The organism is Xanthobacter agilis (genome assembly GCF_021730435.1).
Classification (GTDB): Bacteria; Pseudomonadota; Alphaproteobacteria; order Rhizobiales; family Xanthobacteraceae; genus Xanthobacter; species Xanthobacter agilis.
On sequence record NZ_JABWGX010000034.1, the window covers coordinates 1 to 45,636 of the forward strand.

At 68.6% G+C, this 45,636-nt stretch carries 38 protein-coding genes, 1 tRNA gene, 3 pseudogenes and 1 CRISPR repeat array; of the genes and pseudogenes, 28 read left to right on the forward strand and 14 right to left on the reverse strand.

Features of this window, described 5'->3' with window-relative positions:
• The 8 genes and pseudogenes from HUW53_RS19265 to HUW53_RS19300 form a co-directional block, all read left to right on the forward strand.
• Nucleotides 1–361, forward strand: a pseudogene (locus HUW53_RS19265) (4-hydroxy-2-oxovalerate aldolase); the annotation flags it as partial.
• A gap of 73 nt (nt 362–434) precedes the next feature.
• The gene (locus HUW53_RS19270) at nt 435–1,637 is read left to right on the forward strand and encodes an MFS transporter (protein ID WP_237347385.1); all 1,203 of its coding nucleotides are present in this window, start codon (nt 435–437) and stop codon (nt 1,635–1,637) included.
• 302 nt (nt 1,638–1,939) lie between these two features.
• Entirely contained in the window at nt 1,940–3,214 is a 1,275-nt protein-coding gene (locus HUW53_RS19275; protein WP_370877862.1) for an efflux RND transporter periplasmic adaptor subunit, read from the forward strand.
• A gap of 79 nt (nt 3,215–3,293) precedes the next feature.
• Nucleotides 3,294–4,520 carry an ABC transporter permease gene (locus HUW53_RS19280; protein WP_237347387.1) on the forward strand — a complete coding sequence of 409 codons (1,227 nt, stop codon included), beginning with the start codon at nt 3,294–3,296 and terminating at the stop codon, nt 4,518–4,520.
• Nucleotides 4,513–5,196: an ABC transporter ATP-binding protein gene (locus HUW53_RS19285; RefSeq protein WP_237347388.1), complete on the forward strand. Its 684-nt coding sequence runs from the start codon at nt 4,513–4,515 to the stop codon at nt 5,194–5,196. The genes HUW53_RS19280 and HUW53_RS19285 overlap by 8 nt, the downstream gene beginning before the upstream one ends.
• 182 nt (nt 5,197–5,378) lie before the next feature.
• Entirely contained in the window at nt 5,379–6,731 is a 1,353-nt protein-coding gene (locus HUW53_RS19290; protein WP_237347389.1) for a ferredoxin reductase family protein, read from the forward strand.
• 427 nt (nt 6,732–7,158) lie between these two features.
• Nucleotides 7,159–7,650, forward strand: a complete 492-nt coding sequence (locus tag HUW53_RS19295) for a PadR family transcriptional regulator (RefSeq protein ID WP_237347390.1) — start codon at nt 7,159–7,161, stop codon at nt 7,648–7,650.
• 213 nt (nt 7,651–7,863) lie between these two features.
• Nucleotides 7,864–8,631: a siderophore-interacting protein gene (locus tag HUW53_RS19300; protein ID WP_237347391.1), complete on the forward strand. Its 768-nt coding sequence runs from the start codon at nt 7,864–7,866 to the stop codon at nt 8,629–8,631.
• 60 nt (nt 8,632–8,691) lie between these two features.
• On the opposite strand, the gene HUW53_RS19305 is transcribed toward HUW53_RS19300, so the two are convergent.
• On the reverse strand, nt 8,692–9,171 hold the full coding sequence (locus tag HUW53_RS19305; RefSeq protein WP_237347392.1) for a MarR family winged helix-turn-helix transcriptional regulator: 480 nt from the start codon (nt 9,169–9,171) through the stop codon (nt 8,692–8,694).
• Between the two features lie 327 nt (nt 9,172–9,498).
• On the opposite strand from HUW53_RS19305, the gene HUW53_RS19310 reads away from it, so the two are divergent.
• On the forward strand, nt 9,499–9,714 hold the full coding sequence (locus HUW53_RS19310; RefSeq protein WP_237347393.1) for an AbrB/MazE/SpoVT family DNA-binding domain-containing protein: 216 nt from the start codon (nt 9,499–9,501) through the stop codon (nt 9,712–9,714).
• Nucleotides 9,701–10,054 (forward strand): type II toxin-antitoxin system PemK/MazF family toxin, encoded by a 354-nt coding sequence (locus HUW53_RS19315; protein WP_237347394.1) that lies wholly within the window; start codon nt 9,701–9,703, stop codon nt 10,052–10,054. Before HUW53_RS19310 ends, HUW53_RS19315 begins: the two co-directional genes overlap by 14 nt.
• A gap of 67 nt (nt 10,055–10,121) precedes the next feature.
• On the opposite strand, the gene HUW53_RS19320 is transcribed toward HUW53_RS19315, so the two are convergent.
• A complete protein-coding gene (locus tag HUW53_RS19320) occupies nt 10,122–10,679 on the reverse strand; it encodes a recombinase family protein (RefSeq protein ID WP_237347395.1) in 558 nt (185 codons plus the stop codon).
• Between the two features lie 459 nt (nt 10,680–11,138).
• Between HUW53_RS19320 and cas3 the strand changes: the two genes are divergently transcribed.
• The 9 genes from cas3 (at nt 11,139) to HUW53_RS19365 (ending at nt 22,206) form a co-directional block, all read left to right on the forward strand.
• Nucleotides 11,139–13,655, forward strand: coding sequence for a CRISPR-associated helicase Cas3' (gene cas3 / locus HUW53_RS19325; RefSeq protein ID WP_237347396.1), 2,517 nt, complete (start codon nt 11,139–11,141; stop codon nt 13,653–13,655).
• 351 nt (nt 13,656–14,006) lie between these two features.
• On the forward strand, nt 14,007–15,500 hold the full coding sequence (gene casA / locus HUW53_RS19330; RefSeq protein ID WP_237347397.1) for a type I-E CRISPR-associated protein Cse1/CasA: 1,494 nt from the start codon (nt 14,007–14,009) through the stop codon (nt 15,498–15,500).
• Entirely contained in the window at nt 15,497–16,024 is a 528-nt protein-coding gene (gene casB / locus HUW53_RS19335) for a type I-E CRISPR-associated protein Cse2/CasB (protein ID WP_237347398.1), read from the forward strand. Before casA ends, casB begins: the two co-directional genes overlap by 4 nt.
• Complete coding sequence (cas7e, locus tag HUW53_RS19340) at nt 16,021–17,097, forward strand: type I-E CRISPR-associated protein Cas7/Cse4/CasC (protein ID WP_237347399.1); 1,077 nt, start codon at nt 16,021–16,023, stop codon at nt 17,095–17,097. The genes casB and cas7e overlap by 4 nt, the downstream gene beginning before the upstream one ends.
• Nucleotides 17,090–17,782, forward strand: a complete 693-nt coding sequence (gene cas5e / locus HUW53_RS19345; RefSeq protein WP_237347400.1) for a type I-E CRISPR-associated protein Cas5/CasD — start codon at nt 17,090–17,092, stop codon at nt 17,780–17,782. Before cas7e ends, cas5e begins: the two co-directional genes overlap by 8 nt.
• On the forward strand, nt 17,779–18,519 hold the full coding sequence (gene cas6e / locus HUW53_RS19350; protein WP_237347401.1) for a type I-E CRISPR-associated protein Cas6/Cse3/CasE: 741 nt from the start codon (nt 17,779–17,781) through the stop codon (nt 18,517–18,519). Before cas5e ends, cas6e begins: the two co-directional genes overlap by 4 nt.
• Nucleotide 18,520: 1 nt before the next feature.
• Complete coding sequence (gene cas1e / locus HUW53_RS19355) at nt 18,521–19,465, forward strand: type I-E CRISPR-associated endonuclease Cas1e (protein ID WP_237347402.1); 945 nt, start codon at nt 18,521–18,523, stop codon at nt 19,463–19,465.
• On the forward strand, nt 19,462–19,743 hold the full coding sequence (gene cas2e, locus HUW53_RS19360) for a type I-E CRISPR-associated endoribonuclease Cas2e (RefSeq protein ID WP_237347403.1): 282 nt from the start codon (nt 19,462–19,464) through the stop codon (nt 19,741–19,743). The genes cas1e and cas2e overlap by 4 nt, the downstream gene beginning before the upstream one ends.
• Before the next feature lie 77 nt (nt 19,744–19,820).
• Nucleotides 19,821–21,251: direct repeats of the CRISPR family, unit length 29 nt; unit sequence CTGTTCCCCGCATGCGCGGGGATGAACCG.
• A gap of 220 nt (nt 21,252–21,471) precedes the next feature.
• Nucleotides 21,472–22,206, forward strand: a complete 735-nt coding sequence (locus HUW53_RS19365) for a metallophosphoesterase (protein ID WP_237347404.1) — start codon at nt 21,472–21,474, stop codon at nt 22,204–22,206.
• Here the strand turns inward: HUW53_RS19365 and HUW53_RS19370 are convergent.
• On the reverse strand, nt 22,115–22,591 hold the full coding sequence (locus HUW53_RS19370; RefSeq protein ID WP_237347405.1) for a hypothetical protein: 477 nt from the start codon (nt 22,589–22,591) through the stop codon (nt 22,115–22,117). The genes HUW53_RS19365 and HUW53_RS19370 overlap by 92 nt on opposite strands.
• 14 nt (nt 22,592–22,605) lie before the next feature.
• Nucleotides 22,606–22,923 carry a helix-turn-helix transcriptional regulator gene (locus HUW53_RS19375; RefSeq protein WP_237347406.1) on the reverse strand — a complete coding sequence of 106 codons (318 nt, stop codon included), beginning with the start codon at nt 22,921–22,923 and terminating at the stop codon, nt 22,606–22,608.
• 95 nt (nt 22,924–23,018) lie between these two features.
• Between HUW53_RS19375 and HUW53_RS19380 the strand changes: the two are divergent.
• Nucleotides 23,019–23,330: pseudogene (locus HUW53_RS19380) on the forward strand (IS481 family transposase); the annotation flags it as partial.
• 408 nt (nt 23,331–23,738) lie between these two features.
• Here HUW53_RS19380 and HUW53_RS19385 read toward each other — a convergent pair.
• Nucleotides 23,739–23,813 (reverse strand) — tRNA-Gly (locus tag HUW53_RS19385).
• A 251-nt stretch (nt 23,814–24,064) separates the two neighbouring features.
• Here HUW53_RS19385 and HUW53_RS19390 point away from each other — a divergent pair.
• Together HUW53_RS19390 and HUW53_RS19395 are read left to right on the forward strand one after the other, a co-directional pair.
• Nucleotides 24,065–24,961 carry a TIGR01459 family HAD-type hydrolase gene (locus HUW53_RS19390; protein WP_237347407.1) on the forward strand — a complete coding sequence of 299 codons (897 nt, stop codon included), beginning with the start codon at nt 24,065–24,067 and terminating at the stop codon, nt 24,959–24,961.
• A gap of 237 nt (nt 24,962–25,198) precedes the next feature.
• On the forward strand, nt 25,199–26,152 hold the full coding sequence (locus tag HUW53_RS19395) for a bifunctional riboflavin kinase/FAD synthetase (protein ID WP_237347408.1): 954 nt from the start codon (nt 25,199–25,201) through the stop codon (nt 26,150–26,152).
• Nucleotides 26,153–26,202: 50 nt separating this feature from the next.
• On the opposite strand, the pseudogene HUW53_RS19400 reads toward HUW53_RS19395, so the two are convergent.
• Nucleotides 26,203–27,395, reverse strand: a pseudogene (locus HUW53_RS19400) (NRAMP family divalent metal transporter).
• Nucleotides 27,396–27,814: 419 nt separating this feature from the next.
• On the opposite strand from HUW53_RS19400, the gene HUW53_RS19405 reads away from it, so the two are divergent.
• The 5 genes from HUW53_RS19405 (at nt 27,815) to HUW53_RS19425 (ending at nt 35,983) form a co-directional block, all read left to right on the forward strand.
• Nucleotides 27,815–29,056 (forward strand): aminotransferase class I/II-fold pyridoxal phosphate-dependent enzyme, encoded by a 1,242-nt coding sequence (locus tag HUW53_RS19405; RefSeq protein WP_237347409.1) that lies wholly within the window; start codon nt 27,815–27,817, stop codon nt 29,054–29,056.
• Between the two features lie 61 nt (nt 29,057–29,117).
• A complete protein-coding gene (locus HUW53_RS19410; RefSeq protein ID WP_370877863.1) occupies nt 29,118–31,577 on the forward strand; it encodes a DNA translocase FtsK in 2,460 nt (819 codons plus the stop codon).
• A gap of 404 nt (nt 31,578–31,981) precedes the next feature.
• Entirely contained in the window at nt 31,982–32,824 is an 843-nt protein-coding gene (locus HUW53_RS19415) for an outer-membrane lipoprotein carrier protein LolA (RefSeq protein WP_237347410.1), read from the forward strand.
• A 207-nt stretch (nt 32,825–33,031) separates the two neighbouring features.
• A complete protein-coding gene (locus HUW53_RS19420) occupies nt 33,032–34,858 on the forward strand; it encodes a DEAD/DEAH box helicase (protein ID WP_237347411.1) in 1,827 nt (608 codons plus the stop codon).
• A 303-nt stretch (nt 34,859–35,161) separates the two neighbouring features.
• On the forward strand, nt 35,162–35,983 hold the full coding sequence (locus HUW53_RS19425; protein ID WP_237347412.1) for an exodeoxyribonuclease III: 822 nt from the start codon (nt 35,162–35,164) through the stop codon (nt 35,981–35,983).
• A gap of 13 nt (nt 35,984–35,996) precedes the next feature.
• On the opposite strand, the gene HUW53_RS19430 is transcribed toward HUW53_RS19425, so the two are convergent.
• Nucleotides 35,997–36,455, reverse strand: coding sequence for a cyclic nucleotide-binding domain-containing protein (locus HUW53_RS19430; protein ID WP_237347413.1), 459 nt, complete (start codon nt 36,453–36,455; stop codon nt 35,997–35,999).
• 77 nt (nt 36,456–36,532) lie between these two features.
• Entirely contained in the window at nt 36,533–37,219 is a 687-nt protein-coding gene (locus HUW53_RS19435) for a response regulator transcription factor (RefSeq protein ID WP_237347414.1), read from the reverse strand.
• A 118-nt stretch (nt 37,220–37,337) separates the two neighbouring features.
• Between HUW53_RS19435 and HUW53_RS19440 the strand changes: the two genes are divergently transcribed.
• The gene (locus HUW53_RS19440) at nt 37,338–37,874 is read left to right on the forward strand and encodes a L,D-transpeptidase family protein (RefSeq protein ID WP_237347415.1); all 537 of its coding nucleotides are present in this window, start codon (nt 37,338–37,340) and stop codon (nt 37,872–37,874) included.
• A gap of 59 nt (nt 37,875–37,933) precedes the next feature.
• On the opposite strand, the gene HUW53_RS19445 is transcribed toward HUW53_RS19440, so the two are convergent.
• The 6 genes from HUW53_RS19445 to HUW53_RS19470 form a co-directional block, all read right to left on the reverse strand.
• Nucleotides 37,934–39,091, reverse strand: coding sequence for an ABC transporter permease (locus tag HUW53_RS19445; RefSeq protein ID WP_370877861.1), 1,158 nt, complete (start codon nt 39,089–39,091; stop codon nt 37,934–37,936).
• The gene (locus HUW53_RS19450) at nt 39,088–40,074 is read right to left on the reverse strand and encodes an ABC transporter ATP-binding protein (RefSeq protein WP_237347416.1); all 987 of its coding nucleotides are present in this window, start codon (nt 40,072–40,074) and stop codon (nt 39,088–39,090) included. The genes HUW53_RS19445 and HUW53_RS19450 overlap by 4 nt, the downstream gene beginning before the upstream one ends.
• On the reverse strand, nt 40,071–41,033 hold the full coding sequence (locus tag HUW53_RS19455; RefSeq protein ID WP_237347417.1) for an HlyD family secretion protein: 963 nt from the start codon (nt 41,031–41,033) through the stop codon (nt 40,071–40,073). The genes HUW53_RS19450 and HUW53_RS19455 overlap by 4 nt, the downstream gene beginning before the upstream one ends.
• Nucleotides 41,033–41,707 (reverse strand): TetR/AcrR family transcriptional regulator, encoded by a 675-nt coding sequence (locus tag HUW53_RS19460; protein WP_237347418.1) that lies wholly within the window; start codon nt 41,705–41,707, stop codon nt 41,033–41,035. The genes HUW53_RS19455 and HUW53_RS19460 overlap by 1 nt, the downstream gene beginning before the upstream one ends.
• A gap of 528 nt (nt 41,708–42,235) precedes the next feature.
• On the reverse strand, nt 42,236–45,412 hold the full coding sequence (locus HUW53_RS19465; RefSeq protein WP_237347419.1) for an efflux RND transporter permease subunit: 3,177 nt from the start codon (nt 45,410–45,412) through the stop codon (nt 42,236–42,238).
• A gap of 13 nt (nt 45,413–45,425) precedes the next feature.
• On the reverse strand, nt 45,426–45,636 hold a 211-nt coding region (locus tag HUW53_RS19470; protein ID WP_237347420.1), incomplete at its 5' end, for a hypothetical protein.

Below are 45,636 nucleotides of genomic sequence, written 5' to 3' on the forward strand. Positions count from 1 at the left end.
CTCGCTCGCCGGCATGGGCGCCGGCGCCGGCAACGCGCCGCTCGAAGCCCTGATCGCGGTCCTGGAGCGCAAGGGGATCGCCACCGGCTGCGACCTCTACACCCTCATGGATGCCGCCGACGACCTGGTGCGCCCGCTGCAGGATCGCCCGGTGCGGGTGGACCGCGAGAGCCTCGCCCTGGGCTATGCCGGCGTCTATTCCAGCTTCCTGCGCCACGCCGAAAACGCCTCCAGGCTCCACGGCGTCGACACCCGCCAGATCCTGGTCGAACTCGGACGCCGACGCATGGTCGGAGGACAGGAAGACATGATCCTCGACGTCGCTCTCGACATCCTCAAAAACCAAACCACCGCAGAATAAAACCCGCCGCGAAACCGGCGGCGGAAGAACAAGAAGTGGGCGCCAGACGCCCATGCTCCAGGGAGAGAAGACCATGACCATTGCTTTGCAGCCAAGTGCTGCGGGGAACAGGGCGCTCTTGTTCGTGTTCCTCGCGGCGACGATCGAAGGTTTCGACCTTCAGGCGGCGGGGGTCGCCGCGCCGAAGATCGCGCCCGTCTTCCATTTGACGCCTCAACAGATGGGCCTGTTCTTTTCCTCGGCGACCCTGGGACTGATGTTCGGGGCGCTGGCCGGCGGCTACACGGCAGATCGCTGGGGCCGCCGGACCGGGCTTGTCATCGCCCTTCTGGCCTTCGGCGTGGCCTCCCTGGCCACGGTCTTCGCGACTTCGGTGGACATGCTGATCGGCCTGCGCTTCCTGACCGGCGTCGGCCTCGGCGGCGCCTTGCCCAACCTCGTCTCCATCGCCTCCGAGGCGGTCGCGCCGGAGCGCAAGGGCCGGGCCGTGGCCCTCATGTATGCGGGCATGCCGCTCGGCGCGGCGGTGGCGAGCCTGGTGGCCCTGCTCGACTTTCACGGCAACGACTGGCGCTCCATCTTCCTGGTCGGCGGCCTGCTGCCGCTGCTGCTGGTGCCGCCGATCATCGCCGGGCTGCCGGCGCTCAAAATCGCGCCGCATGGCCATGAGCGGGCCGTGTCCTGGACCGAGATCTTCCGCCGGGAGGCGATCGGCACCACCGCGCTGCTGTGGACCGCCTTCTTCCTGGGCCTGATGGTCGTCTATCTTTTGATGAACTGGCTGCCGCAGCTTCTGGTCGTGCACGGTTTCTCCCGCGGCGAAGCCTCGCTGGCGCAAATCCTCTACAGCCTGGGCGGCGTGGCCGGCAGCCTCATCGGCGGCCACCTCCTCGACAGCCGCTGGCGCCTGCCGGCCATCGGCGCGTCGTTCGTGTTCGTGGCGGCGGCGCTGGCGATGCTGGGCCTGCTGCCACCGGTGCTGGCGCTGACGCTGTTCGTCGTGGCGCTGGTGGGCGGCGGCGTGCTGTGCGTTCAGTCGATCCTCTACGGCGTCGCCCCGCAATGCTATCCGACCAGGATCCGGGGCACCGGCGTGGGCCTTGTGGTCGCCGTCGGCCGGCTGGGCTCCATGGCGGGGCCGCTGCTGGCGGGCATGCTGGTGGCCTATGGCAGCACGCCTTCCGACGTGATGCTGATCATGGTGCCCGTCATCCTGGTCTGCGGCATCGGCACGCTGGCGCTGATCGCGCGCGGCTTCCGCCCGGCCCTGGTCTGAGCGGGTCCCATCCCGCACGGGAAGGCCAAGGGCGACAGGCGGGGCTGCGGGCCGCTCGCCTGTCGCGATTTCCGCTTGCCGCCTGCCTCACACTTCGCCTCTCGCACGGGCGAAATGAACCCTGTAAGTTCAATACCTTGAAGCGACAGTCGCGCGCGCCGCGCGGCGTCGGAACCGCATGTGCGGCCCTTGCCGGCCGCGGACCGGGCCGCCTGCACACGGGACAATGCGCGCTCCCGCTCCCGACGGTTCGGCTCTGGCCTTGCGAAGTCAAGCCGTCTACACCTGTTCCCGTTCGCTTGATGCACCCCCTGCCCGAAGGGCCGAACGTGACAGCGCCAGCGCCGAAATCGGGGTTCCAGTCTTACCTTGCCCAGCTGTGGGCCCATCGCTGGCTTGTTCTCGTCGCGCTCGCCCTGGCCACGCTCGGGGCCTGGCAGGCGGGGCGCGTCATCCTCGGACCGGCGGTGGTGGTCGAACCGGTGCAGCGGGGCGACTTGGTGCAAACCGTAGTCGCGAGCGGCCATGTGGAGACGCCTTACCGGGTGGAGATCGGCGCGCAGATCACCGGCATGGTGGCGGACGTGCTGGTGGAGGAAGGCCAGAGCGTCACCCACGGCCAGCCCCTCGTGTCCATCGCACGGGAGGAACTGAACGCGGTGTTCGTGCAGGCCCACGGCGCGGTCGCGCAGGCGGAGGCGCGCCTGCGCCAGCTTACCGAGCTGACGCTGCCGGTGGCGCGGGAAAACCTCGCCCAGGCGCAGGCGCTGCTCAAGAATGCGCAGGCCACCTTCGACCGGACATCGGAACTGGCGAACCACGGCAACGCCACCCGCGCCGCCCTCGACGATGCCCAGCGGGCGCTCGACCAGGCCCGCGCGCAGGTCAACGCAGCTCAATTCCAGGTCTATACCGCGAGCCCCGGCGGCAGCGACGATGTGATGGCCCGCACCCAGCTCGACCAGGCCAACGCCACCCTGGAGGCGGCCCGCTCACGCCTCGCCTACGCCACCATCACCGCCCCGCGGGATGGCGTCCTCATTTCCCGCAGCGTGGAGCGGGGCACCATCGTGCAGCCGGGCCGCACGCTGCTGGTGCTCGCCCCGGCCGGGGATACCCAGCTTGTGGTGGACGTGGACGAGCGCAATCTCGGCATGATCGCCCTCGGGCAGCCGGCCCTCGCCTCGGCCGATGCCTATCCCAACCAGCGCTTCGCGGCCAAGGTCACCTACATCAATCCGGGCATCGACATCACCCGCGCCACGGTCGAGGTGAAACTCACGGTGCCCGACCCGCCCGCCTATCTGCGGCAGGACATGACGGTTTCGGTGGACATCGAAACCGCGCGGAGCGCCGGCGTGCTGGTGCTGCCGCGGCGGGCCATCCGGGATCTCCAGTCGGGCCGGCCCTGGGTGCTCGCCATCCGCGACGGCCGGGCCTATCGCCAGCCGGTGACGCTGGGGCTGGTCGGCAACACCCGGATCGAGATCCTCGACGGGCTGAAGGCGGGCGATGCCGCCATTCCGGAGGGCGCGGGGGTCGTCATCGGCCAGCGGGTGCGGCCGGTGCTGCCATGAACCGAGGGGACCATGAACCGAGGGAACCATGAATCGAGGGCGACCATGAATCAGGGGCGAGCATGACCCAGGCGCGATCATGAACCCGCTGCTGCCGTTCGAGTGGGTGGTCGCCATCCGCTTCCTGCGCGAGGGGCGGATGCAGACCCTCTTCATCCTGGTCGGCATCGCCATCGGGGTCGGCGTCATCGTGTTCATGACGGCGATGCTCGCCGGGCTGGAGCAGAATTTCCTGAAGCGCGTCCTCACCTCCCAGCCCCATGTGCAGCTGCTGCCGCCGGACCAGATCGCCCGGCCGCTGCGCGACATCCCCGGCGTGATCGAGGACCCGGTGGTCCAGCGGCCGAGCCAGCGCATCATTTCCATCGACCAATGGCGCAAGATCGTGGCCGCGGCGCGGGCGATGCCGGACGTGGCGGAGGTATCGCCCACCACCGCCGGCTCGGTGCTCGCCTCCCGCGGGGACGCCAGCCGCTCGGTCACCATGAGCGGGGTCGAGCCGGAGACCTATTTCAACATCGTGCGGGTGCCCGATTACATCGTCGCCGGGCAGCCCCGGCTCACCAGCGAGGATGTCATCATCGGCACCGAGCTAGCGAAGGACCTTGGTGCCAGCGTCGGCGACAAGCTCAATCTGCGCGCCGCCAGCGGGGCGACGCGGGTGCTCACCATTTCCGGCCTCGTGGACCTCGGCAACAAGAGCGCGAACCAGCGCACCACCTTCGTGGCCCTGCGCACCGCGCAATCGCTGCTCGGCATCATCGGCGGCGCCACCACCATCGACATCACCGTGCGCGACATCTACGCCGCCGAGACGGTGGCGCAGGAGATCGAGGCCGCCCAGCGGGTGGAGGCGGACAGCTGGATCAAGACCAACGCCCAGTTCTTCACCGCCGTGCAGGCGCAGAAGAACACCAACCTGCTCATCCGGGTCTTCGTCGCGCTCTCCGTGGCGTTCGGCATCGCGGCGGTGCTCGTGGTGTCGGTGATCCAGCGCTCCAAGGACATCGGCATTCTGCGGGCCATGGGCACCCGGCGCGGGCAGGTGCTGGCGATCTTCCTGGTCCAGGGCGGCGTGCTCGGCTTCCTCGGCTCGCTCGCCGGCTCGGGCCTCGGCGCGGCGGCGCTCGTCTACTGGCACGCCATGGCGCGACAGGCGGACGGCTCGGAGCTGTTCCCCCTCATCCTGGAGCAGAGCCTGTTCATCGAAACCGCGCTGCTGGCGACCCTGACCGGGCTCGTCGCCGCGACCATTCCGGCCGTGCGCGCGGCCGACCTCGATCCGGTGGTGGCGATCCGTGGCTGATGCGATGCTCAGGCTCGAAGACATCCGCAAGTCCTACAATGTGGGGCTGCCCTCACAGACGGAGGTGCTGCACGGCATCGACGTCACCTTGCAGCGCGGCGAGTTCGTGGCACTGATCGGCCCCTCCGGATCGGGCAAGAGCACGCTGCTCAACATCATCGGCCTGCTCGACCGGGCCACCTCCGGGCGCCTCTTCATCAACGGCAAAGAAACGAGCAGCCTGCCCGAACACGAGATCACGCGGCTGCGGGGCCATTCCATCGGCTTCGTCTTTCAATACCATCTGCTCATCTCGGCCTTTACCGCCCTGGAAAACGTGATGATGCCCATGTGGTCCGATCGTCGCTTCGCCAGCGCCGACATGGAGACGCGGGCGCGGGAGCTGCTGGGCGAGGTGGGTCTCGCGGCGGTCGCCGGCAACAAGGCGAACAACATGTCGGGCGGCCAGCAGCAGCGCGTCGCCGTGGCCCGCGCGCTCGCCATGAAGCCCGACCTGGTGCTGGCCGACGAGCCCACAGGCAATCTCGACACCGCGTCGGCGGACGACGTCTTCGCGCTGCTGCGGCGGGAAAACACGCGCCACGGCACCACCTTCCTGCTGGTGACGCACAATCTCGACCTCGCCCGCCGTTGCGACCGCATCATCAAGGTGGTGGACGGGCGCATTTCGCCATGACCCCATGTGGCGCTACTTCCATGTGGCGCCACTTCGATGCGGCGCCTCTTCCATGCGCCACATCGAGCCCCGGCCTTGCGGCGCCTCAATGCCCCGGCGGGCGATTGGTGGTGATCTTCCTGCCGTGCGAGTATCGCCGGCTCCCCTCCCGCCGGGTCTGGCCAATCTAAGAGACTGAGGACATGCGGCATATCAAGCTGACGCTGGTGGGCATCATCGTGCTCCTGTCGGGCCTGTGGCTCGCGGCGACGCCGGGACTGCCGCAAGCCACAACCTTTTTCGCCGCACGCGCGCAGGTGATGCAGTATTCGGGCATCATCGCCATGGCGGCCATGAGCGTGGCCATGATGCTGGCGCTGCGCCCGCGCTGGCCCGAACGCTGGATGGGTGGGCTCGACAAGATGTATCGCCTGCACAAATGGCTTGGCATCACCGCTTTGGTGGTCGCCATCGTCCATTGGCTGTGGGCAAAGGGGCCGAAATGGGCGGTCGGCTTCGGGCTGCTGGAGCGGCCCGCACGCGGCCCCCGGCCGCCGCTTGAAAATCCGCTGGAAGCCTATTTTTCAAGCCTGCGCGGCACGGCCGAAAGCGTGGGCGAATGGGCCTTCTACGCGGCCGTGGTGCTGATCGCACTGGCCCTGATCCGCGCCTTTCCCTACCGCATTTTCTACAAGACCCATCGGCTGCTGGCGCTGGCCTATCTGGTGCTGGCGTTCCACACGGTGATCTTGCTCAATTTCGGCAGCTGGCTGACGCCGCTCGGCGGGGTGATGGCCGTTCTGCTGGCGGGCGGCATCCTCTCGGCGGTGGTGGTGCTGCTGCGCCGGGTCGGCGCCGGACGGCAGGTCAAGGGCCAGATCGTCGCGCTTGTTCCCTATCCCGGCATCCGGACCCTGGAGACGGTGATCGATGTGCCCACTGGCTGGCCGGGCCACCGGCCGGGCCAGTTCGCCTTCGCCATGTCGGATTCCTCGGAAGGTGCCCACCCCTACACCATCGCCTCCGGCTGGCACCCGGACCGGCCCCGGATCACCTTCATCACCAAGGAACTCGGCGATCACACCGGGCGCCTGAAGGACAAGCTGCGCCTCGGCCAGGAGGTGCGGATCGAAGGCCCTTATGGCTGCTTCACCTTCGATGACGACTGCCCGCACCAGATCTGGATCGGCGGGGGCATCGGCATCACCCCCTTCATCGCCCGCATGCAGCACATGGCATTGCATGGCGACGCGCCGGACTGGCCCCAGGGGCAGGACGCCGATCTGTTCCACGCCACCAGCGACACGGACGAGACCGCCCTTGCCAAGCTCGCGGCCGACGCGCGGGCGGCCGAGGTGCGCCTTCATGTCCTCGTCAGCGGGCGGGACGGGCAACTGACCGGCGCGCGCATCCGCGAGGCGGTGCCCCACTGGCGGGAGGCCAGCATCTGGTTCTGCGGCCCGGCCGGCTTCGGCGCGGCGCTGAAGCGGGACTTCGCCGCCCAAGGCTTTCCGGTGGACCAGCGATTCCATCAGGAAATGTTCGAAATGCGCTGACGGCGCCGCGCCAGTCACAGGCCGCCGCGGCCCCGCGTTCGCCTGCGAGCCGGAGCCGCCCGGCCGGCACCGCGGCCGGACGAGCGGCGACACCCCCTCCGCCTCAATCCCTGCCGACGAGTCGGGAGCGCGCGACAGCGCCGCCGGCCACGCCCGCGCGGCCCCTCCCTTTCGGAAAATTGAAAGTCTCCCCTGGAACCCACGCCCCTTGTTTTCGATGCAGTTTCGATATATCTAAATTGCATCGAAATAAGAGGAGGCGCGGATGCGTCAATTTTCAAACGAACACGGTCACGGCTTTCACGGTCGTGGCCAGCACGCAGGACCGCACGGTGGGCGCGAATGCCTATTCGCAGGCAGCAGCGGCGGCCACCACGGCGGCGATGAGGGAGGAGAGCGGGGCCACGGTGGCGGCCGGGGCGGCTTCATGGGTGGCCGACACGGCGGCGGCGGCGGACGGCTCGGGCGCCTGTTCGCCCATGGCGACCTACACCTGCTGGTGCTGTTCATGATCGCGGAGAAGCCGCGCCACGGCTACGAAGTCATCAAGTCCATCGAGGCGCGGGTGAACGGCGCCTACAGCCCCAGCCCCGGCACCATCTATCCCGCCCTGACGCTGCTCGAGGAGCAGGGATACATCAAGGTGGAAGCCAGCGAGGGCAGCCGCAAGCTGTTCGCGATCACGGACGAGGGCACCGCCTATCTCGCCGCCAACCGGGCGCAGGTGGAGCAGATGCTGCTCCGGATGGACGAGGTCCGCGTCCGTCGCGGCGATGCCCCCCCGCCGCTGGTGCGGGCCATGGAAAACCTGAAGCTGGCGCTGCGCCTGCGCCTCGAGCGCGGCCCCCTGTCCGCCGCCGACGCCCAGGCCATCGCCGAAGCCCTGGATCAGGCCGCGCGCGCCGTCGAGCGCAGCTGACGAGATCCCAACCGGCGGCGCGCGCCGCCGCCGAGGGTCAGGCCACGCCATCCGGGGGCGGGATCGAGCCACGCGCAGCGTCTGCCCCTTCATGCCGAAGCACGGCGCGACCGCCGCCGCCCCTCGCCAGACAAGACACGAAATCCGGCCCGCCGCGGCGGGCCGTTCAACCGCGCCCACGGCGCATCTTGAGACCGACAAACGGAGAGCGGAATGTTCATCCCCCCGCCACGTCACCAAGTGGAGCGCGTTCGGCAGGAGCCGAAGCGCCGCACCCTCACCGTCACGGCAGTGTACGACATCAGCCCCCGCATGCGGCGGATCGTGTTCACCTCGCCGGAACTCGCGGACTTCTCCAGCCCCGCCCCCGACGATCACATCAAGCTGTTCCTGCCGGATGCGGACGCGCCATCCGGCGAGGTCCTGCGGGATTACACACCGCGCCGGTTCGATCCGGAGCGGCGCCTGCTCACCATCGATTTCGCCCGGCACGAGGCGGGACCCGCCACCCGATGGGCGCAGGCCGCCGCCATTGGTGATACCCTCGCCATTGGCGGCCCCAAGGGCTCGACGATCGTCCCCGACGATTTCGACTGGTACCTTTTGGTCGGCGACGAGACCGCGCTGCCGTCCATCGGCCGACGCCTGGAAGGTCTGCGGGCTGGGGTTCCGGTCACCAGCATCGTCGTCGTCGAGAGCCCGGCCGAGGTGCAGTCGTTCGACACGGCGGCCGGCCTCTCCCCCACCTGGGTTTTCCGCTCCGGCCGCACCGAGGGCGACGCACGCCTCTTGCGCGAGGCGCTTGCCCGCTGGCGGACGCCGCCCGGCCCGGGCTATGCCTGGATCGCCGCCGAAGCCGAGGTCGCACGGACCCTGAAGGCGCATCTGCTGGAGGAGCGTGGCCACCCCAAGGCCTGGCTTAAGGCCTCCGGATACTGGGTCCGAGGCGCCGCCGGGACCTCCGAGAAGATGGCGGGCTGAACGCGCGCCCTCCCTGGGTCCGTCGCGCGCCGCTGGCGGCGTGGGGCCGCGACGACCGTTTCAATCCAGATCGAACTTGCTCTGGCGCGCCGCATGGGCGCCGACGATCTTCTTCATGGCGCCGATGAGCAACGCCCGCTCCTCGGCGCTCAGCATCTCCACCGTGGCCTCATGGGCCTGGCGGGCGGCGGCCTCCATTTGCGCCAGCAGCGCGCGCCCCTCCTGCGTAAGGGAACAGCTCTGGGAGCGGCGATCGGTGGGCGAGGTGCCACGCCGGATGAGACCGCGCGCCTCCAGGCGCTTGAGGGCGCCGGTGGTCGTGGTGCGATCGAGGGCGACGATGCGGGACAAGGTGGTCTGGTCCGCCGCCTCCCGGTCGGCGAGGGCCGACAGCAGGGAGTATTGCACCGGCGTCACCCCGAACGGAGCGCACAGCTCGGCGAACAGGCTCACATGGATCTGGTGCACCCGCCGGGCCAGAAAGCCGGGCCGCTCGAACAGCGGCCACACCCGGTCCGGGCTGGCTTCGGGAGCCCCCATCCCGCCCGTCGCGCTCCGCGATGCCACCATCATCGTCCTCCCCCGCGCGCCAGTGCCGACGCCGCGCATGCGAACAATACCGCCCATGCGCAATTTTTCATCAAATGCATTGAGTATATTGATGCTTGATTTTGGAGCTTGAGGGCTCTGGGCCGCAACGCCCTCGGCCCGCGAGGGGCGGCGCATTGGGTCAGGACGCACCGTAGCCGTCGATCACATGCCAACCCGTAGCCGGCCGGCCTCTCCCCGGAGGGATCGAACCCCGCGCCTTGACCACGGTAAGGACATTCCTTACCTATGGAGCATCCAGATGGCGGATGCTCCGGCATGATCACGAGCAAGCTCACGTCCAAGGCGCAGACGACGATCCCGCAGGCGGTGCGCACGGCGCTCCATCTGCGGGAGGGCGACGAGATCGCCTATCGCATCGAGGATGGTCGCGTCGTGCTGACCAAGGCGGCACCGCAGCCGGCGGACGATCCGTTCGCGACCTTCGGCGAGTGGGACAGCGAAGCGGACCGCAAGGCCTATGCCGACCTTTGAGACGGGCACGGTGGTGCGCGTGCCCTTCCCCTACACCGACAAATCCACGCGGCAACATCGGCCGGCGTTGGTCATCTCCGATGGCGCCGTGGGCGAGGGTGGCGCGTTGCTCTGGGTGGTGATGATCACCAGCGCGGAAAACCGGCCCTGGCCCGGTGATGTGCCCTTCGGCGCCGGGTACCGAAAGGCTGGCCTGCCGGCGCCGTCGGTCGTCCGCCCGAGCAAGATCGCCACCATCGCGGCGCGCCATGCCGAGCCGCTCGGTGCGGTGTCAAAGGCGATGCTGCGAAAGGTCCAGACCGAGGTGCAGCAACTGCTCGCGGCCCGTCGTGAGGCGTGACCACGCCGCTTGTCGCAACTCTCATGTCGCCACCTGTGGCAAGCCGCTCTCTTCGCTGGCGGGGGGCTCAATGCGCCTCGGCGGCCGCGAGCCGATAGATCGTCGCCCTATGCACGCCGAGGGTGGCGGCGATGTCCCGGGCCGGCATCCCCTCCGCGTGCAGCCGTCGCGCGAGACGCACTTGGTCGGCATTCAGCGCCGGCGGCCGGCCGAACCGGACGCCCCGCGCCTTCGCCGCGGCGCGCCCTGTCCCCGTCCGCTCGACAATCAACGCCCGCTCGAACTCTGCGATGCCGGCGAAGACCGTGAGCACCATCCGCCCCGCCGGTGAGGTCGTGTCGGCCCAGGGCTCGGCCAGGGACCGTAGGCCAGCCCCCGCGGCAGACAGGCGCTCGGCGATGTCGAGCAGGTCACGGGTGGATCGTGCGAGGCGGTCGAGCCGGGTCACGACCACCACATCTCCCGCCCTCAGATGATCCAGCATGGCGGTGAGCTGCGGCCGGCTCCGGGTCGCTCCGCTGACTTTCTCCTCGAACAGCCGCTCGCAGCCGGCCTCCCGCAGGGCGCTGCGTTGTTGCCGGAGATCCTGATCCTCGGTCGAGACGCCCGCATAGCCCAGCAGCATGGAGTTCTCGTCGCAAAACACGTCGCATAATTATCGCTTTATGCGACAATCTTTTGCAACCCTCAAAGGGGCGTGGCTGCGGCGCGCTCGCATTGTCGCGAAACTTAGGAGTTGTGCGAACCGTGCGAGATCAACATGTTTGGGTGAGCAACCTATGGGGTCATACAGCCGTATCGGTTGGGCGGAGCGATGCGAGGTCGTATCCTTGATAGCAGTAAGATGTACTTCTACTCCTGCTCTAAGCATTGGCGTCGGCTCCGTTCATATCGATCCATCCGCGGAAGGGAACGCTCAATTGCGATCACACGTCCAGTCGGCAAAAGGGCAAGGTCATCGTCTGTCAGCGGACAGAGGATAGAGGTATAAAAATATGTCGACAAACGTTGTGTACTCCCCACATTTGGGTAAAACCTTAACCGAGTAACATCCATAAGATTTATTGCATCAGTTTATGCTGAAATGGAATTGCTCGATATGGAAAGCCATCTAACGGACTGGCCTGGAAAGAGCGCACGGGAAACCTATCCAGAACATCCTGCAGTTTATCATATGCTGGATGTCGCGTCGGTAGCGGAGCGATTTCTGATTTCAAGTCCATTCACCGAGGAGATCAAAGCTGCCTTCGTCCTTCTCATAGCTCTGCACGATCTCGGAAAGATCGGTGACGGCTTCCGCAACATGATCCGGGTTGGCTCAGCCCAGACGCTCCGTCACTGGGAATTGACCAATGCCTGGCTGCTGCCGAATGATCCTCTGCGCGCGCGGCTCCGGGCGAACGGTGCGGCCTGGACGGATTTGGTGGCGGCGATCGCTGGGCATCATGGCAGGCCCCCGAAGCCGTCCGGCAAGCCAGTGAAGCGGGAGATGGAATATTTCCAACGGTTTTGCAGGGCAGAGGGGCCGCAGGCCGCGCGGGATGTTCCTGCAATCATCGACGCCCTTTTTTCGCTCTGGCCTCACGCTTTGCTCGCTGGCGTCACAGAACAAGAAGCTAAGCGGCTGAGCTGGTGGCTCTCCGGCCTTACGGTGGCGGCAGATTGGGTTGGCTCGAATCCGGTCTGGTTTCCGGCACGCAAGCCTGACCTCGGCTTGCCCGAATATCTCGCCGAAGCGCGGGCGCGAGCCATCGTCGCTGTGCAGGAGGCCGGACTGCAGGCCGCACGGCTGGGCGAAGAACCGCTTTTCGACTTCCCCTTGCGCCCGATGCAGATCGCGGCGCGGGATATTGACCTTCCGGCCGGGCCAATGCTGGCATTCGTCGAAGACGAGACGGGTGCGGGCAAGACCGAAGCCGCGCTCATCCTCGCCCAGCGCATGCTGATCGCCGGCAAGGGGAAGGGTCTGTATTTTGCCCTCCCCACCATGGCCACGGCGGACGCCATGTTCATGCGTGCCGCAAAAGTCATTGGCCGGCTGTTCGAGGCGCCCTCGCTGACGCTGGCTCATGGCCGGGCCACGCTGTCCCAGCCCTTCCGCGATCTGGTTGGCCGCTCTGCGATCAGCGACGACGTGATCTGCGCGCCCTGGCTCGCGGACAGCCGGCGCCGCGCGCTGCTGGCCGACGTGGGGGTGGGGACGATCGACCAGGCGCTTTTGTCGGTGATGCCAACTCGCTTCTCCACGCTCCGCATGTGGGGCCTTGCCTCGAAGATCCTGATCGTCGACGAGGCGCACGAGATCAGCGGCGATCACTATATGGCGGAGCTGCTTGCCGCATTGTTGCGGGTTCATGCCGCGCTGGGGGGCTCGGCGATCCTGCTCACCGCCACCCTGCCACTTCAGGATCGAGCGATGCTGACGCACGCCTTCGCCCAGGGGGCGGGGCGTGACTGGCCTGTAGATGCGGACCAGAGCTACCCGGCCCTGTCGATTCCCGGTGGCGAGGCCCGGCGCGACTTCGACCAGAAGCCCGGTCTGAAAGGGCCTGTCCGGGTGGTGCGGCTGCAGGCGATGGAGGCGGCGCTCGATCTGCTGACGACGCAGGCGGCGCGCGGCGCGGCCTGCGTCTGGGTGCGCAATGCGGTGGACGAGGCAATCGCTGCCGTCGAGGCGTTGCGCGCGCGCGGCGTGCCGGCATCCTTGCTGCATGCGCGCTTCGCGCTTTGCGACCGCAAGCGGATCGAGCAGGCTGAGATTGACCGCTTCGGCAGGATGGGCGAAGGGCGGGCCGGCCGGGTGCTGGTCGCGACCCAGGTCGTCGAATCGAGTCTCGATCTGGATTTCGACGTGATGATATCCGACCTCGCGCCCATCGCGGCTTTGATCCAGCGGGCGGGCCGGCTATGGCGGCACATGGCGGAACGCCCTCGCGCGCTGCGTGCCGTGCCGGAACCGGTGCTGCATGTGCTCTCGCCCGATCCGGCCGTGGTCGTGGATGAACGGTGGCTGGTGGATGTGCTGGGGCAGAGCGCTTGGGTCTATCCGGTCGCCGAACAATGGCGCACCGCCGATGTTCTCTTTTGCACCGGGATGATCACGTCGCCGGCCGGGCTGCGTGACCTGATCGAGGCGGTCCGCTCCGAGGCGAAGCCGGTGCCCGCGCCGTTGGAGGCGGCGGAGATGGAGCGCATCGGTCAAGGCTATGCTGAAGCTAATCGCGCCACGCACAACCTCATCGACTTTGCTGCGGGCTACCGCCGAGGAGGCGCCGGCGCTGACGATACCACCTTTCCCACCCGCCTCGGGCGGCCGACGCGAACTTTGGTGCTGGCACGGCGGCGGGCCGGAATGCTGGTGCCCTGGGCCGAAGGCCACGGCGCGGATGCCGTCGAGGGCTGGATGCTGTCGGAGGTGCAGGCCGACGCGCGGCGCCTCGAGCGGCTGGAACTGCCAGATCAGCGCACGCCCGAGATTGCAGCCGTGACGAAGGATTGGCCGGAGTGGCGCCGGAACGGGATGACCGTCTGCCCGGTCGCGGACGATGGGTCGATCACCGAGGGCTTGCACTATCAGGCGGCCACGGGTCTATTGCTCTAGCCTCGCATGCGCGGGGATGACCCGTGTATCGGCGATGCATCCGTGAGGATGTCCGTACGTTCCCCGCATGCGCGGGGATAATTAAGTGTATAGGCGAAGCATCCAGTCCGCTTGACTGAGCAACTTTTTGGTGTGTAGCATGCAAATACGGCGGGCTCGGAAAACCGGCCCGCAGCTGTCGTGCTCAAAATCCCCCACCGCTGCAACGGCAAGAAACAGAGGGGTTGGCACAGTGCATAAGACTCTGAGCACCCCGTTTGCGTGGATGTCATTTTAGGCATTCGCCCAAGCGGGGCAAGGGTTCCGCGCGCGAGAGTTGTTTATCCGCGATCTCCTTCTCTGGGAACGATCATGCCCCTCAATCTCATCGCCGACCGCTGGATCCCCATCCGCCGCTCCGACGGCACAGCCTCAGTCATCCGTCCCGATGAGATCGCTGATCCCGGCCTCGCCTTTCCCGACTGGCCCCGCCCAGACCTCAATATCGCCTGTCTCGAACTCCTGATCGGCATGGTCTTGCTCGCCGATCCCCCGGCCGACCTCCATGACTGGCAGGCCCGCAGGGCGCCCGACCCCGAACGCCTGCGCACCGCCCTCGCGCGGCTGGCGCCGGCCTTCAATCTGACGGGAGAGGGGCCACTCTTCCTGCAGGATCTCGATCCGCTCGACGGCGAGCCGAACCCGCCCGACATGCTGTTCATCGATTCGGCGGGTGGCAACACGGCGCGGAACAATGCCGACCTGATGGTTCGACGGAACCGCTATCCCGACCTCGATCTGCCCCTTGCGGCCATGGCGCTTTATCTCCTTCAGGCGCACGCGCCCTCGGGCGGGGCCGGCAACCGCACCTCCATGCGCGGCGGCGGGCCGCTGGTCAGTCTGGTCGATCCCGGAACCGGCCGGCTCTGGGACCTGATCTGGGCCAACGTGCCCTATGGCAAGCCGGCGGCGCCGGACGTGCTGCCCTGGATGAAGCCGACCCGGACGTCGCAAGCCAAGGGGTCCGAGACCTATCCGCAGCACGGCCACCCCGCCGAAGCCTTCTTCGGCATGCCGCGCCGCCTGCGCCTCGTCTCCGAGGCGGGCCGGGTCACGGGCGTCGTCCAGCGCCCCTACGGCACCAATTATGCCGGCTGGGTCCATCCGCTGACGCCCTACTACAAGCTGAAGGCCGGGGCCGAGCCTTTGCCGATGCACCCCCGCGCGGGGGTGTTCGGCTATCGCAACTGGCTGGGCGTGGTTCTGGCCATGCCCGAGGAGCGGGTGGAATTGGGCCAGCGCGCAAAGGCGGTGGAGGAATATGGGGATCGGTGCCGCCATCTCCCCGAGCCGCTGCCGGACCCGCGCATCATCGTCGCCGGCTGGTCCATGGATAACATGAAGCCGAGGGATTTCATCCTGTCGCGCCAGCCGCTCCTGCCGTTGGACGGCGAGGCGGCACTGACGCTCGCGGCGATGATCGAGGCCGCGGAGATCTTCGGGTCCGCGTTGCGGGGCGCGCTGAAGCCGGTGGCGGGCGAGGGAACCGCGCTCGACGCGCTACGTGAAGCCTTTTTCATCGACACGCAGTCCGCCTTCGACGCTGGCGTCGATGCGCTGCTGCGCGGGGAACCGCCCGTCGAGGTCGCCGGGGCATGGGTGCGTGCTCTGGAGCGCGTCGCGCTGCGCATCTTCGAGCGCGAGGCCCTGCCGGGGCTCGACCAGAGGAAGGCCGAGGAAATGGAGGCGATTATCGCCGCTTATGACGGATTGCGCGCGGTCTTCGCCGGTTGGCGCCGTCCGGGAAGCGACGCCTATGTCCGGCTCGAGCTCAAACCGCGCCAAAAGAAGAAGGAGGCCGCATGACCGGGGACGCTGACAAGCCAGACAAGAGCGACGGCGCGATCATTCTGGGCTGGTGGCGCGCGAACCTGCGCCCCGACCCGGATTTTGGTCCGGCCCGCGGATTGCGTGCCCGGCTGCGCCGGGCCACCCATGTGGTCGATGTGCTGGCCGAGCCGCAGGTGATCGCTCTGCACGACGCGCTCGGCCGGCGCCACGATCCGGTGCGCCTCGCCGCGCTGGCCTCGCTGCTGGCCGCGGTCGAGCGGCACGACGGTCATCGGATCGCGCGCGCCTTGGGCGCCGGCGACGCGCCGCCCCTGTCGCATCTGCGTTTCCAGCGGCTGATCCGGTCGGACGGCGATGCGCTGGCCTTGGCCTTGCGGCGCGCCCTGCCGCTCGTCGGCCACGCCTGCAACGTCGCGGCCCTCAGCGAGGATTTCTTGAAGTGGGACGAGCGCGTCCGCGTTCGCTGGTGCTTCGACTATTTCGGCAAGGCGCCCCCCGATGCCGCGCCTGCCGTGTCTGAAACGGAGGAAACCGCGTGACCACGTTCCTGCAATTCCACCTGCTAACGGTTTATCCACCGTCCAACCCCAATCGCGACGATCAGGGGCGCCCCAAGGAAGCCCATTTCGGCGGCACACCGCGCCTGCGGCTGTCGAGCCAGTCCATCAAGCGAGCGGTGCGCATGTCCGCGCCGTTCCAGGAGGGGCTTGCAGGTCATCTTGCCCAGCGCACCAAGCTGATCGGCAATGTGATCCGGGAGCATCTGGAAGCGGAAGGGCTCGCCGCCGACAAAGCGCGCAAGATCGCCGAGGACGTGGCCAAGGCATTCGGCAAGATCGAGCCACAGGACAAGAAGCGTCCCGCATGGGTGCAAGGCACCACGCTCGCCTTCATTTCACCCGAGGAGCGGACCTTAGCGCTCGATCTGGCGCAGAAGGCGGCCAAGGGCGAGGCCCTGCCCTCCGACAAGGACTTGGCCAAGACGGTCCTGCGCAGCGCCGATGGCGCGGTGGACATCGCCATGTTCGGCCGGATGCTGGCCGACAATCCCGACTTCAGCCGTGAGGCTGCGGTGCAGGTGGGGCACGCCATCACCACCCACCGCGCCGAGGCGGAAGACGATTTCTTCACCGCCGTCGATGATCTCAAGACGCGCGAGGAGGATGCGGGCGGCGCCCATCTCGGCGAGCACGCGTTCGGATCAGGCGTCTACTACCTTTATGCCTGCGTGAACTGCGACCTCCTGGTTGAAAATCTCCAGAACGACAAGGCGCTGGCCCGCAAGGGGCTTGAAGCCCTGGCCCGGGCGCTGGCCACGGCGACGCCGAAGGGCAAGCAGAACAGCCACGCCCATCACCCCCGCGCCGGCTACATCCGCGCCGAGATCGGCTCGGATGCCCCTCGCGACCTCACCGGGGCCTTCCTGAAGGCGGTGGCGGGCGAGCAGTTGCTGGCCGCCTCCGTCCTGGCTCTCGAGGATATGGCGGGCCGGATCGATGCCGCTTACGGACCTGCTGCGGAGCGGGATGCGGTGATGGACGTGGTCGCCGGCAAGGGTACGCTCGATGAGATCGTCGCCTTCGCCGCCTCGGCGGTGCCGCAAGATGGCTGAATACCTCGTCTTCACTCTGTGTGCCGGGATGGCGGCCATGGGCGATCTGGCGGGCCATGAGCGGCGGGGCACGCTCACTTGGCCGGGCCGCTCGGCCGTGCTGGGCCTGGTCGCCGCGGCGGCAGGCACCCGGCGCGACGACACCCAGGGCCTGGCTCGGCTTGAGCAGCTGCGCGTGGCCGTGGGCGTCATCGACGATGGCGTCCCGCTGCGCGACTATCACACGGTGGAGACCATCCCCACCGCGGCGGCGAAGCGCCCGGACAGCCGCCCGGTCGCCATCCTGGCCGCCGGGCGCGCCACCAACACCGCCATCACCCTGCGGGATTACCGCGTGGGCGTGGCCTATGCGGTGGCGCTCTGGGGCGCGCCGCTCGACGGCCTCGCCGAGGCGCTGACGCGGCCGGTCTTTGCGCTCTATCTGGGGCGCAAGTCCTGCCCGCTGTCGGCTCCCCCCGCGCCGCGCCGCGTGGACGCGGCAGGGCCGGTGATGGCGCTGGCGCACGCGCTTCTGCCGCCGTTCCGGCCCTTTGGCCGCATCCGGCTGGTGGCGTCGGACGAGCGGATCGCGGCGGACGATGTGGAAGACACGCGCAACGACGTGGCCATCGACCGGGGCAAATGGCATTTCGCGAGCCGCGCGGTTTACACGCATCGCCCGGCGCGCGGGGAGGATGAGGCATGACCCTCTATCTGTCGCGGCTTACCATTGCCCGCAATCCGACGGTGGCGGCGATCCGCGCGCTGATCGATCCCTTGCCCGCTCCGGCCCGAGGCGGTCTGCGTGATCCGGCGCAAGGGCGCATCATGGATGCCCACCATCGCCTGATCTGGTCGCTGTTTGGTGACACGTCGGAGCGCGCGCGCGATTTCCTCTGGCGCTCGGAAGGCAAGGGGCAGTTCCTTGTTCTTTCGCATCGGCCGCCTTCAGCCGATGGCGCCGGCTTGTTCAGTCCCCCGCAGACCAAGGCGTTCGCCCCGGATCTGCGTGAGGGCGATCGGCTGGCCTTCGTGCTGCGTGCCAATGCGACGCGGACCAGAAAGGACCCGACTGATCCACAGAAGCGGGGCGCGCGCGTCGATGTGGTGATGGACACCATCCATGCTCTGCCCTCCGGTCGCGCGTGCAACGCGCGGCGGGATGCACGCATGAGCGCGGCCGAGGACGCCGGACGGCGCTGGCTGGAACATCAGGGAGCCAAGGCAGGCTTCATCCTCGAACACTTGATTGTAGACGATTATTCCGTCGTGCCCCTGCCGGCCCAGGTCGGGCCGCGGCGGGAGCAACCGCAGTTCGGCGTCATGGATCTGGCCGGCCAGATTCGCGTGGGCGACCCCGCGCTCCTGCTCGCGGCATTGGCCCAGGGCCTTGGTCGCGCCAAGGCCTTCGGGTGCGGCCTTATGCTGATAAGGCGCGCGTGAGATGGCGGGGTCCGTTCCCGGCCTGCCGCCGCCCAAGCCGATCCCGCTCAAAGACCGGGCCTCACTGGTCTTTGTGGAGAAGGCGCAGCTCGACGTGCAGGACGGGGCCTTTGTGGCGGTCAATGCGGATGGCACGCGAACGCATATCCCTGTAGGAGGCCTGGCCGGCATCATGCTGGAGCCCGGCGCACGGATTTCCCACGCCGCCGTCTCGCTTGCGGCGCGGGTGGGAACGCTCATCACCTGGGTCGGCGAGGCGGGGGTTCGGCTCTACTCCGCCGGCCAGCCGGGCGGGGCCCGGGCCGACCGGCTGCTCTGGCAGGCCGCGATCGCACTCGATCCTGCCGCGCGGCTGCGGGTGGTGCGCAAGATGTACGAGATCCGGTTCGGCGAGGCGGCGCCCGAACGGCGCTCCATCGAGCAGTTGCGCGGCATCGAGGGGGCCCGGGTCCGCAAATCCTACGAGTTACTCGCTCAGGCCCACGCGGTGCGATGGCAACGACGCCGGTACGACGTGGGCGATTGGGAGGCGAGCGACGTGCCGAACCGCTGCCTTTCCGCCGCGACCGCTTGCCTGCATGGGCTGACTGAAGCCGCGGTTCTGGCTGCGGGCTACGCGCCGGCAATCGGCTTTCTCCACACCGGGAAGCCGCTGTCCTTCGTCTACGACATTGCCGATCTCTGGAAGCTCGACACCGTGGTGCCGGAAGCGTTCCGCATCGCCGGCCTGCATGCCAAGGGCAAGCTGGAGATGGCGCCGGATCGCGCCGTGCGGCTGGCCTGCCGGGATGCCTTCCGCCGCTCTGGTCTGCTGGCCAAGATCATTCCGCAGATCGAGCAGGTGTTGGCGGCGGGTGAGCTTGCCCGCCCCGAGCCGCCACCCGAGGCGCTCGGGCCGGCCTTTGACGATGGCGAACCATCGGGCGACGAGGGACACCGGGGATGATGGTCGTCGTCGTTTCCAACGCGCCGCCGCGCCTGCGCGGCCGCCTGGCGGCCTGGCTGCTGGAAGTGCGGGCGGGCGTCTATGTGGGGGACTATTCGGCCCGGACGCGGGAGCGGATCTGGGAGCAGGTGGTCGCCTATATCGAACAGGGCGATGCCGTGATGGTCTGGCGGGCGCCGACCGACCAGGGGTTCGACTTCGTCACGGCCGGGACAAACCGGCGAATGCCCGTCGATTTTGATGGGCTCAAGCTGGTCTCCTTCGCACCAAAGGAGTGAGTTTCCCGCACATGCGAAAATCCGGTAGCCAGACGGGCGCCGGAAATTCTAATCTGGATCAATCGTTTGCAATTGGTCTGTTCCCCGCATACGCGGGGATGAACCGTTGGGGTTGGCCGTGGAGTGGGCGCGGGAGAACTGTTCCCCGCATACGCGGGGATGAACCGGTCGATCCACGTGATGTGCAGGCCGCGAAAGGCTGTTCCCCGCATACGCGGGGATGAACCGCGCTCGAACGTCTTCGTCACGTCTTTTTGCCACTGTTCCCCGCATGCGCGGGGATGAACCGCTCGCCCTTTTCCCACCGAGAAACGGTCGCCTCTGTTCTCCGCATGCGCGGGGATGAACCGCTCACCACCTCCGACATCAAGCACGTCCTCTCCTGTTCCCCGCATGCGCGGGGATGAACCGAAGGAATGCCGTACCCCACGCAACGAGACCGACTGTTCCCCGCATGCGCGGGGATGAACCGACCGCATGCCCGAACTATCCGCCCCCACCGAACTGTTCCCCGCATGCGCGGGGATGAACCGTAAGCGTTCCAGAAACGCCGGTCCAACCTTCCCTGTTCCCCGCATGCGCGGGGATGAACCGTGCCAATAGGCCGGCTCGAACCGCCGCACCGGCTGTTCCCCGCATGCGCGGGGATGAACCGCGCGAGCAGATCGCATCCATCGCCGTGGTCACCTGTTCCCCGCATGCGCGGGGATGAACCGGTCAGGACAGTGCCCGCCGCCGCATTGCCGTCCTGTTCCCCGCATGCGCGGGGATGAACCGTCTTTGGTGCGCGCGAAACCCGGACCCTCGCGCTGTTCCCCGCATGCGCGGGGATGAACCGGATTCTGGGACGGTATAGGGACAATGACCTATCTGTTCCCCGCATGCGCGGGGATGAACCGCAAAAGCGATCTGCCTCAATGAGGAGTGGGATCTGTTCCCCGCATGCGCGGGGATGAACCGATGGCGCGCGGACAGCGGGCGGCCCCGGCTGGCTGTTCCCCGCATGCGCGGGGATGAACCGACAGCATCATGGGGCTGGTGGACGGCACCAAGCTGTTCCCCGCATGCGCGGGGATGAACCGATATTGTATAGCTCGGCGAGTTGGCGAGCATGCTGTTCCCCGCATGCGCGGGGATGAACCGACCAAAGAACGGAACGACTACAGCGTCTTTGACTGTTCCCCGCATGCGCGGGGATGAACCGTGGGGGATGATTTCGCAACGTGAAATTGCGGGCTGTTCCCCGCATGCGCGGGGATGAACCGCATCTGGCCCGCGCCGGTTGAGAGGCCGGCAACTGTTCCCCGCATGCGCGGGGATGAACCGTTCGCGCTGCCCTATTTCCTGTACCTGCACACCTGTTCCCCGCATGCGCGGGGATGGACCGGTGATGGGCGCGATCTCCTGGGGGTTCCACCCTGTTCCCCGCATGCGCGGGGACGAACCGGAACAGCGCGAGTTCCGCGACCGGTGCACCACCTGTTCCCCGCATGCGCGGGGATGAACCGCAGATGGGCGCTCGTCTGGCTACGGGGCGGAGGCGTTCCGGCTGCCACCGTGCGCGCTCCGCGGGTTCTCTCGGGCCTCCGGCCCGGATCAAACAAGGGGCAGAATGAGGGGGTAGCGCCTGATCCCCGGCCAGCGCCGACGATGGCCGCCGTCCTCCCACCCCCAACCCCTCCCGCTCCGGGGAGGGGAGCGCCTTACTCACACGTCCTGAAAAATCCCATGTCGCTGACCTTCGCCATCGCCGACCTGCACGGCCGGGCCGATCTTCTCGAGGCGGCCCTGGCGACCATCGAAGCGCGCGTGGCGAGCGGCACCGTCGTGTTCCTGGGCGACTATGTGGACCGGGGGCCGAAGAGCAAGCAGGTCATCGCGCGCCTGGTCGCCGGCCCGTCGCAGGGCTGGGAATGGGTCTGCCTGCGCGGCAACCATGAGGAGATGATGCTGCGGGCGCTCACCTGCTCCGAGGCCGTGTTCATCGAGCGCAAACTGTGGATGAGCAACGGGGGCGATGTGACGCTTCGGTCCTATGGCGACTCTGCCGATTTCGTGCCCGATACCCATATCGACTGGCTGAAGGGTCTGCCCCTCATGCATGTGGACCTGCAGCGGGTCTACGTGCATGCGGCCATCGACCCTTATCGTCCCCTCCACGGTCAGCGGGAAAGCACCCTGCTCTGGGCTCTCCATGGAGACGATGAACAGGGCGGGCATGACGACTTCCACGTGGTCCATGGTCATCACCAGTTCGCCGATGGCCCAGTGCTGAAGACTCACCGCACCGATCTTGATACCTTCGCCTGGTCCACCGGCCGCCTCGTCGTTGGCGTGTTCGACGACGACACGCCGGGCGGGCCCGTCGATTTCATCGAGGTGATCGGGGAGCCTGCTCGGCAAGAAGCTGAAGCGCTTGTGCCGCCGGCAGGCACTGCACGGGCACCCGAGCCGCGCTCATGAGGGTGGCGACGCCCGGATCGTCATCAACCACGAGGACGGAGCCGACCTCGCCCGGCTCCAGCCCCTCGACGAAATCGCGCACGGCGCGGGCGCCGCCGCCGCGCCGCAAGCGTTCAAGCGTGGCGACGGCCGCCGGCGTTTCCTCCCGCTTCAGCAGGGCGCCATAGGCGACGCCCGGCGCAGTCTCCACCCGCTGCACAGCGCCGCCGGCGCTCTCGATCCAGGAGAGGACCTCTTGCGCTTGGGGCTGACCCCTCTCCCAGCCGCAGGCCTCCCTCTCCACCAGGTCGGCAATGACAACCTGCCAGCCGGCACCCGTCGCTGCGTCCAGGGCGCCGGCCGCGGCGAGCTGACGGAGCACGCCGCCGCTCGTCGGAATCAGCATGATCCGTCCCGTGCTCAGAACGCCACCTCATCCGTTCCCTGACCATCATGGACCTTGCCGGTCCGCTTGCGGCCGGTGCGCACCCGCTGCGGCAACGCGTTCACGCTGATCGTGAGGCCGATGTCATCCTTCGACACATCGAGCAGATCCGCGAGGCGGCTGTGCTCGCCCAGGGTCAGGAACACCATCGCCAGCGTACCGATGGACACACCGGGGTCCGCGCGCTCCAGACGCCGGATGGTGGCGACGTTGACGCTTACCCCGTCCGCCAGCCGCTGCTGCGTGAAGCACCGGCGCTTGCGCGCGATGGCGATGTCCTCGCCGAGCTTCACCAGCTCGGCCGCCGCCCGCAGGGAGGGGATGCGCGCCTTTGTATGGTCCCGGCATTTGATGGTGCATTATCCATGCAAGGGTGGAAGGATGCGCTATGGGACAGATTCTGCACGGGAGCGCCCGCACGACAGAGGCAGTCCGTCGCGCGATACAACATAGTCAAGAGAGCCTGAGGGTTCTGGCTAAGCGGTACGGGATCAACCAGAAGACCGTCGCCAAGTGGAAGAAGCGCACGGCGGTCAAGGACTTGCCGACCGGTCCCAAGGATGCCCATTCGACGGTACTGGGTATCGAGGACGAGGCGATCATTGTCGCCTTCCGCAAGCACACCCTGCTGCCGCTGGATGACTGCCTCTACGCCCTGCAGGCGACGATCCCGCACCTGACCCGATCATCCCTGAATCGCATTCCCATCGGCCAGCGCGTCGGACCGCTGATCGTTGATGAAACAGCGGGGCGACCCTACGCTGAGCACGCATACGCTCGTGAATGGCGCGCGGTCGCGCGCGCGGCGGGGATTCCTGACGCGATTTGGAATATGGATGCTCGTGCCGGAGGCATTTCAGAGGCGGACGACGCCGGCGCGGAGCTCGACGAAATCCGATCCGCCGCAGGACACTCGCAAATGTCGACGACGGTGCGATATATTCGCGGTACGGTCGGCAAATCACGCAAGGTCGCCCGACTCCGTCAGGCGCACCGCGCGAAGCAAGCCGGCGATAGCCGCCCCATCTAACCGAGGAACGTGACGAGGAACGCGAGGAACGTGTAGCTCAACGGCAAGCCGACAAGCTCTTGTCATAGCTCGCGAAATTGGAGCGGGCGATGGGAATCGAACCCACGACATACAGCTTGGGAAGCTGTCGTTCTACCACTGAACTACGCCCGCGTCGGTGCGCACCATAGCCAAGGCTCGTGCCCCACAGCAAGAGGCAAGCTGCATTTGCCCACACGGTTCGCCGCGCCGGAGGCCCACGGTGTCCCCGCCTGCCCCATGGCCGCGGGAGGGCGGCCGCATCCGGCGGGCCGGACCGGCATAGCGGGTTCCTGCACCACAGCTGCGCCAGCCTTGCGCCGTCCGCTCTTGTGATCGGTCGCGGCCCGTGGCACCTGTGCGCTGCACACAAGGGAAACGACGGCATGGCTGAAGGTACCCCGGCGGCGCACCGCATTGGCGCGCCCCCGCTCATCGCGGGACTGTCCGCGTTCGCAGCGGATTACGACCTCATCCTCTGTGATGTGTGGGGCGTCATCCACAACGGCGTCCATGCTTTTCCGGCGGCCTGCGCCGCCCTTGAGCAAGCCCGTGCCGGCGGCGCCAGCGTCGTGCTCGTGTCCAACGCGCCGCGGCCCAATACCGCCATCATCGCCATGCTGGACGGCTTCGGCGTGCCGCGCACCAGCTATGATGCCATCGTCACCTCCGGGGATGTCACCCGCACCCTGCTGTCGGCGCGTGGCAGGGTGAACGTGTTCCACCTGGGACCGGAGCGGGACCTCAGCACCTATGACGGCCTCGATGTCGCCCTGGGCCCCCTGGAGGCCGCGGACCTCGTGGTGTGCACGGGCCTGTTCGATGACAATGTGGAAACGCCGGACGATTACGCCGACATGCTCGCCCAGATGAAGGCGCGCAGCCTGCCCTTCATCTGCGCCAATCCCGATCTGGTGGTGGAGCGCGGGGCCAGCCTCGTCTATTGCGCCGGCGCCATCGCCAAGGCCTATGAGGACATCGGCGGCGAGGCCGTCTATTGCGGCAAGCCCTACCGCCCGATCTACGAGACCGCCCTCGGCCTCGCGACGGCCCTGCGCGGCGGGCGGCTCGACACGGCGCGGGTGCTCGGCATCGGCGACGCGCTGCGCACCGATATCGCCGGCGCCAATGCGGCCGGCTTCGACAGCCTATTCATCGCCGGCGGCATCCACGCGGCCGAGCTGAAGGCGGCGGACGGCGCCGTGCCCGACAGCGCCTCCCTCGCCGCCCTGTTCGACGGCCATGCGCATCCGCGCGGGGTCATGCCGCGTCTGGCCTGGTGAGATCAGGTGAGGCGCGGCGCGTAAGCGGCCCGCCGCCCCCCGAGCCCGCTGGCGTAGCGGCTGTGAAAGGCGCTCTGGCGCACGGTCTGGCGCATTTTCTTGTCGCGAACCGGATTTCCCTGCGCGCGAAAATGCTCTAGAGCGTGTCCCAGCCAGCGGCGCCCGGCCCCGGCGGCGCTCCATGGCCACGCGGCTTTGCCGCTTTGGTTCTGCCCATATGGGGTTCGCACGCCGCCGATGCCTGTTTCCTCCTCCCCCGCCTTCATCGTCCTGCGCGGGTCCGACCCTCTCCCCCCGACCCTGGCGCGGCCCGTGCTCGCCATCGGCAATTTCGACGGTGTCCACCGGGGTCACCGTGCCGTGTTCGAAGCCGCCCGCTCCATGGCCCGCGAGCGGGGCGCACCGGCGCTGGCGCTCACCTTCGAGCCGCACCCGCGCACCTTCTTCAGCCCGCAGACCGCCCCCTTCCGCCTGACCCCGGAAGGGGCCAAGCTCCGCCAGATCGCCGCGAGCGGCCTTGAGGGCGCGATCGTGCTGCCGTTCGATCAGGCCCTCGCCACCATGGATGCGGAAGCCTTCGTGCGTGACATCCTGGTGGGGCGCTATGGGGTCAGCGGCATCGCGGTGGGGTTCGATTTTCATTTCGGCCGCGCCCGCGCCGGCTCGCCAACGTTCCTGGAAGGCGCCGGGCGCCGCCATGGCTTCGCGGTGACCGTGGTGGACCCCATGCGCGACGAAGACGACCCCATCTCCTCCACCGCCATCCGCAAGGCCCTGTCGGCCGGGCAGGTGGGCCATGCCGCCCACATGCTGGGCCGCCCCTTCACCGTGACCGCCGAGGTGCGCCACGGCGACAAGCGCGGACGCACCATCGGCTTTCCCACCGCCAATCTGGCACTGGCGGGAAATATCGACCTCGCCTTCGGCATCTATGCGGTGCGCGCCAACACTGCGGACGGCCGTCGTTTCGACGGCGTGGCGAATTTCGGCCGTCGTCCGACCTTCGACAATGGCGCGCCGCTGCTGGAAGTGCACCTGTTCGACTTTACCGGCGACCTTTATGGCCAGACCCTGGAGGTGGAACTCCACGCCTACCTGCGGCCGGAACTGAAGTTCGAGGGCATCGACGCCCTGGTGGCGCAGATCGCCGAGGACGCCCGCCGCGCCCGCGCGGTGCTCGCGCAGCTCTGACACAACGCGCCGGGCTGGCGCGCGGAGCGGCAAGCGCCCCGCGCGCGGGCTCATGAGGTGAAAATGCCGGCAATGCCGGAATAGACGCCGAGGGCGCACATCACGACCGTGACCGTCCACACCACCACCGCATAGCGCCCCTTGAGGCGGTAAGGCTCCGGCAGCGCCTTCTGGGACAGCACCGCCAGGAAGCCCAGCACGATCGGCAGCAGCAGCGCATTCACCACCTGGACGAAGATGTTGATGTCGATGAGGTTCACCCCCGACATCACGACCGTGGCGCCCACCGCCAGCACCGCGACATAGACCACGTAGAACCACGGCGCCTGCTTCACCCCGTCGCCCAGGCTGCGGCGATAGCCGGTGACCTCGCCCATGCCCCAGGCGGCGGTGAGGCTGACCACGATGGCCGCCACCAGCGCCGCCCCCACCATGCCCATGGAGAACAGGATGCGCCCCGCGTCCACCCCCAGGTGGGGGGTGATGGCATCGCTGATCTGCTCCACCGTATTGAGGTCCACCCCGCCCTCGTGGTTGGCCCACAAGGTGGCTGCGGTGGTGACGAGCATCGCGATCATCACCAATTGGGTGACCACCGAGCCGATCGCCGTGTCCCAGCGCGAGCCCTTGATGTTCGCGATGCCGAGGCCCTTATCCACCACCGCGGACTGCTGGTAGAAGATATCCACGGCATCACCACCGCGCCGATGTTGGCCGCCACCAGGACCAGATAGTAGGAATTGTCGATGGGAAAGGTGGTGAGCCCCGCCATCACCTGGGCCGGCTGGGGCGCGGACATTACCATGGCGACCAGGAAGACCAGCTCGAACAGCCCCACCGCAATCGCCACCCGCTCCACCCGCAGATAGGAGCCGGTGACCGCCACGATCAAAAGAAACGCGGTGACGGCCCCGCACGACACCCACATGGGGATGCCCCACATGAGCCCCACGCCGGCGACACCGCTCATTTCGCAGATGATGGCGCCGGTGCAGGCGATGAGCAGCGTCGACACCGACAGCCACGCCCAGCCCCGGCCGAAATGCGCCTCGATCAGCTCGCCATGGCCCTTCCCGGTGACCGCGCCGAGGCGGATCGTCAGCTCCCGCACCATGTAGACGATGGGGATGAGGATGATTTGCGCCGAAAGCAGGGCATAGCCCCATTGCGCGCCGCTCTGGGCAGCGGTGATGAGGCTGCCCGCGTCGGTATCCGCCAGCGTCACCACCAGCCCCGGACCCATGGCCGCAGATAGGCCACGAGCGCCGTGCGCCGGCGGGATCCGGTCGCCGGCGATGGCGCCGGCTCGACAATTTAAAACTCGACCGACATCTTATCCCCCATGCAGCGGCGCCACCACGGTCCCGATACAAGCGATAATTGAGGACAAACATAGACGTCAATATATATGAATACTCGCGAGATATATTGTATTTATTCCACATCAATACAGTACGCCATGATCGATCGCCGCCAACAGGACGCCACACCGCGCGGCGGGACGCGCCCGGCCGGCGGGCCACGGCTGCGGCCCGCTGAAGCCCCTGCGGGCGAGGCGGCACCGCGAACGGCGCGCGGCGACACCGGAGTTAGCCACGCCTTAACCGTACCGGGCGCACAGTGGCGCAAATTGACCCAGATCGTGCGCCGAGGCTGCCCATTTTGCCCGCCCCCGTTCCCGCGCCGGCCTCCGTGGAGGACCGCCGCTCACCCTTCATCCGCCTGGCCGAGCTCCTTGCCGGCCTCGAGCCCGGCCGCGCGCCGCTGAGCGCCGCAGTCGGGGAGCCGCAGCACGCCATGCCCGATTTCGTGGGGCCGGTGCTCGCGGGCAATCTCGCCGGCTTCGGCCGCTATCCGCGCGCCGAGGGCACGCCCACCTTCCGCGCCGCGGCCGCCCGCTGGCTGGAGCGCCGCTACGCCCTCGCCCGGCCCCTGGACGCGGACCGCGAGGTGCTGGCGCTGAACGGCTCCCGCGAGGGCCTGTTCTCGGCCGCCATCGTCGCCCGGCGGCTGGTGACCGAGCGCAAGCTCGCCAAGGGCCAGCGCCCGGCGATGCTGCTGCCCAATCCCTTCTATGCCGCCTATGCCGCCGGCGCCGAGGCCGCCGGCTGCGACGCGGTGGTGCTGCCGACCACGCAGGCCAGCGGCTGGCTGCCGGATCTCGACGCCCTCGACCCGGCGCTGCTCGACCGCACGGTGGCGATCTACATCGCCTCGCCCGCCAATCCGCAAGGCGCCATCGCCTCCGCCGACTATCTCGGCCGGGCGCTGGAGCTGGCGCGCCGCCACGGCGCCTTTCTGTTCTCCGACGAATGCTATTCGGAGATCTATCTGGGTGCGGAAAAACCGCCCGGCATCCTGGAGGTGGCGAACGGCGAGTTCAGCCGCGCCATCACCTTCAACTCCCTGTCCAAGCGCTCGTCCCTGCCCGGCCTGCGGTGCGGCTTCTGCGCCGGCGACGCGGCCTTCCTGAAGGAGTTCCTGGCGTTCCGCTGGGTGGCGGCGCCGCAGGTGCCCGAGCCCCTGCAAGCGGTGGCGGTGGCCGCGCTCGAGGACGAGGCCCATGTGGTCCACTCCCGCGACCTCTACCGGGCCAAGTTCGACCTGGCCGATGCCATCATCGGCACTCGCTTCGGCTACAGCCGGCCCGGCGGCGGCTTCTTCCTGTGGCTCGACGTGTCGCACCTGAAGGGCGAGGGCCGCACCGGCGGCGAGGCCGCCGCCCTCAAGCTGTGGCGCGAGCAGGGCCTGCGCACCGTGCCCGGCGGCTATCTCGCCCGCCGCGACCTCTCCGGCGCCAACCCCGCCGAGGACTGGCTGCGCGTCGCCCTGGTGCACGATCTGCCCACCTCGGAGGCGGTGCTGAAGCGCCTCGTCGCCGGTCTCGACACCGCCCTGGACTGAAAGGAGAGCTGCGCCCATGCCCGCGACCTCCACCACGGCCCGCCGTTCGGCCGATGCGGTGATGCATTCCCGCATGCAGCCCCAGGCCCCGCGGCTCGATTTCATCCCCGAGGCCGTGCGCCAGGGGGTGAGGCGGCGCAGCCGGGAGATCATCGGGGTGGCGATCGCCCTTGCCGGCGCGCTGGCGACGGCGGCGCTCATCACCTGGTCGGCCTCCGATCCGAGCTTTTCCAACGCCACCGATTCGGCCGTGCACAACATTCTGGGGCGGCCGGGCGCCATCGTCGCCGATCTGCTGATGCAGGTGTTCGGCCTCGCGTGTCTCGTGGTGGTGCTGCCGCTCGTCTATTGGGGCTGGCGGCTCATCACCCACCGGCCCTTCGGCCGGGCGAAGCTGCGCATCACCGCCTGGGCGGTGGGGCTGGTGGGGGCCTGCGCCTTCCTCAGCGCCGTGCCGCGCCTGGGCACATGGCCCACCACCACCGGCCTCGGCGGCGTGATCGGCGACCTGTTCCCGCGGCTCGCCAGCCTGCTCGGCATCGGCGCCGCCGCGTCCATGGGTGAGCTGCTGGTGGGCGCCATCGGCGCCGTGGTGGGTGCCGCGGCCCTGTTCCTCGCCTTCGCCGGCGGCCGGCGCACCCCGCTCAAGCCGCTCACCGCCCTCGACGAGGACGGGGACGACGAGGAGGACGAGGATGACGACGGCACCGCCGTGTCGCTCGGCGCGCTGACCCACACCGTGCTGTCGCTCAAAGCCCGGCTGTTCGGCCATCATCACCTGCCATCGCTGACGCCGTCCGGCATTGCCGGGTTCGCGCGCGATCGGCTGACCGGCGAGCCGGGATCCAGCGACATCCACGGCCGGGTCGAACCGCGCATCGGCGCCGACGGCCCCGCGCCGCGCTCCGGCGGCGAGGAAGCCGTGCTTGAGGAAGACGCGGAGTTGATCGCCGAGAGCGCCACCGGCCGGCGTCGGCGCGGCGCCCGCAAGCCCGCCGGGCGCAAGGGGCATTACCAGTTCCCGCCGCTCGACCTGCTGGCTCCCGCGCCCGCCAGCAAGGCGCCCGCCCTCTCCCCGGAGGCGCTCAAAGACACCGCCGCCCTGCTGGAAGCCACCCTCAAGGACTTCGGCGTGCGCGGCGAGATCGTGGACGTGCGCCCCGGACCGGTGGTGACGCTCTACGAGCTGGAGCCGGCGCCCGGCATCAAGTCCTCCCGCGTGATCGGCCTCGCCGACGACATCGCCCGCTCCATGAGCGCGGTGTCCGCGCGCGTGGCGGTGGTGCCGGGGCGCAACGCGATCGGCATTGAGCTGCCCAACGCCAAGCGCGACAAGGTGCTGCTGCGCGACATGCTCTCCACCAAGGACTTCGGCGATTCGGGCCACAAGCTGGCGATCAGCCTCGGCAAGACCATCGGCGGCGATCCGGTGATCGTGGACCTCGCCCGCATGCCCCATCTGCTGGTGGCGGGCACCACCGGCTCGGGCAAGTCGGTGGCCATCAACACCATGATCCTGTCCCTGCTCTACCGGATGAAGCCGGAGCAGTGCCGGCTCATCATGGTGGACCCGAAGATGCTGGAACTCAGCGTCTATGACGGCATCCCGCACCTGCTGTGCCCGGTCGTCACCGATCCGAAGAAGGCGGTGGTGGCGCTGAAATGGGCGGTCAAGGAAATGGAAGACCGCTACAAGAAGATGTCCAAGCTCGGCGTGCGCAACATCGACGGCTTCAACGCCCGTGTGCGCGAGGCCGCCGAGAAGGGCGAGACCGTCTCGCGCACGGTGCAGACCGGCTTCGACCACGAGACCGGCGAGGCCATCTACGAGCGGGAGGAGATGAATCTCGAGGCCCTGCCCTACATCGTCATCGTGGTGGACGAGATGGCGGACCTGATGCTGGTCGCCGGCAAGGACATCGAGGGCGCCATCCAGCGCCTCGCCCAGATGGCCCGCGCCGCCGGCATCCACCTCGTGATGGCGACGCAACGCCCGTCCGTGGACGTCATCACCGGCACCATCAAGGCCAATTTCCCCACCCGCATCTCGTTCCAGGTCACCTCCAAGATCGACAGCCGCACCATCCTCGGCGAACAGGGGGCCGAGCAGCTCCTCGGCCAGGGCGACATGCTCTACATGGCCGGCGGCGGACGCATCCGCCGCGTGCATGGGCCGTTCGTCTCCGACGAGGAGGTCGAAGAGGTGGTCAAGCACCTCAAGGCCCAGGGCGTGCCGGCCTATATCGATTCGGTCACCGCCGAGCCGGACGAGGACGACGAGGACGGCGCCGTATTCGACAAGGGCGGCTTCGGCGAGGACGGGCGCGACCTGTATTCCCAGGCGGTCAACGTGGTGATGCGCGACCGCAAATGCTCCACCTCCTACATCCAGCGCCGGCTGCAGATCGGCTACAATCGCGCCGCCTCCCTGGTGGAGCGCATGGAGAAGGAGGGCCTGGTGGGCGCGCCCAACCACGCGGGCAAGCGCGAGATCCTGCTGCCGGAAGAGGCCGCTGAATGAGCCCGCGCCGGCGCGCGGCCGGCGTCCTCCCCTGCCCTCGCCCGCGGGGCGGTGACGGCATCGGCTCGGGGAGCGGGAGCAAGGCCGCTGCCGCCTCAGGCAAACCCGTGCGCCGCCCTCTCCGTTCGGAGCCACGGCGCGTCGGCCCACGCCGGGCGGGGGTGATGCCCCTGCGGCGGAGCGTCGCCGGGCGTGCGCCCGTGCCCGCCGGGTCCGCCGCGCCCTCGTGGCGCACCCGGCTTCCTCTTGCATCTGTGACCGCCGGGCCACAGGATCGCCATAGGCTGCCGCTAGGGGCTTCGATGCCGCGTCTGCGTCGGTCGGCCGTGGGCCTTGGCCAGGTGTGCGCGGACGTGTCCGCGCGGGCATTGGTCCGGGCCCCGTCCTCGTTTCAGAGACCTTGAATGATGTCGAGCCGTTGTTCTGCCCCGCGTGTGATGGCCGCGAGCCTGTGTCTCGCTCTCGCGCTGGCGTCATCCGCCGTGTGGGCGCAGGAGGCGTTGCCGCCCGGCTCGCTCTGGGGCGGCCCCCTGGACGGCAGCCCGAGCAGCGGCAGTTCCAAATCCTCATCGGCCAGCACGGCGCAGCCGCCGGCTTCGGCGCCGCTGCCGCCGCACCGGCCGAGCGCGCCCTTCAAGCCCGCCGGGACCGCGGAAGCCCGCGCGCCCGCGGCACCTGCCCCCGCGCCCACCCCGGCCCTGCCCGACGGGCGGGCGAGCCCGGCGACGGTGGCGCGGGTGACCGACTATTACAATTCCGTGCAGTCCATGACCGGCAATTTCACCCAATTGGACCCGGACGGCACCCGCCGCACCGGCGACTTCTACATGCAGAAGCCGGGCCGCGTGCGCTTTCAATATGACCCGCCGAGCCCGGTGGAGCTGATTTCCAACGGCCAGTCGGTGGCGGTACGCGACCGCAGCCTGAACACCCAGGACATCACCCCGCTCAACCAGACGCCGCTGCGCTTCCTGCTGGCGGAGAGGGTGGACCTCGCCAACGACCCGAACGTGACCGGCATCTTCCAGGACGACCGCTTCATCACGGTGACCATGCAGCATCAGGTGCCGATGCTGGGCACCTACCGCCTGTTGATCCTGTTCGACACCAAGACCTCGGCCCTGAAACAATGGGTGGTCACCGACCCCCAGGGCTACGACACCCAGGTGACGTTGAGCAACGTGCAGGTGAACAAGCGGCCCGACCCGCGCCTGTTCGTCATCAATTTCGAGCGCATGCTGCAATAAGCCCGGCCAATGGCCCGACCGGGCGGCGCGAGACGCCGCGCCCGGCCCGCTCTCCCAAACCGGACGCGCATCATGGGATCGCGCCGCATCGGCTGTGGCATCGACGCTCCGGCTCGATTAAGGATAACCTTATTCTCAACCCCTTCCGATGGCTCCCGTTCGACGCCTGACGACAGTGCAAGATAGGCGGAACCGGCCGTGCCCTTCATGACGACAAACCCCGCGCTCGCCCGCGCCTTGGCGGACCGAGACTATAACGACCCGACACCGGTGCAAGGCGCGGTGCTGGCTCCGGAGGCCTCGGGCCGGGACCTTCTGGTGTCCGCGCAGACCGGCTCCGGCAAGACCGTGGCCTATGGCCTCGCCATGGCCGAAACGCTGCTGGGCGCCGAGGAGAGCTTCGGACCGGCCGCCGCGCCGCAGGCGCTGGTGGTGGCCCCCACTCGCGAGCTGGCGCTGCAGGTGCAGCGCGAGTTCGCGTGGCTCTATGCGGCGACCGGGGCCCGCATCGTGTCCTGCGTCGGCGGCATGGACCCGCGCCAGGAGCAGCGCGCGCTCACCCGCGGCGCCCACATCGTGGTCGGCACCCCCGGTCGCCTGCGCGACCATCTGGAGCGGGGCCGGCTCGACATCTCCGCGGTGCGGGTGGTGGTGCTCGATGAAGCCGACGAGATGCTCGACCTCGGCTTCCGCGAGGATCTCCAATTCATCCTCGACGCCACGCCGCCGGAGCGGCGCAGCCTGCTGTTCTCGGCGACGCTGCCGCGCGGCATCACCGCCTTGGCCAAGCGCTACCAGCGCGACGCGCTACGCATCGAAGTGGCGAGCGCGGAGGGCGGGCACGCCGATATCGAATACCGCGCCATTCGCGTGGTGCCGAAGGAGATCGAGCACGCGGTCGTCAACCTGCTGCGCTATTACGATGCGCCGGGCGCCATCGTGTTCTGCAACACGCGCGAAACCGTGCGGCACCTGCACGCGACGCTTCAGGAGCGGCAGTTTTCCGCGGTCGCCCTGTCCGGAGAGCTCGGCCAGAACGAGCGCAACGCGGCGCTGCAGTCGCTGCGGGACGGTCGCGCGCGGGTGTGCGTGGCCACCGACGTCGCCGCCCGCGGCATCGATTTGCCGAGCCTCTCGCTGGTCATTCATGCCGACCTTCCCAACGACGCCGAGAGTCTTCAGCACCGCAGCGGCCGGACCGGGCGGGCCGGGCGCAAGGGCGTCAGCGTGCTACTGGTGCCCCCGTTCCGCCGGCGCCGTACCGAGGACATGCTGCGGGCGCTGGGCCTGACCCCGGCCTGGTCGGGCCCGCCCACCGCCGACGAGATCCGCAAGCTCGATCACGAGCGCATGCTGCGGGATCCGCTGTTGACCGAGGAGCCGAGCGACGACGACGCCGCCGTCGCCCGCACGCTACTGGCCGAGCACCCGGCCGAGCATCTGGTGGCGGCGCTGGTGCGCCTTTATCGCGCCGGCCTGCCCGCGCCGGAGGAGGTCGCCGATCCCGGCGAGCCGCGCGGCGCCCGTGACCGGGCCGCCGGGCGGAGCACCGGTGGCGCCATCGGCGGGGCGTGGTTCCGCCTCAACATCGGACGCCGGCACAAGGCCGATCCGCGCTGGCTGTTGCCGCTGATCTGCCGGCGCGGAAACGTAACCCGCGACGACATTGGCGCCATCCGCATCTTTGATGAGGAGACCGCGTTCGAGGTCAGCGCCGCCGCGCTCGAAGGCTTCAGCGCGGCGCTGCGCAAGCCGGACGGCTCCAACGAAGTCATCGAGCCGCTCCCCGGCGGACCGCCGGGGAGCCGTCCCGAGCACCCCGGTCGGGCCAAGGCGCCGCGATGGAAACAGGGCCAGGACAAGCCAGCGCGGAGCAAGTCCTTCCGCGACAAGCCCGCATACGGCGGATCGGGCCAGGAGCCCCCGCGCGATCCCAAACCCCCGGGCCGTGGTGCCCCCAAGGGCGCGCCCGGACGCAGCCGGCCGAACAAGCCGGAAGGCAAGCCGACCGGAAAGCGGCAGCAACGGCCCTGAGCGCGCCCCGGCTCCGGCCTGGAGCCCGCCGGCCACCGCCCGCGATCGATTGAAGCCGTTCAAACCAAGACCAGCGCGGCGCGCGGGCGATGCCACCGGCTGAGGTCCAGAACCTCAGCCGGTGGCATGCTCCAAGCGTTCCGCGCTGGCGCCAGGGGCTGAGGTCACCGGCGAATGGACCGCGCTCCCCCGCCCGTGCGCGTGTCCCCGCCCTTGCGTGCCCGTGCGCGTCCCTGCCCTTGCGCGCCTGCCCCGCCTGCTCTACCCCTAGATCTCCCTTCCATTTTTCATGCCGTTGCCACCTTGTCCCTCACCATCGCCACCTGGAACATCAATTCCGTCCGCATCCGGCTCGATATCCTGCGCGAGGCCGTCGCGGCGTTGCAGCCGGATGTCCTGTGCCTCCAGGAAACCAAGTGCCAGGACGACAAATTTCCGCTCGCCGCCATCCGCGAGCTGGGCTTTCCCCACATCGCCCTCCACGGGCAGAAGGGCTGGCACGGGGTTGCCACCTTCTCGCGCCGGCCGTTCGCGGACGTGACGCGGCAGGAGTTCTGCGGCAAGGGCGATGCACGCCATGTGGCGGTCACGCTCGCGCCCGAGCATGGGCTCGGCAAGCCGGTCACCATCCATAATTTCTATGTTCCCGCCGGCGGCGACGTGCCCGACCCGGAGCTGAACCCCAAATTCGCCCACAAGCTCGCCTTCCTCGACGAGGTGACCGCCTGGCCGCGCCTCCTCGACGACGCCACCGCCCAGGACCGCCATGCGGTGTTGGTGGGGGACCTCAACATCGCGCCCCTCGAAGCCGATGTGTGGAACCACAAGCAACTTCTGAACGTGGTCAGCCACACCCCGGTGGAGGTGGAGCGCATGGCCCGCTGGCAGGCCGCCGGCCGCTGGGTGGACACCATGCGCCGGTTCGTGCCGCCGCAGGACAAGCTGTTCACCTGGTGGAGCTATCGTTCGCCCGATTATACGGCCAATGATCGCGGCCGCCGGCTCGACCACGTCTGGGCCAATCCCGCGCTGGCGCCCCACGCCGCCGCCATGACCGTGCTGAAGGATGCGCGCGGCTGGGAAAAGCCGTCCGATCACGTCCCGGTGGCCCTCACCTTCGCCTGAACAGCGCACGCGCTCAGGCCCCGGTCGGCGCCTGCTCCAGCTCCGCGCGCACCCCGTCGAGCGCTTTCAGCGTGACCTCCAGCCGTTGGGCGATGGCCTGCCGCAGGGCAGCGGTCGCCGCCGGCTCGCCCTCCAGAACCGCCAGGAAGCGCGCGCGGGGGATGCACAGCAGCGTGCAGGGCTCAAGCGCCACCGCCGTCGCCGGGCGCGGGGTCGGGGCGATGAGCGCGATCTCGCCGATCAGCGCCTCCGCCGCCACCTCCAGCACGCCATGCCGCAGGCCGTCGCGCCGCGTGTCGGACAGCTCCATGCGGCCGGACATGAGGACATAGCCGCACTCCGCCGCATCGCCGGCCCGGAACAGGGTGTCGCCGGCCGAAAGGTTCACCCGCCGGGACTGCGCCACCAGTTGCGCCAGCGCCGCATCGCCCAGCGCGCTGAAGGTGGCGATGCGGCGCAGGATCGCGACCATACGGTTCCGCCTGGCCCTGGCGCGCGCCTTCTGCTCGGCGTCGCCCTTGCCGCTGCCGCGCGGCGGACTCACCGCCATCAGGGCACGAGCTTATAGCCGCCCGCCTGGGTGGCGAGCAGGGTCGGATTGGCCGGGTCCGGCTCGATCTTCTGCCGGAGGCGGTAGATATGGGTTTCCAGCGTGTGGGTGGTGACGCCGGAATTGTAGCCCCACACCTCCTGCAGCAGCGTCTCGCGCGGCACCGGCGTCTTCCCGGCCCGATAGAGATAGCGCAGGATCGCCGTTTCCTTCTCGGTCAGGCGGATCTTCGAGCCGCGCTCGGTCAGCAGCATCTTGGCGCCCGGCCGGAACGAATAGGGGCCGATGGCGAACACCGCATCCTCGCTCGCCTCGTGGGAGCGCATCTGCGCCCGCAGGCGCGCCAGCAGCACCGAGAAGCGGAACGGCTTGGTCACATAGTCATTGGCTCCGGCGTCCAGCCCCATGATGGTGTCGCTGTCGCTGTCGTGCCCGGTGAGCATGATGACCGGCGCCTTGAAGCCGTTGCGGCGGATCTGCCGCACCGCGTCGCGCCCGTCCATGTCGGGCAGGCCCACATCCATGATAACGAGATCCACCGCCCCGTTCTTGGCCGCCTCGATGGCGGCGGCCGCGCTGTCCGCCGGGATGGGCTCGAACTCGTCCTGGAGGGCGAGCTGCTCGATCAACGCATCGCGCAGCTCCGGGTCGTCCTCCACCACCAGGATCTTCCACGCATTGGCCATCGAATCCTCCTGTGCCCTTGCGGGCACGCTCGTCGTGCAAGTACAGCACGGCTCAGGCGCGGTGCAAATTTTCCCCGCACCAAATCATCGCCTTGCCGGTAACATAATGGGTCGCAACATGGAACATCCTGTGGGCATCTCCCGATTGAGGGTCCACCGCCGTCCCGGGCTGCGCCACGAAGGGGTTCTGGTGGCCGGTGGCCGGGCGCTGCGGGTGGCCCTCGGGCGGTCGGGAATCAGTGCCGACAAGCGCGAGGGTGACGGGCGAACCCCGGCCGGGCGCTGGCGCATCCTCGGCCTGCTCTACCGCCCCGATGCCGGGCCGCGCCCGCTCACCCGCCTGCCCTGCCGCCCGATCGCCCGGACCGACGGCTGGTGCGACGCGAGCGGCCACCGGCGCTACAACCGCCCGGTCACGCTGCCGTTTAGCGCCTCCCACGAACGGCTGTGGCGCGAGGACCATCTCTACGACCTGGTGCTGGTGCTCGATCACAACACCCGCCCGCGCATCATGGGGCGCGGCTCGGCGGTGTTCGTGCATCTGGCGCGGCCGGGCCTGCGCCCCACCGAGGGCTGCGTGGCACTCCCACGGGGCGAGCTGCGGCGGCTGGTGGCCCGCCTCAGGCCGGGCGCCGAGATCGTCATCGCCCCCTGACGCCTCAAGACCCTTCCCCCCGCGACCGGCACCGGGTGAGGCCACGCGGGCCGTTGGCGTCAATCCAGCGTCTGCCGGAAGCGGGCCACGGCGATGCCCATGGCCACCAGCATCAGCACCAGCAGCGCCACCGCATCGCCCTGGAGGTCGGCGACGCTCGAGCCCTTCAGCAAAATGCCCCGCACCATGCGCAGGAAATGCGTGAGCGGCAGCGCCTCGCCGATCCATTGCGCCCACAAAGGCATGCCCGAGAAGGGAAACATGAAGCCCGAGAGCAGGATGCTCGGCAGGAAGAACATGAACGACATCTGCACCGCCTGGAGCTGGTTCTGCGCCAGGGTGGAGAAAGTATAGCCGATGGACAGGTTGGTGGTGATGAACAACAGCGTCACCCCCGCCAGCATCAGCGCCGAGCCCTCCAGCGGCACCCCGAACAAGATCATGCCGGCGGCCAGGATCAGCACCGCCTGCAGGATGCCCACCGCCACATAGGGCACGATCTTGCCCAGCATGATCTCCACCGGGTGGATGGGCATGGACAGAAGACTTTCCATGGTGCCCCGCTCGATCTCCCGCGTCACCGACAAAGCGGTGAAGATGAGCATGGTCATGGTGAGAATGGTGCCGAGCAGGCCCGGCACGATATTGAGCTGGCTGGTGCCGGCCGGATTGTAGCGCCGGTGCTGTACAATCTCGAACGGCGCGCCGCCGGGCGCATCCACGAACCGCTCGCGGGTGAGCGCGGTGCTCACCACCCCGGCGAGCGCGGCGAGGGCATTGGCCGAGCCCACCGGATCGGTGGCGTCGGCCGCCACCAGGAGCTGCGGACCATCGCCGCGCCGCAGGTCCCGTTCGAACCCCGCCGGAATCTCCACGAAGAACAGCACATCGCCGGCGCGGATCAGGTGCTCGGCCTCGTCGGCGCTCTTCACCTGCCTGACGAAGGAAAAGAAGGCCGTATTGCGCAAGGCGGCCAGGATGGCGCGGGTGACGTCGTTGTTCTCATGGGTAAAGACCGCGGCCGGCAGGTGGCGCGGCGTGGTGTTGATGGCATAGCCGAACAAGATGAGCTGCAGGAGCGGGATCATGATCATGGTGGCGAAGCTCACCCGGTCCCGGCGGAGCTGGATGAATTCCTTCACGATCATGGCCGAGATCCGGCGCAGCACGCCGCGCGCCGATGCCATCGGCCCGAGGGCGGCATCGGGGCGGCTCATCGCAACTCGTCCTTGGAGCGGCCCATCAAGTCGATGAAGACATCCTCCAGGGTCGGCGCATCCTGGCGGAAGGTGAGCTTCGGGTCGGCGCGGAAGGGCGCGATGGCGGCTTCGAGCGCGGCCGCATCCCGCCCGGAAATGTGGAGCTGGGTGCCGAAAGGCGCCACCATGTCCACGCCCGGCCGGCTGCCGAGCGCGCGCGACAGGGCGGTGATGACCTGCCCGGCCGCGTGGCCCTCGGCGCCCTTCACCTCCACCGTCCAGGTGGACAGGCCGGAGGCGGCGATCACGCTCGCCACCGTGCCCTGAGCCAGAAGCCGCCCATAGGCGATATAAGCGATCTCGTGGCAGCGCTCGGCCTCGTCCATGTAATGGGTGGAGACCAGCACCGTGAGCCCCTCTGCGGCCAGATCGTGGATCTGCGCCCAGAACTCGCGCCGCGCCTTGGGATCGACCCCGGCTGTGGGCTCGTCGAGCAGCAGCAGGTCGGGGCTCGGCAGGATGCAGGCGCCCAGGGCCAGACGCTGCTTCCAGCCCCCGGAGAGGGCACCGGCGAGCTGCCTGCCGCGCCCGGCAAGGCCCAGCCGCTCCAGGGCCGCGGCCGCCGCCTGCTCCGGCTTCGGCACGCCATAGAGGCGGGCCACGAACTCCAGGTTCTCCCGCACAGAGAGATCCTGATAGAGGGAGAAGCGCTGCGTCATGTAGCCCACGCGCTCGCGGATCTTGCGGGACTCGGTGCGGATGTCGAGGCCAAGGCAGGTGCCGCTGCCGGAATCGGGCGTCAGCAAGCCGCACAGCATGCGGATGGTGGTGGTCTTGCCCGAACCGTTGGGGCCGAGGAAGCCGTAGATCTGCCCCCGCATCACCCGCATGGTGAGATGGTCCACCACCATGCGGCCGTCGAAGCTCTTGGACAGGCCCTCCACGGCGATGGCGACCGTCTCCGGCGAGGGTTCGGGCGTAGCGGCCGCGCTTTCGCTCATGGCGCCGCGCCCAGGCTGACGGTGATCGGCTGGCCGGGCCGCGCGGTCGCGGGATCGTCCGGCCGTGCCTCGATGAGATAGACGAGCTTGGCGCGCTCCTCGCGGCTGTAGATGACGGGGGGCGTATATTCGGCCGAAGCCGAGATGAAGCTCACCTTGCCGGTGATGGGCGGGCACCCGTCGCAGGAAACGCTCACCGCGTCGCCCAGCGCCACCTTGGGCAACACCGCCTCCGGCACGAAAAAGCGGATCTTGACCAGCCCCGGCGGCAGCAGGGACACCACCGGACGGCCCTCCGGCACCAGTTCGCCCACCCGGTAATAGACGGTCTGGATGGCCCCCGCCGCAGGCGCCGTGAGCGTGCGGCGGGCAAGGCGCACCTGGGCCGCCGCTTCCGCCGCCTGGGCCGCCCCCATGGCGCCTTCGGCCGCAGCAATCTCCTGCGTGCGCGAGGCGATGCCGGCCGCCGCGATCCGCCGCTGCGCTTCGTCAAGGGCGGCCTGGTTCTGGTCGAACGCATGCTGGGCGGCATCGAGATTGGCCTGGGACGATGCGCCCTTCGGCACAAGGTCCTTCTGCCGCGCCAGATCGATGCGGGAGAGATCAAGGGCCGCCGACGCGCGGCGCTCGGCCGCCTCCAGCACCGCGATTTCCTCCGGCCGCTGAAGCGGCGCCTGGGCATTGGCGAGGCGGGCCTCGGCCTCCCGCAACTGGGCGGTGGCGCTGTCGAGATCGGCGCGCTGAAGGTCGTCCTCAACCGTGGCGACCAGCGCTCCCTTGGCAACGCGGTCGCCCTCCTTCACGGCGAGCGCCGTGACCCGGCCCGGCTCGTTGGGGCCGATGAAGATGAGGTCGCCTTCCATATAGCCCGAGAAGCTGTTCTGCGGCCCGCCATCGCAACCCGCGAGGACAAGGGCCGAAAGCAGCGCCAGGACCGGGCCCGCAAAGGGCGTGCGCATCAGCTGTCTCTCCATCCAAGGCCCTTGAGCAGCAGCTCGCGATGGGCTGCGAGCAAGGCCCGCGTGTCCAGCGGTTCCACCGCCGCGAACAGGCCGTTCCACACCACTGCGAGAATGGCCGGCGCCACCACCAATTGCGGAAAGCGCACCGCGAGATCGCTCGTCAGCTCGCCACGGTCGAGCCCGCGCTGCGCCACCTGGCGGATAAGGGCGAGCCCGCGCGACACCACATGGCCGTGGTAGAAGACCGCGAGTTCGGGAAAGCGCGCGCCCTCCCCCAGCATCAGGCGGACGAGGGCGGCCGCCGGTCCTTCGAGCACCCGGTCGGCCAGCAACGTCATCAGGCGTTCCAGCAGTTCCCCCGTGGTGCCGGAAAAGCCGGCCACCAGGGCATCCGCATCAAGCAGCGCGGCGGCGATCGTCTCCTCCACCAAGGCGCGGAACAGCGCCTCCTTGTCGGTGAAATAGAGATAGAGCGTGCCCTTGGCGACGCCGGCCCGGCGCGCCACCTCATCCAGCTTGGTTTCGGCGAAACCGTGGGTGGAGAACGCCGCCAGCGCCGCGTCGAGAATGGCGCGACGGCGCGCCTCCCGCGCCATGGCCGGCGCGCGACGGCGTCCGCTCCCGGCGGCGGGGACGGCAATGCCCGCGGCCGACATGCCGACAACGGACATGCCGACAACGGACGTGCCGACAACCGACTGGCCGGCGGCCGGGGGGCCGTCGTCAGGTCCGCTCGGGGGCGCGATGCTGGATGCAGATTCGGGTTCGGCCATGACGCCCACACAATGACTGACGCGTCAGTCATATTAAAAGCAGGAGTAGAATGCCACAGTTTCCACACCCTGCGAGCGTCGAATTCTGGCCAGGTCCAACCCGGAGCCGCCCCCGCGCGCGCCCACCGGCCAACACGCTGCGCGTGAAAGCCAAGGCCCCCGGCCATGGACGGGGCCGGCGGACTCGGGCCGGCGGGGTGCACCGAAGGGCGGGCCGAAGGGGTGGGAGCCAAGCGCCTCGGGCCGAGATGTTCGGCGCCGGCCGGAATGCGACAAGCGGGACGCGGGAAGCTGGTCCCGGAGCCGCCCCATGGCCCGGCCTCAGGTCCGGACGCTTCTCCCGGGGCTGCACCCTTCTCAAAGCGATCGGGGCTGCCTGCAATGCCTGCAGCCAGCCCCGAAATGCGCCGTCGGATATGCCCGGTCCTACTCCGCCGGGGTCGGGTGCTCAGGCGGCGCGACCTTCGCCCGCCCACCGCGCAGGCCCGCGAGCCAGCGCGCGAACACATAGAACACCGGCGTGAACACGAGGCCGAACAAGGTCACGCCGATCATGCCCGAGAACACCGCCGTGCCCAGGGACTGCCGGAGCTCGGCGCCGGCCCCCTCCGCCCACACCAGCGGCGCCACGCCGAGGATGAAGGCGAGCGAGGTCATGATGATGGGCCGCAGCCGCAGCCGCGCCGCCTCCACCGCCGCCTCCCGCCGCCCATGCCCCTGATCCTCGAGCTGCTTGGCGAACTCAACGATCAGGATGGCGTTCTTGGCGGCGAGGCCGATCAGCACGATGAAGCCCACCTGGGTGAGGATGTTGTTGTCCATCCCCCTCAGGATCACGCCCAGCAGGGCCGCCACCAGGCACATGGGCACGATGAGGATGACCGCCAGCGGCAGGGTCAGGCTCTCATACTGCGCGGCCAGCACCAGGAACACGAACACCACGCCCAGCGCGAAGGCGAAGATGGCGGTGTTGCCCGCCCGCTCCTGCTGGTAGGCGATCCCGGTCCACTCATAGGCGAAGCCCTGGGGCAGCACCTTCTGGGCTAGGCCTTCCATGATCCTCATGGCCTGCCCCTGGGAATAGCCCGGCGCCGGCGAGCCGTCGAGTTCCGCCGACGGATAGAGGTTGTAGCGCGGCACGCGATAGGGACCGGAGATGTCCTTGACCGTGGTGAAGGAACCCAGCGGCACCGTATCCCCATTGGTCGTGCGCACACGGATGGCGAGCACATCCTTGGCTTCCATGCGGTACTTCGCGTCGGCCTGCGCCTGCACCCGGAAGGTGCGGCCGAACATGTTGAAGTCGTTCACATAAGTGGAGCCGATGAAGGTCTGCAACGCGGTGAACACATCGTTCACATTGACCTTCAGGAGCTGCGCCTTCTCGCGATCGATATCGAGATAGAGCTGCGGCGTCGAGGTTTCGAACAGGGTGTAGACCTGCATCAGCCCCGGCGTCTGGGCGGCGGCGCCCATCATGGCATAGGTGGCGTTGCGCAATGCGAGCAGACCCGCGCCGTCGCGATCCTCGACCATCATGCGGAAGCCGCCGGCGTTGCCGATGCCCTGCACCGGCGGCGGCTGCACCACGATCATCTGCGCCTCCTGGATGGAGGCCATCTTGCCGAACAAGGTCCGCTGTACCGCCGCCGCCGAGCGGGACGGATCACCGCCGCGCACCGAGAACGGCTCCAGGATGACGAACATGGCGCCGGCGTTGGGGGCGTTGGTGAAGGTCGCGCCCGAGAAGCCGACGATGTTGACGATGCGCGCCACGCCCGGCGTGCCGAGCACGAGGTCGCCGGCCCGCTTCATCACCTGCTCGGTGCGCTCCATGGCGGCGCCCGGCGGCAGTTGGGCGACCACGATCAGGTAGCCACGGTCCTGCTGCGGGATGAAGCCCTGGGGCGTGCTGGTGAACAGGTAGCCGCCAAAGCCGACGATGCCCACGTAGACGAGCAGCACCAGCGCCACCACCCGCACCAGGCGCGAGGTCATCCAGGCGTAGCCGTTGCCCAGCCCCTCGAAGCCCCGGTTGAAGATGCGGAAGAAGCCCAGCAGCGGCCGGGCATACCAGGCATGGTGCTCATGGCCTTCCTTGTGCGGCTTCAGCAGCAGCGCGCACATGGCCGGCGACAGGGTCAGCGACACCAGCAGCGAGATCAGGGTGGAGCCGGCGATGGTCAGCGCGAACTGCTGGTAGAAGGCGCCCGAGATGCCGGTGATGAAGGCGGTGGGAACGAACACCGAGGACAGCACCAGCGAGATGGCCACCAGCGCCCCGCCCACCTCGTCCATGGTCTTGTAGGCGGCATCGCGCGGCGACAGCCCGGCCGCGATGTTGCGCTCCACGTTCTCCACCACCACGATCGCGTCGTCCACCACGATGCCGATCGCCAGCACCAGGCCGAACAGCGACAGATTGTTCAGCGAGAAGCCGAACATGGCCATGACGAAGAAGGTGCCGATGAGCGAGATCGGAATGGCGAGGATGGGAATGATCGCCGCCCGCCAGCTCTGCAGGAACAAGATCACCACCAGCACCACCAGAATGATGGCCTCGCCGATGGTATGCACCACCGCGTCCACGGACTGCTGAATGAACTCCGTGGGGTTGTAGTAGATGCCGTATTCCAGACCCTTCGGGAAGGTCGTGCGAATGCGCTTCATCTCCTCCACCAGCATGTTGCCGGTGGAGAGCGCGTTGGAGCCGGGCCGCTGGAACACGCCGAGGGCGACCGAAGGATAGCGGTCCAGGAAGGAGGTGGAGGCGTAGTCCTGGGCCGAAATCTCCACCCGGCCGACATCCTTCAGGCGCACCAGCGCCTGGTCCGTCTGCTTGATGACGATCTCGCCGAACTCCTCCGGCGTCGACAGGCGTCCAAGGGTGCGCACGGCGATCTGGAACGCGCCCTGCTTGGGCACCGGCGGCGCGTTCAGGATGCCCGAGGCCACCTGCACGTTCTGCGCCTTGAGCGCCGCCACCACGTCATTCGACGTGAGGTTGAGCTGCGAGAGCCGCTCGGGGTCGATCCAGATCTGCATCGCGTAGTCGCGCGAGCCGAACACGGTGATGGAGCCGACACCGTCAAGGCGCGAGAGCACGTCCTTGATCTGGATGTTGGCGAAATTCGACATGAACAGCGCGTCGCGCGAGCCGTCCGGCGAATAAAGGTTCACCACCAGCAGCATGTCGGGCGACGACTTGGCCGTCACCACGCCCACCTGCTGCACTTCCGCCGGAAGCCGCGGCTCGGCGATGGCGACACGGTTCTGCACCTGCACCTGGGCGGTGTCGAGGTCGGTGCCGAGGTCGAACGTCACCTGGATCGAAAAGCGGCCGTCCGCCGTGGAGTTGGACGAGATGTAGAGCATGTGCTCCACACCGTTGATCTGCTGCTCGATGGGCGCGACCACCGTGTCGGCCACGGTCTCGGCAGAGGCGCCGGGATACTGGCCGGTGACGGTGATCACCGGCGGCGCGATCTCGGGATATTGCGCCACCGGCAGGCGCAGGTAGGACACCGCGCCGAGGATGATGACAATGGTGGAGACCACCGACGCGAAGATCGGCCGGTCGATGAAGAAATGGGAAAAGCGCATGGCTGCTCCTCCCTCACTTCGCGGTGGACGGTTCGGCAGCGCCCTTTGCTGGCTCTGTCTTCGCGGGGTCCGCCTTCGCAGCCTCCCCCTTCGCCGCGTCAGCCTTCGCCGCGTCAGCCTTGGGGGCGTCAGCCTTGGGGGCGTCAGCCTTGGGGGCGTCAGCCTTGGGGGCGTCAGCCTTGGGGGCGTCAGCCTTGGGGGCGTCAGCCTTGGGGGCGTCAGCC

Excerpts from the sequence above, each read along its gene's own strand:
- cas3 (WP_237347396.1), top strand. The coding sequence starts at position 11,139 with ATGGAATTGCTCGATATGGAAAGCCATCTAACGGACTGGCCTGGAAAG.
- HUW53_RS19390 (WP_237347407.1), top strand. The coding sequence starts at position 24,065 with ATGGCTGAAGGTACCCCGGCGGCGCACCGCATTGGCGCGCCCCCGCTC.
- casB (WP_237347398.1), top strand. The coding sequence starts at position 15,497 with ATGACCGGGGACGCTGACAAGCCAGACAAGAGCGACGGCGCGATCATT.
- HUW53_RS19450 (WP_237347416.1), bottom strand. The coding sequence starts at position 40,074 with ATGAGCGAAAGCGCGGCCGCTACGCCCGAACCCTCGCCGGAGACGGTC.
- HUW53_RS19310 (WP_237347393.1), top strand. The coding sequence starts at position 9,499 with ATGATCACGAGCAAGCTCACGTCCAAGGCGCAGACGACGATCCCGCAG.
- HUW53_RS19395 (WP_237347408.1), top strand. The coding sequence starts at position 25,199 with ATGCCTGTTTCCTCCTCCCCCGCCTTCATCGTCCTGCGCGGGTCCGAC.
- HUW53_RS19435 (WP_237347414.1), bottom strand. The coding sequence starts at position 37,219 with ATGGCCAATGCGTGGAAGATCCTGGTGGTGGAGGACGACCCGGAGCTG.
- HUW53_RS19465 (WP_237347419.1), bottom strand. The coding sequence starts at position 45,412 with ATGCGCTTTTCCCATTTCTTCATCGACCGGCCGATCTTCGCGTCGGTG.
- HUW53_RS19460 (WP_237347418.1), bottom strand. The coding sequence starts at position 41,707 with ATGTCCGTTGTCGGCATGTCGGCCGCGGGCATTGCCGTCCCCGCCGCC.
- cas2e (WP_237347403.1), top strand. The coding sequence starts at position 19,462 with ATGATGGTCGTCGTCGTTTCCAACGCGCCGCCGCGCCTGCGCGGCCGC.
- casA (WP_237347397.1), top strand. The coding sequence starts at position 14,007 with ATGCCCCTCAATCTCATCGCCGACCGCTGGATCCCCATCCGCCGCTCC.
- cas1e (WP_237347402.1), top strand. The coding sequence starts at position 18,521 with ATGGCGGGGTCCGTTCCCGGCCTGCCGCCGCCCAAGCCGATCCCGCTC.
- HUW53_RS19455 (WP_237347417.1), bottom strand. The coding sequence starts at position 41,033 with ATGCGCACGCCCTTTGCGGGCCCGGTCCTGGCGCTGCTTTCGGCCCTT.
- HUW53_RS19410 (WP_370877863.1), top strand. The coding sequence starts at position 29,118 with ATGCATTCCCGCATGCAGCCCCAGGCCCCGCGGCTCGATTTCATCCCC.
- HUW53_RS19440 (WP_237347415.1), top strand. The coding sequence starts at position 37,338 with ATGGAACATCCTGTGGGCATCTCCCGATTGAGGGTCCACCGCCGTCCC.
- HUW53_RS19415 (WP_237347410.1), top strand. The coding sequence starts at position 31,982 with ATGATGTCGAGCCGTTGTTCTGCCCCGCGTGTGATGGCCGCGAGCCTG.
- cas6e (WP_237347401.1), top strand. The coding sequence starts at position 17,779 with ATGACCCTCTATCTGTCGCGGCTTACCATTGCCCGCAATCCGACGGTG.
- HUW53_RS19290 (WP_237347389.1), top strand. The coding sequence starts at position 5,379 with ATGCGGCATATCAAGCTGACGCTGGTGGGCATCATCGTGCTCCTGTCG.
- HUW53_RS19445 (WP_370877861.1), bottom strand. The coding sequence starts at position 39,091 with ATGAGCCGCCCCGATGCCGCCCTCGGGCCGATGGCATCGGCGCGCGGC.
- HUW53_RS19430 (WP_237347413.1), bottom strand. The coding sequence starts at position 36,455 with ATGGTCGCGATCCTGCGCCGCATCGCCACCTTCAGCGCGCTGGGCGAT.
- HUW53_RS19420 (WP_237347411.1), top strand. The coding sequence starts at position 33,032 with ATGACGACAAACCCCGCGCTCGCCCGCGCCTTGGCGGACCGAGACTAT.
- HUW53_RS19270 (WP_237347385.1), top strand. The coding sequence starts at position 435 with ATGACCATTGCTTTGCAGCCAAGTGCTGCGGGGAACAGGGCGCTCTTG.
- HUW53_RS19315 (WP_237347394.1), top strand. The coding sequence starts at position 9,701 with ATGCCGACCTTTGAGACGGGCACGGTGGTGCGCGTGCCCTTCCCCTAC.
- HUW53_RS19295 (WP_237347390.1), top strand. The coding sequence starts at position 7,159 with ATGGGTGGCCGACACGGCGGCGGCGGCGGACGGCTCGGGCGCCTGTTC.
- HUW53_RS19275 (WP_370877862.1), top strand. The coding sequence starts at position 1,940 with ATGCACCCCCTGCCCGAAGGGCCGAACGTGACAGCGCCAGCGCCGAAA.
- HUW53_RS19280 (WP_237347387.1), top strand. The coding sequence starts at position 3,294 with ATGAACCCGCTGCTGCCGTTCGAGTGGGTGGTCGCCATCCGCTTCCTG.
- HUW53_RS19365 (WP_237347404.1), top strand. The coding sequence starts at position 21,472 with ATGTCGCTGACCTTCGCCATCGCCGACCTGCACGGCCGGGCCGATCTT.
- HUW53_RS19300 (WP_237347391.1), top strand. The coding sequence starts at position 7,864 with ATGTTCATCCCCCCGCCACGTCACCAAGTGGAGCGCGTTCGGCAGGAG.
- HUW53_RS19305 (WP_237347392.1), bottom strand. The coding sequence starts at position 9,171 with ATGGGGGCTCCCGAAGCCAGCCCGGACCGGGTGTGGCCGCTGTTCGAG.
- cas5e (WP_237347400.1), top strand. The coding sequence starts at position 17,090 with ATGGCTGAATACCTCGTCTTCACTCTGTGTGCCGGGATGGCGGCCATG.
- HUW53_RS19320 (WP_237347395.1), bottom strand. The coding sequence starts at position 10,679 with ATGCTGCTGGGCTATGCGGGCGTCTCGACCGAGGATCAGGATCTCCGG.
- HUW53_RS19370 (WP_237347405.1), bottom strand. The coding sequence starts at position 22,591 with ATGCTGATTCCGACGAGCGGCGGCGTGCTCCGTCAGCTCGCCGCGGCC.